We start from the raw sequence: 57,671 nt of genomic DNA on the forward strand, positions 1-57,671 counted from the left end.
AAATAATTATCAATTAAAGGAGATTACTCTCCTTCATAAACTCCAACAGCTAGAATTTTATTCATTCTTTTTTGAATTAACTCATCAATTGATAACTCTTTTAGCTTTGCAAGCTCTTTTAAAAAATACTCGCCCAAAGACTTTGCTGCGCTAACTCTATCTCTGTGAGCGCCGTTTATAGGCTCTTCGATAACATCATCTATAAGCCCCAAGCCCTTTAAATCATCGGCTGTGATCTTCATAGATTTTGTAGCCTGCTCCTGCTTTGCTGGATCATTCCAAAGTATCGCAGCACAGCCCTCTGGAGAGATGACAGAAAAAACAGAATTTTTCATCATGGCCAGCCTATCAGCCACACCGATAGCCAATGCCCCTCCGCTACCACCTTCACCGATTACAACGGCTACAGTAGGGGTTTTAAGAGCTGCAAATTCATACAAATTCCTAGCTATTGCCTCGCTCTGTCCACGCTCCTCTGCGCCCACGCCTGGATATGCACCTGGGGTGTCTATTAAAAATAATATAGGTAGGTTAAATTTTTCAGCCAGCCTAGCCACTCTAAGAGCCTTACGGTAGCCCTCAGGGTGCGGCATACCAAAATTGCGACGAAGTTTATTTTTAGTGCCACGTCCTTTTTGCTCGCCTATTACCACCACCTTTTCTCCACTAATGTAGCCTATATAGCAGACTATTGCCTCATCATCTCGATAAGCTCTATCTCCGTGTATCTCATAATAATCTGTAAGCAAAGCTCTAATATAATCAAGTGCATAAGGACGGTCAGGGTGTCTAGCCAGCTGTAAGCGCTGAAACTCGCTTAAATTTTTATAGACTTTTGCAACCTCTTTTTCTAGGCTTTTAGAGAGTATTTCTACCGCATGTTCATCGCCTTTTATCTTAGCGTTTGCTATATCCTCGTCTATCTGCTTTATTCCCTTTTCAAAGTCCAAATAGCTATAATTTGACATCACTTAGTCCATTTTTTTAAATATCACAGAGCCGTTTGTGCCGCCAAAGCCAAATGAATTACTCATAACCGCTTTAATTTCGGCCTTTCTAGCTACATTTGGCACATAGTCTAAATCGCAATCTGCATCAGGGGTAGTTTGATTTATTGTAGGTGGGATTATACCATCTCGCATAGCCATTATAGATATAACTGCCTCTATTGCGCCTGCAGCTCCTAGACAGTGTCCAGTCTGCCCTTTTGTAGAAGTTACTGGAGGGCAATCAACACCAAATAAAGCCTTTAGTGCTGCTGTTTCGTTTTTATCATTTACAGGCGTTGAAGTACCGTGAGCATTAACATAATCAATCTTTACCCCACCAGCCATTTTAACAGCCTGTCTCATAGCAGATAGCGGTCCTTCAAGCGTAGGAGAGGTAATGTGATAAGCATCCCCACTCTCGCCAAATCCAACTAACTCTGCATAAATTTTAGCTCCACGAGCCACAGCACTCTCATAATCCTCAAGCACCAAAGCTCCAGCACCCTCGCCCATTACAAAGCCGTCTCGTTCCGCGTCAAATGGTCGACTTGCGCTTTTTGGGTCATCGTTTCTAGTAGATAGGGCTTTCATAGCTGCAAAGCCTCCTATTCCGACACCACAAATAGTACTCTCGGCACCAACTACTAGCATATGACTAGCCTGTCCTAGCATTATACATTTTGCCGCTTGGCTAATAGCGTGAGTGCCAGCTGCGCAAGCTGTAACACTTGATAAATTTGGTCCATTTAAGCCATGCTCTATCGACACGATACCACCTAGCATATTTACTAAAGCTGAAGGAATGAAAAACGGAGAAATGCGCTTTACTCCTCGTTCTAATAATATGTTTGAGTTTGCTTCTATATTTGGAAGCCCACCTATACCAGCAGCTGAACTTACGCCAAAGCTATGTGGATCAAATTCCCTAATATCGGCATCAGACATAGCCTCTTTGCAGGCTTTTATGCCTAGTTGAATGAATCGTCCTAGCTTTTTAACCTCCTTACCATCAACAACAGTCAGTGGGTCAAAATCGGTAATCTCAGCAGCTATTTTCACTGGAAATTCGCTAACATCAAAAGAGGTGATCTTTTTTACGCCTGTTTTGCCTTCGCAAATCGCCTTAAAAGAGCTTTCTTTATCAAGCCCCAAAGCCGTTATCATTCCGATGCCAGTTACTACGACTCTTTTCAACACATCTCCCTTGCTAAGAATTACTTTTGGATCTTGTCTATATAGTTTACAACATCAGAAATACTGATAAGCTTCTCAGCTTCACTATCAGGTATCTCTACGCCAAATTTCTCCTCAAGAGCCATAACCAACTCCACAACATCAAGACTATCTGCACCTAGGTCTTCTATGATTTTAGACTCTAGTTTTACTGCGTCTGGACTTACGCTTAGTTGCTCTACAACCACATCTCTTACGTCATCAAATACTGCCATTTTAATTCTCCTTATAAAAAATGTCTGCTATTTTATAATATTTATGCTTTTATATTTTTTAAACAAAAAGACCCAAAAGTCTAGCAATAGTCATTTGTGGGATAAAACTAACTATTTTAACTTTACCATATTGTTGCGTTCTAAAGCAGTAGTGTCTTCTAAAAGTTTAATTATAATAGTGTCATTTTCTGTATTTACTAGCTCAGATTTTTCAGGCTTTAAACTCCACATGGCTCCAGTTAAAGGGTCAACTATAAGCAAGCCAACAAGCCCACCAAATATTATATTGCCGATATACCAACCACCAAGCCCTTTTTTTATTTTAAATTCAAAGTCTTTATATCCAGGCTTTTTAATTAAAACAAGATACTCCTTAGCCGAAAAATATCCCTGCTTTTTATTTAATGTAACGCTTAATGGGGTCTTACCGATAAAAATCTCACTATCTGATTTTATATCCCTTATACTCACGCTTGCATCACTTGGCTGCGTATTCATGGTTACTAGCTGAGTTGTGCTACCAACAATACTTGCACACCCACAAAATAAAAAAGCAAACCAACCTATTAAAAACAGAGATTTAAAATTTAACATAAAACTACTCCTTGAATTAAATTAAAAAGAGAGGGTGATTTTACCCCCCCCTCGCTTAATTTTTTATAAATTTAAACAAGAAGCAAGGCTTAATTACATATATAATCCGCCGTTTACTTTTAGCGTTTCACCTGTTATGTAACTTGCGCTATCGCTTAATAAAAACGCCACCGCTTCGGCTACTTCACTCGCTTCGCCAAAGCGCGCTAGTGGGATATTTTTAGCATAGTTTGCCTTTACCTCATCGCTTAAAGCGTCTGTCATATCAGTAGCGATAAAGCCTGGCGTTACGCAGTTAAAACGCACATTTCGGCTTGCGCCCTCTTTTGCAAAGCTCTTAGACATCGCTATCATTCCACCCTTGCTGGCTGAGTAGTTTACCTGCCCTGCATTTCCCATCTCTCCAACAATGCTAGCTATACTTACCACCGCACCAAAGCGCTTTTTACTCATCACTTTTAGCGCCTCACGTGAGCCTATAAACGCAGAAAGTAGGTTTGTATCAACCACGCTTTTAAACTCATCGGTTTTCATTCTAAGGGCTAGCTTATCATTTGTAATTCCAGCGTTATTTACCAGATAGCTTAGCTCGCCGTCTGTATCAATGATTAGGTTTATCCCCTTTATATACTCATCCTCATCAGTAGCGTCAAATTTAATCACAGCCGCCTTACCTCCAGCTGCTTCTATCTCAGCTTGCAAAGCATCTGCAATCTCAGGCTTTGAGCGGTAATTTATCCACACCTTTAGTCCCTTAGTCGCTAAAACTTTAGCAATTTGCGCACCTATTCCTCTGCTTGCACCAGTTACTAGCACATTTTTACCTGTAAAATTCATACTTTTCCTTTCAAAATTTAAATTAAGCTCTCGCTCATACTATCTGGCTTTTCTAGCCCCATTATCTCTAGTACCGTAGCTGCAACATTTGCTAGCCCAAGCCCAGATTTTAGGTGCTTTACTCCATCAGCAAGAACAAAGGCATACACATCAAAAGTAGTGTGGTTTGTAAGCGCCCTACCCTGATCATCGGCTAGCTGCTCACAGTTGCCGTGGTCGCTGATTTGCATATACGCGTAACCCTTTTGCTGGGCTTTTTGCACTATTCGTCCCAGCTCCTTATCCACAGCTTCCACAGCCTTTACGCAAGCCGCAAAATCTCCAGTGTGTCCTACCATATCGCCATTTGCGAAATTTACCACAATAAACTCATACTCCGCTTCCATCGCCGCTAGCACAGCATCACCCACCGCAGCAGCAGCCATTTGTGGCATTAAATCATACGTTTTTACCTTTGGACTAGGCACTAAAAGCCTAGTCTCTCCAGGCAAAGCATCCTCAACCCCACCGTTAAAGAAAAAGGTCACATGTGCGTATTTTTCGGTCTCTGCAGTGTGAAACTGCCGAAATCCAGCGTCTGATATGACTTGTGGCAGGGTATCTTTTAAAAGCTCTTTTTCAAATAGTACAGGGTAGTTAAAATTTGCGTCATATTCGGTCATCGTGATTAAATTCTTAAGCAAAAAAGGGCGAGCGAAAGCTTCAAATTTATCCTCTCCAAAGCTACTTACTAGCTCCCTCATGCGGTCGTTTCTAAAGTTTATAAATACAACACCATCATTTTCACTAATGCCGTTAAAGCCATTAAAGCTAGCAGGCGTGATAAACTCGTCGAACTCGCCCCTTGCGTAGCATTCGTCCATATATTCAGCTGGACTTATGGTTTGCGCATTTGCGCCTAGCACCATGGCTTCATAAGCCTGCTTTACACGCTCGTAGCGATTATCCCTGTCCATAGCGTAAAATCTCCCGCTAAGGCTTGCTATCCTAGCCCGCCCCTCTAAAGCGCGAACAAACCCAGCTCCACTTGAGGCTAGCACGTCTCTTCCGTCAGTTATAGCGTGCGCCCACGTCTGACACCCTGCCCTAACAGCCGCATCATAAACAGCCAAAAAGTGAGTATCCATGCTGTGCACCCCACCATCGCTAAAAAGCCCCACGACATGCACCCTTTTGCACCGCGCAAATAGCTCGGCTAAGAGCCTGTGTTCGCCCAGACTGCCATCGGCTAGAGCCTTATCGATTTTGACTAGATTTTGATATAAAATCCGCCCAGCCCCTATACTCATATGCCCCACTTCGCTATTTCCCATCTGTCCAGCAGGTAGTCCCACTGCTTCGCCACTAGTTTTTAGCAGAGTGTGCGCGGCATTTTTAAAAAGCCACTCATATGTTGGCTTATGCGCTGCACTAAATGCGTTAAATTCATCACTCTCATTATGTCCGATACCGTCTGTGATAACCAAAACTACACGCTGTTTCATCTAGAAATAACCTTTAAATTTATATTATTTTAACTGGCATTATACTAAAATTAACTCTTTTTAAAATAAAGGCAAAAAGTGTTTGACTTTCTATATGAGCTTACAGGGCTAAATTTCTTTAGCTACATTACAGTTAGAGCTGGGTTTTCGTTTTTTATAGCGTTTTTGATGACGATGATCGCTATGCCTCGTTTTATAGCTTGGGCGAGGGCTAAAAATGCAAACCAGCCCATTTATGACCTAGCCCCACAAAGCCACCAAAAAAAGGGCAAAACCCCTACTATGGGTGGGCTTGTTTTTATAAGTGCGACGATACTAGCTAGCCTCATTTGCGTGCGGCTTGATAATGTCTATGCGATAGTTTCTCTGCTTGGGCTTGGGCTATTTTGCATGGTTGGATTTTATGATGATTATGGCAAAATTGTAGGCGGGAAAAATCAATCAGGGCTAAGCGCGCGGCTTAAAATGCTATTTTTGATTTTAGTCGCTGGCGCACTTTGTGTAATTTTGTATTTTAAGAGCGATTTAGGCGCTGATGTGTATTTGCCGTTTTATAAAAATCCAGTGATAAATTTGGAAATTTTTGCGATTGTTTTTTGGATTTTAGTAATCATAGCAAGCGCAAATGCGGTAAATTTAACAGACGGACTTGACGGATTAGCCACGATGCCGTCTATATTTTCACTGGCTAGCCTTAGTATTTTTGCCTATCTAAGCGGCAACGCAGTACTTGCAAACTACCTGCTCCTACCAAAAATCGCAGGACTTGGCGAGGTCGTAGTCATCACAGCAGCCCTAATAGGCGCCTTGCTTGGATTTTTGTGGTATAACTGCTATCCAGCCGAAGTCTTTATGGGAGATAGTGGAAGCCTCAGCCTTGGCGGATTTATTGGGCTTTTGGGCGTGATGAGCAAGAATGAAATTTTACTTATTATTGTTGGATTTGTCTTTGTCATGGAGACTTTAAGCGTGATTTTGCAAGTAGGAAGCTTTAAAATTTTTAAAAAGCGGATATTTTTAATGGCACCCATTCATCACCATTTTGAGATGAAAGGCTGGGTGGAGAATAAAATTATCATTAGATTTTGGACTATCGCACTGCTTGCAAATTTGCTAGCCCTAACAGCTATAAAACTAAGGTAACAAGGGCATGGCGCGCTCACTCTTTGGCTACGGCAGCACAACAAAGGCTATCGCAAAAAGCGGTGGTTGGCAGATTTTTGATGATAAATTTATCTCCCCTAGCACGGACGAATGGGGCAATGAGCTACTGCCCGCAAGTGCTTTTGACCCTCAAAAAAGCTCGCTTGAGATAACAAGCCCAGGCATACCACCGTCTAATGCACTAACAAAGCAGGCATTAAATTTAATCAGCGAGTATGATTTTTACGCGGACACGAAGCCGTTTAAAATTTGGATTAGCGGCACAAACGGCAAGACTACGACTGCAAAAATGACCCAGCACCTCCTAGTGCAGTATGGTAGCGTCCTAGGCGGAAATGTAGGCACTCCGCTAGCAGATTTGAGCCAAAATGCCAAAATCTGGGTTCTAGAGACGAGTAGCTTTACGATACATTATAGCAAAATAGCTGCGCCAGAGCTTTATTTATTATTAAATATCACAAAAGACCACGAGAGCTGGCACGGTAGTTTTGAGGCTTATGAGCAGGCAAAGCTTAAGCCTATATTAAGTATGCGTGAAGGAAGCGTGGCAGTGCTGCCTGAAATTTATCGCCCTTTTGTTGAAAAAAGCAGCACTTTAGCTTACATTATATATTATAAGGACGAATTTGATCTAGCCAAAGCAGCTGGCGTGGATATAAAAAGCATAAATTTCAAGCCACCGTTTCTAACTGACGCACTCCTTGCCCTACTAAGCCAAAAAATCCTCTTTGACAAAGCTGATGTGAAGCTTTTAAATTCATTTGTGATTGAACCGCACAAGCTTGAGGAGCTGCGAGATAGTACCGATAGGCTATGGGTAAATGACACAAAAGCTACTAATATAGATGCAAGCATTCAGGCACTTTTAAGATATAGCGATAAAACCATACACCTAATCCTTGGCGGAGACGATAAGGGTGTGGATATGAGGGGGCTTTTTGAATTTATTGGTGATAAATTTAGCAAAAATATCACAATTTATGCCATAGGCTCAAACTCCAAAAAACTAGAAAACCTAAGCAAAGAGTATGGACTTGCTTGCCATAAATGCGATGTTTTAGACGCAGCTGTAATGATGATAGATAAAAGCTTAAAAGCTGGCGAGGTCGCGCTTCTTAGCCCTGCTGCAGCTAGCCTTGATCAGTTTAGCTCATATGCCGAGCGCGGAGATAAATTTAAAGCCCTTATAAAATCGATTTAAATTTATAATTTTAAGCGTTTTTTAATTATTTTCTAGGCATAATCACATTTCTTAAATTTTGTGGTTGGATAGCTCAGTCGGTAGAGCAGCAGACTGAAAATCTGCGTGTCGGCAGTTCGATTCTGCCTCTAACCACCACTAAATTTTCACCCTCTTTAAAATTCTCTAGAAATTAAAAAATAACATCTAAAGCACAATTTAAAATAAAATTAGATACTATGCAAAGCTAAAAAATAAATTTGACTTTCAAAAAGGCTCCTTGAGTGAAAATATTAATAACAGGCACAGCTGGCTTTATCGGATTTCACCTAGCAAACGCTCTTGCTGCTAGAAATGATGAAGTTTTAGGGATTGATAACATAAACGATTATTACGATGTAAATTTAAAATACGCTAGGCTTAGCGAAGCTGGCTTTAGCAATGAGGCAATAGACTGCCTTAAAACCCAAAGCGACAAAAGCGAGTTTAAAATTTTCACAAGTCAAAGGTATGCAAATTTAAAATTTGCCAAAATAGACCTAACCGATAAAGAAAAAATAGATCAAATTTTTAAAGATTTTAAACCAGAAGTAGTGGTGAACCTAGCCGCACAAGCAGGGGTACGCTACTCCCTTATAAATCCTCAAGCCTACATAAATAGCAACATCACAGGCTTTTTAAATATCCTAGAGGCATGCCGACACATGGGAGTGCAAAATCTAGTATATGCTAGCTCAAGCTCTGTGTATGGACTAAATGAAAGCATGCCATTTAGCGTACACGAGGGCGTAAATCACCCTATAAGCCTCTACGCAGCCACCAAAAAAAGCAACGAAATGATGGCGCACACATATAGTCATCTTTTTGGTTTGCCGACGACTGGGCTTCGCTTTTTTACCGTTTATGGAGAGTGGGGTAGACCCGATATGGCACTATTTTTATTTACCAAAGCAGCGCTTGAAAACGAAAGTATAGACGTCTATAACCACGGCAAAATGAAGCGAGACTTCACATACGTGGGCGATATAGTAAAAGGCATCATAAAATGTATCGACAATAAAGCCCAGCCAAATCAGCACTGGGACGCTCTAGCACCAGACCCAGCTAGCTCTAAAGCGCCATTTAAAATTTACAACATAGGAAACAACAGCCCAGTCGAGCTAATGGAGTATATAGCCGCGATAGAAAAACACATAGGCAAACAGATAAAGAAAAATATGCTGCCTTTACAGGCTGGAGATGTGCCGCAGACTTTCGCTGATGTTAGCGATTTGGTAAGCGATTTTGACTACAAGCCAAGCACTAGCGTAGATGAGGGCGTGGGAAAATTCGTAAAATGGTATAGACAATTTTACAACGCATAAAGAAAATTTAATGAAAAAGACTGTTTTAATTATACTACTTTGTGCTGCATATGCTTTTTGCACAAGTAGTTTTGAACCTATGAGGCTTGGAGTATATAAAAAAGAGATGAATGTCAAAGGCTGGCTTGCGTCTGAGATGCTTGATGGGGTGAGGGCTTATTGGGATGGGAAGGCGCTATACACTAGACTAAATGAGCGCATAAATGTCCCCAGCGCATTTATCTCTGGATTTCCTCCATTTAAGCTAGATGGGGAGCTGTATACTAAAAGGCAAGATTATGCAAATATATCCTCAATAGTAATGGCTACTAAGCCAGATACTAGCTGGAGTGGCTGGGCGCAGATAAGCTATAATGTATTTGACGTGCCTGATGCTAAGGGCGGACTTTTAGACAGACTTAGCGTGATAAGGCGATGGCTAGAGCAAAACCCAGCGCTAAAATCAAGAATAAAAATAATCGAACAAGTCAAAATAAAAGACGAGGACGAACTTCATCATCTTTTTAAAAATATAACAGCAAGAGGTGGAGAGGGCATGGTGCTACGAGACCCACTGGCTCCATACACATCTGGAGTAAGTGACAAGAATTTAAAATACAAAGCCTATAACGACGCAGAATGCGAGGTAACAAGCCATAAATCCGTATCAAATGGCGTCATAAAATCCTTTGACTGCAAGCTACCAAATGGCAAAATGATGAGGATAGCCGCCAGCTTTAACCAAAGCAAAAACGCACCAAAGATAGGAGAAATTATCACCTACACGTATGAGCGTATAGGCAAGGGTGGCATACCAGAATCCCCAAAATACCTAAGGGTGCGCAAAGACCCATAGCGTAGCCTAATCCATCACAGGTAGGTGCCACGAGCGATAATACGCAAGCAGGCGAAACGCCACACCAAATGCAAAAAGTCCCCAAATATATGGCGCGCCGTCAAGCCCCAACTGCTTTAGCGCATAAAGCAACGCACTTATGACAATGGCAATCGTACCATAAAGCCCGGTGCGAAGTAACCATGGCACCTCATTCATCAAAATATCCCTAAGTACGCCGCCGCCTATTGCCGTAGTAAAACCAAGCATAACCACACCACAAAAATTAAACCCAGCCTCTATCGCCACAAGTGCGCCAGTAATCGTAAAGCTAGCAAGCCCCAAAGTATCACTAAGCACGAATAAAAATCTCTGCTCTAAACTATCCCTTTTATGAAGCTTTAAGCTAATGGCAATCACTAAAACGCAAACCACAATAATGCCTGGCATGGTGTTTGTAAAGGCAAATGGCGCCCTATCTGCTATAGTATCTCTTACTATGCCTCCGCCAAGGGCTGTTAAAAATGTCGCCACAAACACGCCAAGCCAGTCAAATTTACCGCGCGCTCCAGCGTAAAACCCACTAAGTGCAAATGCCGCCGTCCCCAAAAAATCGACTAAAACCCATACATCCATAAAAGCTCTTTTTTATTTATATTTTACATTTTAAATTTAAAAAAATGATTAAAAAATATTTAAATTTGATTTAAAAAACAAGATTTAAAATTTTGATAAAATTATAAACATAAACAAAAAGGATCAAATTTGAAAAAATTTATCATCTTAATCGTTGCCATCGTGGCTCTTGGAGCATGGATAATGCCACAGTACAACAATCTAGTAAAGCTTGATGAAGGCGTAAACGCAAAATGGGCGCAAGTACAAAATCAGTACAAAAGGCGCGCCGATTTAATACCAAACCTAGTCCAAACCGTAAAAGGCTACGCAAAGCATGAAAGCCAAACCCTCCAAAACGTAATAGAAGCAAGAAGCAAGGCAACATCGATAAATTTAAACGCAAGCGATTTGAGCGATCAAGCCAAAATGAAAGCCTTCGTAGATGCACAAAACTCGCTAAGCTCGGCGCTTTCTAAGCTAATGGTTGTGGTAGAAAAATACCCTGAGCTAAAGGCGGACGAGAGCTTTTTAAAGCTACAAGACCAGCTTGAGGGCACTGAAAATCGCATAGCCATAGCAAGAAAAGATTACATAGATGAGCTACAAGGATTTAACACCGTCTTAAGAAGTTTTCCAACAAATTTAATAGCAAAAATATTTACCCAAATAAGCCCAAAAGAGAGTTTTAAAGCCTCTGAAAATGAGCAAAATGCACCGCAGGTGAGTTTTTAGTGGTTATTAAACCGGAGTTTAAAAACAAACTATCAAGCCTAATTAAAAACATAGAGGCAAAAAGTAGCGCCGAGGTAATCTGTGTAATCACAAAAAGCACGCTAAATACTAAATTTACGTGCTTTTTGGTGTCTTTAGCGATAGCCGCACTTTGTGGGTTTTTCTCGATCTTTTTAAATTTAAGCAGCGTATTTTATATATTCGGGGTGGTTCTTTGCGGAGTATTTTTGATTTTACAAATTTTCCCAGCTATTTTTAGGATTATTTTACCTGAAAAATTTATAAATAAAATTTTATATAAATTTGCACTAAAAAACTTTAATAGCCTAGGTTTTAATGAAATAAATTCCAAACAAGTGCTAATGTTTTTTGTATCCTTAAGCGAAAAATATATCTGCGTAATAACCAAAGAAAGCCTAAACAAAGAAAATGGTAAGCTTGAAAATATCATAAAAGAATTTATCCAAACAGCAAAAAACGGCAACTTAGAAATTGGAATAATCAAAGCTTTGCGCGATTGCGGAGATGTTTTAATCCAAAGCTTTCCAGTAAAAAAAGACGACGTAAATGAAATAGAAAAAGAGGTAATAGAGCTTGATTAAAAAGATTATTTTATTTCTTGCTATTTTTAATTTTGCGTTTGGGATTGACTTTACAAAGATAAATAGCCAGGTAGTTGATGAGGCTAATATACTAAGCAAAGAGAGCAAAACAAAGCTAGAACAAAGACTTAGTGATTTTGAAAAGAAAAGCTCGGTGCAAATTTTAGTACTAACCCTTAAAAGCCTTGATGGATACGACATAGCCGAGTATGGCTATAGGCTTGGCAGAAAGCTTGGCATAGGGCAAAAAGGGCTTAATAACGGAGTGATATTATTAGTAGCTCCAAATGAGAAAAAGGTAAGGATTGAGGTTGGATACGGATTAGAGGGCGCGCTAAGCGACGCAGTAAGCGGCGACATAATACGGCATGTCATCCTGCCTAAGTTTCGCACTGGGGATTTTGACACAGGCGTACAAGAGGGCGTAGAGGCAATGATAAAGGCTAGCGAGGGTGAGTTTAGCGGACAAGGACAAGTAGCGCAAAGCGATGAGGAGGCAGATTTTATAGCACCCTTACTTGTAATTGGCTTTATTTTATTAAATTTTATAGGCTCATTTTTTAAAAATAAATCGCTCCACAGGCTATCTCGTGCAGCATTTTTAGGCATATTTGCCACCCTAATAGCCACAGGCTTTATAAACTCCGGGATAATTTTAATCACAATCTTTCTAGCCGTGTCATTGCTCTCATTTTTTACAATATCTAGCCCAAAAAATGGGAATTTTATATCAAATGATGATTTTTTTAGCAATATACCCAGGGGTAATTTTAAAAATTTTGAAAACTTTGGCTCCTTTAGCAGCAAAAGCTCAAGAAATAGTGGCTTTAGAGGCGGAGGTGGTAGCTTTGGCGGCGGAGGGGCAAGTGGTAGCTGGTAGGCATTTTGCGCCTCATGCTTTAACTTTTGTGCTAAAACTCGCTATAATCAGTAAAAAATTTAAGAGGCGAAAATGAAAATAGCAGTTATAGGCACAGGTTATGTTGGGCTAGTTACTGGCGCGTGTCTAGCAAAAATGGGAAACGACGTGCTTTGCATAGACATAGACGAGAGTAAAATCAATGCGCTAAAAGAGGGCAAAATCCCCATTTACGAGCCTGGGCTTGGCGAGATAGTGGCTGAGTGTACGGCAAATGGCACGCTTAAATTTGACACCTGCATAAAGCGCGCGCTTAGCTTTGCGAGCGTGCTTTTTATCGCGGTTGGCACGCCTATGGGAGCAGATGGTCAGGCGGACTTGCGATTTGTGCTAGAAGTGGCAAAAAGCATAGGCGAGCATATCAGCAAGCCTCTAATCATAGTCGATAAATCAACCGTCCCAGTAGGCACAGCCCAAAAGGTAAGAGAGTGCGTGCAATCTGAGCTAAATAGGCGTGGTGCTCAGGTAGAATTTGATGTCGTTAGCAACCCTGAGTTTTTAAAAGAGGGTGCTGCGGTGGAGGATTTTTTAAAGCCAGATCGCGTAATAGTGGGTAGTGATAGCGAGCGTGCAAGTGCCGTTATGCGCGAGCTTTATGCGCCATTTATGAAAAATCACGACCGCTTTATCCTAATGGATATAAAAAGCGCAGAGATGACAAAATATGCCGCAAATGCAATGCTTGCGACAAAAATCAGCTTCATCAACGAAATGGCAGCCATCTGCGAACTCGTGGGCGCAGACATAAACAAAGTCCGAAAAGGCATCGGTAGCGACCCACGCATAGGCTATAGCTTCATTTACCCAGGGTGCGGATACGGCGGAAGCTGCTTTCCAAAAGATGTCGAGGCACTTATATTTACAGCTCGCTCAAACGGCTTTACCCCACTTATCCTTCAAGCCGTTGAAAACCGCAACAAAGCCCAAAAAAAGGTGCTTTTTGAAAAAATTTATACCTATTTTGAAGGCGATTTAAAAGGCAAAAAAATCGCCCTTTGGGGGCTTGCATTTAAGCCAAATACAGACGATATGAGAGAGGCTAGCTCGATCACTTTAATAAACTTCCTAAATAACGCAGGTGCTAGCGTCATAGCTTACGATCCAAAAGCTAACAATGAGGCGCAAAAATACCTAAAAGACGCAGATATAACATATGCCTCAAACAAATACGATGCACTAAATAACGCCGATGCACTGGCACTTGTAACTGAGTGGAGTGAGTTTCGCTCACCTGATTTTGACGAGGTAAAAAACAGACTTAAAACCCCCGTAATCTTTGATGGACGCAATCAGTACGATGCCAGTACTCTTGCAAAACTCGGCTTTGAATATTATCAAATAGGAGTAAAATCATAAAAGTAAAGGGCGTTATTTTAGCTACCATTTGCTCTATTTTTGCATTGCAAGGTTGCGCTAGTGCTTTTAAAACAGGGGCAAAAAGCGAAAAGTCAATAAATTTAAAAGAGCTTTTCCCGGCGCAAATAAGTGGCAAACAAAGGCAAATAATCACACTAAAAGAGATAAAAAACGAGCAGGATTATCTCGTAATTATAAGCTTTGGGAAGTGGCTAGAGCTTGATTGCAATCACTACTTTTTAGGAATGGCAGAAATAAAAGAACACTCGCTTAATGGCTACGGGTACGCTTATTATGAATTTAACGCACAAAATGGCATCCTAGCTGGGACAAAAATGGTATGCCTGGGACAGAAAAAACAAAATAAATTTATAAAATACAGCAGCACCCTCACTTTACCGTACAACCACAAACTCCCACTTATCTTTTACGCGCCCAAAAATGTGAGGGTAGAGTATCAAATTTATAAGCGCATAAATAGCGGATTTGGCTATTTTGAGTGATTTTGAGCGCTTAAATCCAACGATTAAGCTAATTTTTATATTTCTTTAAGTTTGTTTGTTTTTTTGTAAAATCCCAATTATATTTTGATTAATAGGGGGTAAAAAATGAAAAATGGGCTACTTTTACCAGCTGTACTTTATGTGATTATTATTATAGTGTGTTTTGTACATAATAACTTTTTATTTGTTGGGGATTTGGGAGATAAACTTACCAAATTTAATGATAAGTGTAAATCTATGCTATATGAGGAATGGAGTAGGCAAAATATAGGAAAAGTTGAAAAATACTGCGAATGCCTAACAGATACAATGCATAGCAAAATGCAAATGCCTTACTGGGATAATATTTTAAGTTTTGGGAATGCGGAAATAAACGACACTGAAAAATACTTCCGAGAAGGAAAAATAGACGCTCTTGATATTTTAAACGAAAAAGAAATTTTATCGTGCAAGAAAAAGGCGCAATAATGAAAAAAGTGATACTTATCTCTGCTATTTTCCTAATCTCATGTGGCGATGATATAAATATTTTAAGAGATGACTTCTATGAATGGTGCAAAGCAAACAAGCTAAGCAATAATAATTCAAAGCAATTTTGCGACTGCGCTTTTGATTTTTATATATCACATTTTTCCGATAAAGAAATCAAATTTATGCTAAGGGATACTGATGGCTTATTTGGCCAGGACGACTTTTACGGATATTATAATATAAAATTTAAAATGGAAAGAGTACACTCAAGTATCTTAGAAAAAAGTTTTGATTACCTAAATTTCATGAATAAATGTATAAAATAGCGTTTAAGTGGTGCGGTTGAGAGGACTTGAACCTCCACGCCGTGAAGCACCAGATCCTAAGTCTGGCGTGTCTGCCAATTTCACCACAACCGCAAAGTTAAAGACGTATTTATACCCAAAGCATGCTTAAATTTATATTAAATATAAATTTAAGCTAAGTTAAAAAGCAAAAATCAGCTAAATCTTTGAGGGTTCGAGCCTAATCGCCTCATTATCGATAAAACCTATGCCACTTTTTAGCACATTTTGCGCAATCTCTTTTGCCTCATCAAGCGAATGCATTTTATACGTACCGCACTGAAGCTCATTAAGCTCTGGAATATCTGCCTCACTAGCCACATTAAGCACATCTTGCATACTCTTTTCCCACGCCTCACGGACAAGCCCCTCACTAGGCGCACCGACAAGGCTCATATAAAACCCCGTCCTACAACCCATCGGAGAAATGTCTATTATCTCCACACCATCACCATTTAAATGTGTTCGCATAAACCCAGCAAAAAGATGCTCTAAAGTATGAGTGCCTCTCTCGCTCATTATCTGCTTATTTGGTTTACAAAACCGCAAATCAAAAACGCTTATAGTGTCGCCCTTTGGCGTGGTCATCGTCTTTGCTAGACGCACTGCTGGAGCATTCATTTTAGTATGGTCAACACAAAAACTATCGAGTAAAGGCATAATCTCTCCTAGTATTATTATTTGTATAATAAAAAAATTAAGTTTAAAAATAAAAAAAATTTTTTATATTTACTAAAAAATGAAAATTAATTTTATATATTTAATTAAAATTAAATAAAATACAACATAACATAAATATAAAAATGTCTACATTATAGCCAAAATACAGTAAAAAATAGACAAAAAACAATGTAAATTAACGATTTTATGTTCATTAATTCTTATTTTGAATTTTATTTTAAAATAAAAAACTAATAATTTTCATTAAAAAATTTAAATTTTTTTCAAAATTTTTGATTATTTTAACATTTTTTACGCTACAATCCAAGCAAGGTAAAAATTATGCTACGAGCTATATCAAAAATTTATATCACAAAGCTTAAATGTCTTTTGTGTTAAATATGATATAATTCGTCCGAAATTTTTACAGATTTTTTGCTGAAAGGCTTTTTTATGAGTAAAGTTATGAAAACAATGGACGGCAACGAGGCTGCCGCATATGCCTCTTATGCCTTTACAGAGGTAGCTGGAATTTACCCTATTACTCCAAGCTCACCTATGGCTGACTACACCGACAACTGGGCTGCCCACGGTCATAAGAACCTATTCGGGATGCCTGTAAAAGTAGTCGAAATGCAAAGCGAAGCGGGTGCTGCTGGTACGGTACATGGCTCATTGCAAGCTGGTGCACTTACTACTACTTACACAGCTTCACAGGGTCTATTACTAAAAATACCTAACATGTATAAGATAGCAGGTCAACTATTACCAGGCGTAATCCATGTCTCAGCCCGCGCTATCGCATCTCAAGCGCTATCTATTTTTGGTGATCACCAAGACATCTATGCCTGTCGACAAACTGGCTTTGCAATGCTAGCTAGCGGTAGCGTGCAAGAGGTAATGGACATCGCTGGTGTAGCCCACCTATCTGCAATCAAGGGTCGTGTACCATTCCTTCACTTCTTTGATGGCTTTAGAACTAGCCACGAAATTCAAAAAGTCGAGGTCATGGACTACGCTCACTTTGATCGCTTGCTAGACAAAGAGGCTTTGCAAAAATTTAGAGACGAAGCGCTAAACCCAGATCATCCAAAAACTCGCGGTACAGCACAAAACGACGACATTTACTTTCAAACTCGTGAGCTAGTAAACAAATACTACGACGCAATACCTGATATAGTAGCTGAGTATCTAAATGAAATTTCAAAAATCACAGGACGCGACTATAAGCCATTTACATATTATGGAGCACCGGATGCAGATCGCATAATAGTAGCTATGGGCTCAGTAACTCAATGTCTAGAGCAGGTAATAGATCACCTAAGAGAAAAAGGCGAAAAAGTAGGCGTAATAAAAGTACACCTTTATAGACCATTTAGTACTAAATACCTATTTGACGTTATGCCAAAAACAGTCAAAAAAATCGCTGTACTTGACCGCACAAAAGAGCCAGGCAGCCTAGGCGAGCCACTATATCTTGATATTAAAGCGGCATTTTATGAGTCTGAACTACGTCCAGTAATTATAGGTGGGCGCTATGGTCTAAGCTCAAAAGACGTAGATCCAGCACAAATGCTAGCTGTATATAAAGAACTAGAAAAAGAAAACCCAAAGAACGGCTTTACTGTCGGTATTAATGACGATGTTACATTTACATCTCTTGAAGTTGGTGAACCAATTAGCTTAACTTCTGCTTATGAATGTCTATTCTATGGATTAGGAGCAGATGGCACAGTTGGCGCAAATAAAAGCTCAATTAAAATCATAGGCGATAACACAGACTACTATGCACAGGCATATTTTGCATATGATAGTAAAAAATCTGGCGGCTACACTAGAAGCCACCTACGATTTGGTGAAAGCCCAATCCGCGCTACATACTTAGTATCTAATCCTCACTTTGTAGCCTGCTCGGTCGCAGCTTACCTAGATATTTATGATGTCGTTGACGGTATTAGAGAAGGCGGTACGTTCTTATTAAACTCAATCTGGGATGAGGCTGAAACAGTAAATAGAATACCAAATAAAGTCAAAAAAATCCTAGCTGAGAAAAAGGCAAATTTCTACATCATTAACGCTACAAAACTAGCTCACGAAATAGGTCTAGGTAACCGAACAAACACAATCATGCAGTCAGCTTTCTTTAAGCTTTCAGGCGAGCGCCTAGGACTAAGCTTTGAAAAAGCAAAAGAACTGATGAAAAAACTAGCCGCTAAAACTTACGCAAAAAAAGGCGAAGCTATTATCGAGATGAACTACAAGGCTATCGACGTAGGCGCAGATGGTCTAGTAAAAGTAAATGTAGATCCGGCTTGGGCTAGCCTATCAACAGAAGTAGCCGCAAGTGAAGAGCTTTACAAAGGTACTGAATTTGTCGAAAAAATAGTCAAGCCTATGAATGCCGCTCGCGGTAACGAACTACCAGTTTCAGCCTTTATCGGACATGAGGACGGTAGCTTTGAATCAGGTACAACAGAATATGAGAAACGTGGCGTAGGCGTAATGGTTCCAAAATGGATAGAGGGAAATTGTATCCAGTGTAACCAGTGTGCCTTTGTTTGCCCTCACGCAGTTATCCGCCCATTCCTTATAGATGATGCTGAAATGGCAGCCGCTCCAGATGGTGTAAAAGCTCACGCGCTTGACGCAAAAGGCAAAGAAGTAGCTGGACTAAAATATAAAATTCAAGTAAGCCCACTAGATTGTACAGGCTGCGAGCTGTGTGCTCAAAACTGCCCTACAAAAGAGAAATCTCTCGTTATGGTTCCACTTGGTGAAGAGATGGATAAAGGTGAGCAAGTAAACGCTGATTATCTATTTAAAAAAGTAACTTATAAATCAGATCTAGTAGGCAAGGGTAACGTCAAAAACGTAGGCTTTGCGCAGCCATATTTTGAATTCCACGGCGCTTGCCCAGGTTGTGGTGAAACTCCATACATCACTCTAGTAACTCGTCTATTTGGCGATCATATGATAGTAGCAAACGCAACTGGTTGTAGCTCAATCTACGGCGGCTCAGCTCCATCTACCCCATATCGCAAAGATGACAATGGACGTGGTGTAGCATGGGCAAACAGCCTATTTGAGGACAATGCTGAGTTTGGTATGGGTATGAAGGTAGCTACTGAAACTATCCGCCACAGAATAGAAGATATAATGCTACGCACAAAAGACGCAGTGCCAAATCAACTATCAGCTCTATATAACGACTGGATAGAGTCTAAAAACACTAGCGCAAATATAGAAGTAGCCAATAAACTAATTCCTATTCTAGAGCAAAATCCAAGCGCAGAAGGCGTAAAAGAGCTACTAGGACTTAAGTCTTATTTGCGCCGCAAATCTCAATGGATAATCGGTGGCGACGGCTGGGCATATGATATCGGCTACGGCGGTCTTGATCACGTCCTAGCAAGTGGAGAGAACGTAAACATCCTAGTGCTTGATACAGAAGTTTATTCAAACACTGGCGGACAAAGCTCAAAATCAAGCCGCATGGGCTCAGTAGCGCAATTTACAGCTGCTGGTAAACCTATGCAGAAAAAAGATCTAGGCTACATTGCAATGACTTATGAAAACATTTTCGTCGCACAAATCAACTCAAATGCTAGCCAAGCAAACGTACTAAAAGCTATCACAGAAGCTGAAGCCTATGAAGGCCCAAGCCTAATCATCGCTTACTCTCCTTGTATAGCTCACGGCATTAAAGGTGGACTAAGCCACTCTGGCAACCACGCTGAAATAGCCACAAAATGCGGATACTGGCCGACATACATATATGATCCGCGTCTAATAAAAGAGGGTAAAAACCCACTTAAGATAACATCAAAAGAGCCTGATTGGAGCCTTTATGATGAGTTCTTGCTAAATGAGGTAAGATACAACTCTCTAGCTAAGCAAAATCCAGAACATGCAGCAGAGCTACTAGCTCACAACAAAGCTGACTCAAAACGCCGCTGGAGACAGCTAAAACGCCTAGCAGAAAGCGACTTCAGCGATGAAGCAGGCGAGGAGCAAGCTGCCGTAATAGGCGACTAATTCTTGTTTAAACCTTTCCCTTTCTTTGGGAAAGGTTTAAATTTATTTTAAATATTCTACACTCAAGCTTTAATATCTATTTTAAATTTTGTTTTAGAATTTTATAAGTTAAAAATATCTAAAAAAGACTTTGAATATTTTTTATACCTAATGAAACATTTAGCTCCTTAGAGACACTATCTATAAACTCAATTATCTGCACAAGTACTTTTTTAGCATTTTCGTTTATTGATTTATCTAGGTTTTTGAGACTTTATTTGAGTGCCCTTTGCTGTTTCAGCCTTGCTATTTCAGCCTTTTTGGCAAGACTTTTTAGATTTTTTTTAAGATCTTTATCCATCTGCTTTAATAAAATTTCAAATGAACTTTTTTCAATTTTTATGCCAGTTTTATCATCCGCGTTTATAAAAGTGCCGTTTATTATTCTTTTTCTGATACTTATTGAAAGCTTTGATATTCGCTATGCGATATATTATTATGTGGGTCGTGGTTTAGGTTAAATAGTTTAATTTGAACTTGATGGTCTTTTGTGTCTATGTTTTTATCATGGTCATTTAGTATACCACATATAAGTGAGTTTTCCAGTTGCTGCATTTAAATTTTTAAAAAGCCACCCCCTCCCTCTCTCCCCTATTAGCAATCCACCCCTTGTGACAGAGCCATCTTGGTTTGTGTATATTTATCTCTTGTGGTGTCAAAGCAAATAAAGCTTTACATCTCCTATTTTCCGCCACTATTGCTATTTGGGCTGTCATAATAATTCTTAGCAGAACAGTTATAAAAAGTAGCGCTTACTCTCTCGTCTTCATTTGTGCGAGAACCAAAATCCATCTCAGAAGCTATGTGATACATAACCGAGTTAAATTTATTTGTAACCTCTAAAGTATTTTTACTATATATACTCTTGTGGAAATTTGGCTATGTCATCTAGGCTAAAGCTATCTTTTGAGTTTAGCACATCCTAGCCCACAACTTGAGTTAGAATTTCATAAGCATTGCCGACGCTCTTTGCTATGCCTATTTCATCAAATGACCTAAACAGATGATTAGCGATTTTATAGTATCAGAATGAATTTTAAATCTTACAAAACCTCAGCAGCCTCATTAAACTCATCTGTAAATATCCCTAGATGTCTACTTTATAGCCAGCAGCGCGCCTTTTTACTATCAGTAAAAAGCAAAATAATGGCGCGCTTGGTTTTAAAAAACCTCAATCTAATAAATCATATTGCCAAATTCCACCTGCGACTTTAGCCTATCTGCCATATTTTTTGAGTACTCGCACCGCAAAGCTTCGATATAATCATTTTCAAATTTATTCTGTAAATATCCCATTAAGCCAGTGTTTGAAAGCACAAGATCTTTAAATTCGCTAATCTAGTGCTTTTTACAAGCTGGGTTTGCCGTCGTCTCATTTTCTACAAAAACCAAAAATAGCTCAGAAGCGGATATTTTATCCGCTTTTTGCGGCACAGTGCCAGAAATTTAAGTAAAAGAGCTACACAAGACCCGTATCATCTCATTACTCGCACTAGCTCCAAATCCGAGCGTAAAAAGCGGCTAAATCCAGTGCTTAAGGCGCCGCTTGATAGCTATAAAATCCGATTTTCCGCCCTATTTATCTCTCCTATGTCGTCATAGCTTTGATACACTCTTGCATTTTTGTAAAAAATCGCCCCATCATAGCTAAAAACGCACTAGGTATACGCCACATATCCTGCACACCAAGCTCGCCGCCCCTAGCATTTGCGCTATTAGTTATCCTATCAAAAAGCCTCACGCACACCCTAGTTACCTCCAAAAGAGAAAGACTCTTTTGTGTTTTTAAGATACTCATCAATCTTTTTTAGCGTGTTTTTATGTACCTTTACACCATTTGCTAACTCAGCTACTTTATTAAATCCTCTCCCATAAAGCCATCTTTATCCACCGAATATCCGTATAAATGGCTAAAATCAGCGCCTTAATATTGCTGCACTATAATCTCATTAAATTAAGCAGCGTTTGAATTTATTGAGTCTAATTTGGACGCTGCCTGCGATAAAAGGTTTAAATTTAATCAATAAATATTCATCTTTTACCCTCTCCTTCCCCAGATGCTTTAAAGTCTCACCAAAAATCACTCGTCTTTTCCACTAATTTAAACGAGCACTGTGTACTAAGAAGGCTTTGCGGGGAGGGGGATAAAATTTAACTCATTAAAGCTAAAACTAACGCCAACCGGTAGCTTGCTTTTAAATTCTTTTGCGGTTTCAAGCTCCTAGACGGTTTTACACACATCAAAGATTTGCACCTTGTTAAAATCTACTATAAAACCGCTCCTTTTTCTGTGTGATTTGCCCAGTAATCTCGCTAAACATCCTATACGTGCCCTCCATATCAATATGCACAAATGGGCTTATGCCTAGAGCGTGAGAATAGATATAATTTTCCTAATTAAACTGCTCAATCTGAGCTAGCATGTCTTTGTGGGTTTTAAAATCATTTGGCAAGCCTGCTACTTTATTAAAAAAGCCATTTTCATCTACCGTATAGCCAAAGCTTGAGCTAGGCGGATTAGCAGATAAAAGGCTAGAAAAGCTCCCACATTAAGGCTTGGCACTAGATTTTGACAACTGGGCTTTGCTATTTGTAAGAGATTTGAATTTATACTTTACACACTATTCATATCGCCCTTTGCTAGTTTTGTTAAACTTAGCAAAAATCATACGAATTTATATAAAATATTTAGCGCCTATTTTTAAATTCCTCGCGCCTTTTTTCTAGTTCATACGCATCATTAAGCGCATCCTCGCCATCATCAAGAGCACCTTCTAAAAACTTGCGATGATCCTCAAATTGCCTACTTTTTAACCCCCAAAGCAAAGCCGCAAGCCCAGCCCCACCAAGAGAAATCGATACTATAAGCATCATCACAACCACGCCATCACTCATATTTTTCCTTTAAATTTAAGCCCAAGTGAGAGGGAGTTTAACACCACCACGAGCGAGCTAAGCGACATAGAAACAGCAGCCACAAGCGGCACGACATACCCAGTCATGGCAAGCGGAATACTAAGGGCATTATAGACAAAGCAAAAGCCTAAATTTATCCGCACCTTACGCATGCTAGCCCTAGCCAGACGCACCGCAAAAACAAGCGCTTTTAGGCTGTCGTTTAGTAGTATCACATCGCTTGTATTAAGGCTCACATCAGCCCCTGTGCTCATCGCCACAGCCACGTGAGCCTCTGAAAGCGCCAAAGCGTCATTAATACCATCTCCCACCATAAGCACCCTGCGCCCAGCCTCTTTTAACCTTGATATCTCGCTAGCCTTATCCTCTGGCAGACAGCAGGACTTAAACGAGCTTATGCCAAGCTCTTGTGCGCTCTTTGCTACAGAGGCTTTGGTATCTCCTGATAGCACCATCACATCAAGCCCCATATCAAAAAGCGCACGCACACTATCTTTTGCCTCATCTCTTAGCGCAGAGCTAAGCTCAAAACTAGCTAGAACAACCCCATCAATCGCAAAATAATACCCTGAGCTACCAGAACATAAGCTAATACCAAGCTCCCTCATAAGCCTGCTACTACCGCCTGCTATCTCACGCTCTTTATAATAAGCCATCACGCCACGTCCAGCAAGCTCCCTAACACCGCAAACATCTTTTGGCATTACGCCTTTTGCTTTTAGATAACCTGCGATAGCTACGCTTACTGGATGGGTGCTAGCCTGCGTAATAGATAGCAAAATACCCTCATCAAATGGTGCAAAGTAGCTAAAACTAGACACCTTAAGCTCTTTAGTCGTTAAAGTGCCTGTCTTATCAAAGACTACCGTATCACACTCACAAAGCGCCTCAATAATGCTTGCATATCTAAAAAGTATGCCATTTTTAAATCCGATAGAAAGTGCGACCACGGTACTAACTGGAGTAGCTAGAGATAGCGCACATGGGCAGGCTATAACAATGACTGAAACACCTATAATAAGCGCATAGGAAAACGAGCTAGAAAATAGATAATAAACAAATGTAAGCACAGCAAGACCAATAATGGCTAAAGAAAAGCCTGATGAAATTTTATTTGCTAACTCCTCAATACGAGGCTTTTTAGATAGATTGTGCCAAAGCACGTCTAAAAGCCTGCCTATAAGGCTATTTTTTGCACTTTGGGTACAACGATAAAGCACGTTTCCATTTATGCAGATACTGCCACTTAAAATCTCGCCACCAGCCTCGACAAAAGCTGGCAAACTCTCGCCAGTAATCATCGATGTATCAAAGCTGGCCTCGCCACTCTTACAAACCCCATCAAGCAGAGCCATATCCCCAGCACAAAGCCTAATAATCTCCCCACTAGACACGCTATCAGCATTCACGCTAATAAACCCCTCGCCTCTTTTAACCATAACCGTGCTAGGTAGCCGCGCTAGGAGTGTATCAAAGGCATCTGTGGCGCTTTTTTTGCTTGTAGATTCAAAGAATTTGCCTATAAAAACAAAGGTGATAATCATAGCAACAGAGTCAAAATAGACCTCCCCGCTACGAGTAAGCATAGCATAAACCGAGTATATATAAGTACTCAAAGCTCCACTTGCCACAAGCGCGTCCATGTTTGCATGTCGCCCTAAAATACTAGCCCTAAGCCCAGCAAAAAATCCGCTACCAGTATAAAAAAGCACAGGTGTAGCCAGAATAAACTCGGCAAAATTTAAAATCAAGCGAATAGATTCGCTCATGCCACTAAAGTACCCACTATATTGTGCGACAGCTATCCACATTATATTCATAAGCCCAAAAAGCCCCACCAAAAGGCGCGAATAAAACTCTCTCCTTTTTTTCTGGGTGCGCTCCTCGTAGCTAGCCGCGTCAAATGGCATAGCCTTATACCCTACGCGCGATATTAAATTTATAATATAAGAAAGGCTTATGCTCTGTGGGTCAAAGACTATGTTTGCTTTTTGGTTTGTGGAGTTTATGCTAATTTCTAAAATGCCATCTTTTAAAGTTAAAAGCTTTTCTAAAAGCCAGACACAAGCCGAGCAGGAAATCCCCTCAATCACGAGGCTTATCTCGTGGGCTTTGTCTTTTACCCTGATATATTTAGCGTAAGTTGTTTCAAATTCTTGAATATCCAAAAGCTCGCTATCAAGCTTATCTGCTATGACTTTAATATCTGAAAGAGTAGGACAATCGGTAGAAATTTTATCATCTGTTGTATTTATGGCTTGGCTTTTGTTTGAGTTTAAAAATGAAAATTTATCAGACTTTACATCTTTGGCTGGATTTAGCTCATTATCACCTAGCCTATCATAAAACTCCTCAAGCCCACTTAAATGCAAAAGCTGCCAAACGCTCTCACAACCAGTGCAACAAAAGTACTCAGAGCCTGATTTTATCATGGCATTTTTATCAAATTTTTGCTGACAATGAGAACATTTTAGCATAGACATGAAATAAAGCTTTGTATAAATTTAAAATGGGCTAGGACTATCCTAACCCAAAAATATTAATGTAGATCAGCCCAAATCTTGCGCTTCCATAGTGTTGCAAATATGCCCAAAACTAAGAAATATAGCATTATATAAATTCCCAAGCTCTCGCGCTCTGCCTTTTTACTATCCCCTACTTTTTCCATATATCCGACTATTTGTTCAGTAGCTTGATCAGTCAAACCAACACGAGGCATAGCCGTACCTGGAAGCATTTTTTGAGTATCATTTATAAATTTGACCAGATAATTATCAGAGTTTTTCGCTCTAATCATCATAGATAAATCAGGTGGAGTTGAGCCTAAATACTCTGCAAGCAATGCTTTATTTGAAGTAGCATAAAGTTTTGCGTACTTCATATCATGGCATCTTTGGCAAGCATCAGCAAATAATCTCTCGTCACTTATACCATTGTTTTCGCTTATATATTTTTCGCTCATTGCTTTTAGATAAGCCACCAAATCAGCAATTTCGCCATTTTCATTATCAGAACTTGGTGCAAAATTTGGCATAGGAAAAGGCTTTTCATCGTTAAATTTATGACTTAACTTAAGCGCCATAGGTGGATTTTTAATAAGTGCAGCCAAAAACTCGCTATCATAAATAGCCCCAGCGGTACTAAGATCAGGTGGAACCACCCCAAAAGCCTCGCTAGCGCCAGCTGCATCATTTGGCGATTCTATACCAGCTACTTTCATGCCGTGACAACCTGTACAGCCAGCATTATTAAATATCTCTTCGCCTTTTGTGGCGTCGCCTTTGTTTAGGTCAATTTTTTTAATATCTCCCCAAAAGCTCTCATAAGAATCTAAATACTCTTTAGATGATTGTAAAGCCACCTTTGCAGATAAGACTTTGGCACTGTCATGGCTAAGCTCAGCCATAGTTAGCTCTACTTGTTTTTGATTTAAATGCTCTTTTGCAAGCTCCACATCCTCATTTATATAGTCAAAATCAGCAGCAGAGGTGTGAGGATGTAGCTTAGTATGTGCATAAGGCTCAATACCCCAGTAAAGAATCCCTGAAAGGATAACTAATATAGCAAATATCTTTAACTCTTTCATAATTAGCCCCTTTTCCTTTCAAGTATGGTAATAAGTGGTAGTGCCACTATAAATAAGAATAAAAATAGCACAGATGAACCAAAGCCCAACCAATCCATAATACCTCCGGTTGGAAGTTTACCCAGGATTGACAGCAATATTAAATCAATCACAAGCACCCAAAACCATATAAAAAACAGAGGTCTTCTCTGAGCTGGGGCTACTACATCGCTGCGGTCTAGTAAAGGTATAATCATAAATGCAGCTCCAGCAAAAGCAAATGCCATAAGCCCTATATTGTAGGCTGAAATTCCAGCTATATCAAAGAAAAATCCACGTAAAATCTCATACTGCCATAAGAAATACCACTCAGGATAGATGTGTGGTGGAGTTTTTAGAGGATTTGCTGGCTCGAAATTTATCGGATCCATCGCAAAACCGTAGTGAAAGCAAACTAGATAAAAATAAAAAATCATAAAAAACGATACATACATAAAGTCTTTTGACAAAAATCCAGGCCAAAATGGAATAACCTTAGCCTTAGCTTTATCTCCATGCAAATACTCATTAGCCTCTACTTCAAAGTCTATTTCTTCGCTATCTATATTATTAACATGCGGAATACGAAGTGAGTAAAAATGCACCGCAATAACGGCAATAATAACTATCGGCATAAGGCAGACGTGAAGCATAAAAAAGCGAGTAAGCGTACTATCGCCAACAGCATAATCTCCACGTATCCATTCAACTAACGCATCGCCAATTACTGGTACACCACCAAAAAGCTGAGTAATAACAGTCGCCGCCCAGTAGCTCATCTGTCCCCATGGTAGCATATATCCGCTAAATGCCTCAGCTGAAAAGCAGATAAATAGCAGCATTCCACTTACCCATATGACTTCGCGACCCCTCTTATAAGAACCATAATAAAGCCCAGTAAGTAGGTGAATATACATAATCAAAAACACAACAGAAGCTGCAACTGCGTGCATATGTCGCCATAACCAACCATACTCAACCTCTTGCATTATTGTGTAGTTTACGCTATCAAAGGCTAAATGTACATCGGGCTTATAATACATAAGAAGAAAAAGTCCACTTATAAAAAGCACCGCAAAAAGGCTAATAAGTATAACACCCATAGCCCAAAGGAAGTTGATATTTTTCGGTATCCAGTATTCGCTCATAAGTACTTTAAAGAGCTTAGTTACTGCTAAGCGCTGATCAAACCAGTCAAGAACGCTTGTTGATTTATGAATTTGTGCCATTAAACGCCCCCCCTTAAGCTTTACCAACTAATTTTTTATACTCTTCGCCCTCTTCGCCTAAGACTAGCTTAGTACCCTCTATTTTAAAAGGTGGTATATCTAGTGGGCGAGGTGGTGGGCCAAAGGTATTTACGCCGCTTGCGTTAAATACGCCTCCATGACAGGGGCATACAAAGTCAAGACTACTACTTCTCCATTGAGGTATGCAGCCTAGGTGGGTACAAAGACCTATAACTACGGTATAGCGACTACCGTCTATAATGACGTCTCTAGCGTCATCAGCTGACATTTTATCGTCTTTTCTTATTATAAAAATAGGCTTTTTACGCCACTCTACTTGGCGCATCTCGCCTGGGTTTATAGGGCTTATATCCACTGTTGTAAAACCAGCTGCTTTTACACTCGGAAGCGGATCCCACGTCTTTTTCATCGCCACGAGCGAAAAAGCTCCGCCAACAGCAGCTACCGCGCCAAAGGCTAAACCAATAAAATCTCGTCGTTCTTGCTTAAGAGACATTGCCGTCCTTTCATCTAATTTGCTATATACAAGTTGTTGATTTTAGCTAAATCAACTTTAAATTTAAATTTAATCTCGCAATTAATTATGCTTAAATTGCTCCGCGTTGCTTTAAATATATATGAATAATATCAATTGCAGCTGGCGTGATACCGCTTATCTGACTAGCCGCAAATAGAGTCGGCGGCCTGAAAAGCTCGAGCTTTTCTATCACTTCATTACTAAGCCCACTTATACCTTTAAAGCTAAAATCACCCGGAATTTTAACCTCAAGCATGCCTCTCATGCGCTCTATCTGCCCTAGCTGTTCTTTTATATAGTGCTGATATTTTGCCTCGATTAAAATTTGCTCTAAGCTAACCTCATCAAGCCCAGCAAAAAACTCATCAAGCTTTCTTAACTTATCCGCACCAAAGCTCTTTCTAGCGACGATTTTTTGCCAAGTACTTTTTTCGCTTATAATATCCTCGTTAATGCTAGATAAAAACTCCAAATTAGCCTTTGAGGGTGTAATCTCTGTCAAATTTAGCCACTCCAGCCCCTGCTTTACACGCTCTCTTACTGCATCTACCAAAGCATACTCATCGCTTGATAAAAGCCCAAACTCATGCCCATAATGGCTTAGTCTAAGCGTCGCATTATCCTCACGCAGTAGCAGGCGATACTCCGCACGGCTTGTAAACATACGGTAAGGCTCTTTTGTGCCTTTGGTTACTAAATCATCGATTAAAACGCCGATATATCCTTCATCTCGGCGCAAGATAAAGGGCTTTTTTGCGTCAATTTTAAGCACGGCATTTATGCCAGCCATTAGCCCCTGAGCCGCAGCCTCCTCATACCCAGTCGTACCATTTATCTGTCCCGCTAAATATAGCCCAGCCACAGCCTTTGTCTCTAGCGTGTGGTATAGCTGTGTAGGCTCTACATAGTCGTATTCTATCGCATATCCGTGCCTTACTATGCGCGCATTTTCAAAGCCTTTTATACTTCTTATCATTGCCACTTGCACGTCATAAGGAAGGCTGGTAGAAAAGCCATTTATGTAGTATTCGCTCGCCTCGGCAGTCTGCGGCTCGATGAAAAGATGATGGCGGTCTTTATCGGCAAAGCGATTGATTTTATCCTCAATGCTAGGACAATAGCGTGGCCCCACACCCTCAATCTGCCCTGTAAAAAGCGGCGCTTTGTCAAAATTTGAGCGGATTATCTCATGGGTATTTTCATCTGTGTAGGCTATGTAGCATGGCAGCTGAGTGGGGTTAAAATCGCGAGTGCGAAAGCTAAATGCCTTTGGTTTAGCATCGCCGTCTTGTCGCTCAAGAGTGCTAAAATCAATGCTCTTTGCGTCAATCCTAGGGCAGGTGCCAGTCTTTAATCTACCCAAATTTAACCCAAGCTCCCTTAAGCTATTTGATAGCTCCGTACTAGCTAGCTCGCCCACTCGCCCTGCGCTAAATTTATTAAATCCCACATGAATAAGCCCGTTTAAAAACGTCCCAGTCGTGATTATCACTGCTTTTGCAAAGTATTCATTGCCTAGGTGAGTTTTTACGCCACACACTGCGCCGTTTTGCGTTAGAATTTGAGAGGCAATTTCTTGAGTGATTTCTAAATTTGGAGTATTTAGGAGCAAATTTCTCATATAAACACGGTATTTATCCATATCTATCTGCGCTCTTGAGCCACGTACTGCTGGACCTTTGCTCTCATTTAGCACGCGAAACTGAATCCCACAAATATCGGTGCTAAGCCCCATAACCCCGCCAAGAGCGTCGACTTCTTTTACGAGGTGTCCTTTAGCCAGTCCACCTATAGCTGGATTACAGCTTGCTGCGCCTATTTGCTCGGCTAGGATTGTGATTAAAAGCGTTTTTTTGCCCATTTTTGCAGCCGCCATGCTAGCCTCTATGCCAGCATGTCCGCCGCCTATTACGATGATATCATATTCGTTCATTTTCTTTGCGCCTTGTAAATTTAATAGCGCGGATTATACCATATTAAATTTAAAAGCCATGTAGGCGCTTTAGTTCGTCGCTTATGGTTTTTTTTACTCCGTCTTTGGTTACACTTACGTAGCTACCGTGTGCGCTGGCGACGTGATGAGGCTGACGAAAGCCCAGCTCATTTAGCCTAAGCGCAATGACTTCAACTTGTACATGTATGGAGGTTTTGCCCACATCTTTTATCTTTGCATAATAGCAGACTTGATCCCCCACATAAACAGGGCTTGTAAAAAGAATCTCTTTCATGCTTACAGTTACCACACGCTCTGGTGCTACCTGCCTAGCTGCACTTCCACCTGCTAGATCTATTTGGCTCATTATCCACCCACCAAAGATATTTCCAGCTGAGTTTGTATCCTTTGGCATAGCCACTATACGGATAAATGGCTCTCCATAATCCTTTATTATTTCTAAGACATTATTTGGGTCTTGCTGTGCGCCTATCATTTAAGTTTTCCTTGTTTTAATTTTTAGTTGATTTTACTTAAATTTACTCCTATTTGCAATTATATTAAATAGTTTGTGATAAAATTTATCAATTTTAATAGCAAAAAGGTAACACAAATATGGAAAAACTCATAAATTTAAATCTAATCTTAAAACAAAGCTGGCAAGAAAAGTACGAGCTTTATAAAAATTTAAACTCATCTATCATAGACGAGGGGATTAATATTTGCGGGATTAAGACTGGCTTAAAGGAGGATACAGAGGCTTTGCGACTAGCTGTGGCAAAGCGGCTTGTGGATCTAAAAACCGAAGCGATAGAAAATGAGCTAAAAAAGCTAAACTTTAATCAATCGCAGATAAAAGATATTAAAAAACCCCTTTTTAAACTTGCGCTTAAATTTAATATGCAAAACCTCGAAAATCTAATCGAGCGAGCCATAAATGACGGCTTAATAAAAGGCTTTAGCAAGGCGCTAATCATGGGCGTACACGAGATAGGGCTAGCCATAAATGAGTGGCAAATATCTTGGCAAGAAAAGATAATAGACGGCACAAACGAGGAGCTTTTGGATAAATTTAAAGAGCTAAGCGAGGCTGTAAAGTGGCTAAAACAAAACGGACTTTTCATGCGTACACCACAGGGCGAGGCGGCTGATAGGGCTTATGGCGCGCTTGTAAAAAGTGGCGCAGGCTATGATATGAGGACGTATGCAGAGGCTTTTAAGGATGAATTTAGTGCCATTGACGCGGCATTTTTTAATGCTATTAAAGCTATGAAAGATAATCTAAATCAAACTGATGAGCTAATCTCTAGCGCAGATGCGGCTGCTTATATAGAGTATTTTAGCGCGCTAAAGGAGGCGTTTGCTTGCAAAGAGGTAAATGAGTGCATAGGCAAGTGGCAAGACGCGGAACGCGTGTGGATGAGGGTAAAAGCGCCACTTCAAGTGGGACATCCGCTTGAATATTACGAGGACGCCCTAACGCATGCAGTTGCGCCCGAATGGGACTTGCGACTAGCCTCAAACTCAGCCATAGACGAAAATAAGCTAAAATCCCAAATGATAAGCACCTTTGAGCATTTTTATAAAAATTTGGGCGCAGATGACGAGTCTATGCGTACTCAAGTGATAGAAAATATCAAAAAAACCCAGCTTTACATAAGCGCACCTATGCTCTTTTACGCAGCGGAGCTTGATGGGCTTTTTAGCGCTCAAGTCGTGCCAAATGACGAAACCGTAAGCTCTGAATGCGGCAAGAAAATCTTTGCCTTTACAGACCATATCCGCACTGCCTCTATGGCGCGTCCGTTTATGCGCCTTAGTACGGAGATTTTTCCAAGTGAGTTTTTGGAATTTAACCGCAGGGTGCTTTTTGTAAGACCTAGGCTTTGGAAGCAAGTTTATAACGCAAGCACAATCGGACATGAGTTTGGGCATATTTTCTTTATTGGTGAGCAGACTGAAAAGCTGATGAATGAAAGTGGAGAGTTTAAATTTATAGAGGAGTATAAGGCCACAGCTGGGGGACTTGTTAACTTTTTCTTAAACGATAAGGAGGTTAGCGGAGAGCTTAGGATAGCCGTATTTGCGGAACTAATCGCACGCGCTGTAGGGCTAATAGCGTGGAAAAACGTCCCAGAGGTAAGAGCGTATTACTGTGAGGGACTTATACATTTAAGCCTGCTTTTTAGCTCCAAAGCGATAGAATTTAACGGCACTAGCTTAGAGGTTGATATAAGCGCGGCAGCTTATGAGAGATTTAAAAAGCTATGCCTACTTACCTATGAGAGCCTAGCCATACACTACATAGAGCAAAATGACGCTAGCACTTGGCTAAAAAACTACTGCGTAAAAGATGACAAAACCTACCTCCCAAAGCAATCCGAAGTGGAGGAGTTTGTAAAATATTATTACAACAGATACGAGCTAATAGGTGGAGAGCTGGATACTTCAGGGGCGTGGGCTAGATACAGTGCACAAGCCATAAATGAGTAAAACTGTGATATAATTTAGAAAAATTTGAGATTTATAGGATTTATTTGCAGACTAAAAAAAGCCACGCTATTGCTATTTTATGCACCCTAGCGCCTTTTGTTTTATCGCTTGTATTATCGTATTTTGGGCTATTTGCGCTTAGTTTTACTAGCTTTAGCCTCATGCAAATAGCCTCATGCTTGCTTTATATCGCATTTATTAGGCATGTGGGGCTTTTTACCTCATATTACGTATTTATTTTTATATTTTTACTAAGCAACACCCTAGCAACTGGACTTTGGGTATTTTACAAAGATACAGATATTACGCAAATATCACAAATGCCTCTTTTACACGCTTTTAGCGTGATTGGCTCTATTTTAATATCAGGCATAGCAGCCTCCATACTAAACGCAATCTATCAAAAAACGCAAAACGCACAAATTCTAATAGATACCCTTACAAAGACGCTTATTTACAGCGGTTTTACTTGGATTTTGCTATTTTCTCAAGACGTAGACGGATTAAAATTTAACCCATATAAATTTTATCTTTTTATGGATATTTTTGTCCTAAGTACTATGCTAAGCATATTTTTATCCATTAAAAGAAAAAGAGCTAGCGCATCATTTTGGATTGTTTTTTCAGCTATTGCCATCTATGGTATTTACGGGCTTTTAAACGCCATAATAATTCAATCTGAAATAGCCTTTAGCAATGATAGCCACTGGCTAAAAATAAAAAATATACTAAGCACAAATGAGTTTTACATTGCCATCTTTGGCGTGATTTATACGCTATTTTTGCTATCTAGCCTAATCGCAAAAAAAAGTCAATTTTATATTAAAAAAAGCATTAGTACAAGCCAGTTTAGAAATTTAAATTTTATATTTTTACTACCCCCTGTTGTAGCGAGCTTTTTTGTAAATAGACCAAATTTTATATGGATTAGCTTTTTAATTTTAATCCTAATAATACACCGCATACTCACATACCACATCTCAAGCATCGCCCACAATAAAGATGTCTTTAAAAAAGAGCAAAAGCTCCACTCAGAGCTAGACCATGAAATAGAAGAGCACAAAAAAAAGCTAAAAGAAGTAAATGAAACTCTTAGAAATCTAAGCCACTATGACTCAATAACTGTGGTGCTAAATAGACACTGGTTTATCATCGCCCTTAGTGAGCTAATTACCTCAAAACCGCTTGGCGATGTGATAAATTTATACAGCATAGATATTAATGAATTTAAGCAAATTAACGATATATATGGACACTATATAGGCGATGGTGCACTAAATCAAACCGCAAAAAAACTAAAGCAAATACTGCCTCAAAACGCAATAATAGGGAGATTTAATAGCGATGATATAATAATAGCCATAAGGAGAGCATATAACAAAAATGACCGCACCGAATTTGCTGTAAAATTACTAAATGAGATAAAAAAGCCACTTTTAATAGAGCAAAGACAAATTCAAATAAATGCCAAAATAGGCATATCAAGCACACAAATAAACGAAATCTCTGCGACTGATTTAATAGCAAAAGCCGAAATAGCCCTAGCTCCAGCAAAGGTAAGTGCTGGAGGGTTTGCCTACTACTGCGATAAGATAAATAGCAAGGTATGGGAGGACACAAAAATCGACATACTGCTTGAAAGGGCTGACTTTAACAAAGAATTTAGCCTGCTTTATCAGCCTATTTACACACTAAAAGAGCGTAGACTAATAGGCGTAGAAGCACTTCTTAGGTGGCAAAGCCCAATAAAGGGAAAAATAGAGCCTGAAGTCTTTATAAAAGTGGCAGAACAAAGCCCTATTATAATAAATATAGGAAATTGGGTACTTGAAAAAGCATTAAAAGAGATAGGCGGAGTAAATGCTAGGTTTGAGACGGATTTAACAGTGAGTGTAAATATAGCCTCAAGGCAGGCTGAAAATATAAACTTCACACAAGAGCTCATGCAGATGATAAGCCAAAATAGACTAAAACCTAGCTGGCTAAACATAGACATAAATGAGCAAAACATCTCTGGATTAGAGGAAACTGTCTCAAATGTTATCACACAGCTTGGAGAAAATGGTGTCTTTGTAAATCTTGATAATTCAGGCACAGGGCTAATCTCAATCGAATTTATCAAAAAATACAGCATAAATAAGATAAAAATTTCAAAAGAGCTAATAAAAAATATAGACACAAATATCTCAAACCAAAAGGTGGTAAAAGCGATTATAACAATGGCTAAAAAAATGGAGATAAAAACCATAGCAGTGGGCATACAAACAGAAGCAGAGCTTGAAATTTTAAAAGGGCTAGAGTGCGATGAAGTACAAGGATTTATCTGGGCAGAGGCGCTAAGCTTAAGCGAACTAATAGAGCTAGTTAGGGCAGAAAATGGCTTAAAAAATAGGCATTTTATAACAAGCGTAGAGCCTAAAAAAGGAAGCGGTAATGAAACTAGACCTAGCCTTTAGCAAAAGCCAAAAAAGGGCTATTTATATATCTACTTCGCTATTTTTAGGCACGCTTTTGGCGATGTTTTTGGAGCTTTCATTTTTAATTTATTACCTAAATATATGCGCACTTTTTGTCATAGCTAGGGAGATTTATATCTGTGCGATAGAACAAAACGAAACGCCGACCCACTGGGTGCTTATCTGCCTTGGAGCTATTATGAGCATAGTGGGAAATTCGATGTGGTATTTTTATATGGTAGCTGTAACAAAGATACAAGAGCATGAGTACCAGTACCTATTTATCTCAAATGTCTTGCCTGTGCTTTTAATATTTTCAGCAATTAGTGTGTACTTTTTTAATCGATTTTTAAATGATATAAAAGAGCGCCTTGTAGCAAATATCGACATGGCTAGTATTTTTCTAGCCCTTGGCGCATTTACGCTTGGCATGCTTGATAAATTTGATTATTCTATGGTGTTTAAAGCTCCAGCGCCATTTGCCTATTTTTTAATAATCATCATAAGCATGGCTAGCATTTTTATCATAATGAGCGCATTTTTCGTCTCAAACCAGCTAATCATAAGACATAGCATACTATACATAATGATAGCAACCATGCTTGAAGCAACCATATCCATATATGATGCATATGATAATCTTACTTGGATAGGCTCTGGAGAGAGCCAGATGTCCCTGCCTTATGAGCGTGGAGTGGTACTAGCCCTTGGAGTGGTGCCATTTTTTATCTATATGCTTGGCGCATTTCACCTAAGACACATAAATAGGCGCGTTCGTAGAGATAATCTAACTCTATCCCCTAGCACGAGCTGGATACCACTACTAGTGCTAATCCCAATAGCCATACACATGGACATGGACGCAAAGTTTTTATCGTTTATAATCTTTGTGCTAATGACCCATGCCCTAATCGGACACTATGCAAGAAGTAACATAAACGCAAAAATGCTCCTAGAAAAAGAACTCGCAGCACAAGATTCACTTAAAAAGACTATAGAAACGCACTCTAGCCAGTACTCGCTATCAAATTTAAAGCTACGAGATATGCTAAACAAAGACCACTTAACAGGGCTAAGTAACCGCAACTTTTTAATGTATGAGTTAGAAAATATGCTCGGTATAAAAGACAATTTAGTAGCGATTTATTATATCAATATACAAAAATTTAAACTCATCAATAGAACCTACGGACACAGTATAGGCGATAGGTTACTAAAAAGCATAGCAAAAACTTTACTTGAGCTAGTACAGGGTAATATTAAGGAGTATGATGGTGAGTTTGCAAATAACTATACCATAGCACGCCTTGGGGCTGATGAGTTTGTTTTGGTAAAAAAGTTAGAAAATGAAGACGAATTTAAAAACCTGGCCGACACTATACTTTCAAAGCTTAGTGAGACATTTTTTATAGATAATTATAGCTTTAACCTAATCTACCATATCGGCGCACACATGACAAAAGCACAAGGCGACGAAGTCATAAAAGCGGCCAACAACGCCCAAGAACTACTTAGAAACGCAGATAAATCTCTGCATTTTTTAAAATACTCAGGCAAATCTCAAATTTGCTTTTACTCCAAAGAGGTAAGCCAACTAAATAACGATAGAGCACGCATTGAAAATATGCTTAGAAATGCCGATTTTCAAACGGATTTTGAGATATTTTTCCAGCCTGTTTTTGACATAAACACTAACCAAATTTGTGGCGCAGAGGCACTTTTACGCTGGAATCACCGTGGCGGACAGCTAGAGGCAAAGGAGTTTTTAACCATAGCACAAAACTCAGATATGGGCTCAGAGCTTTGCTCGCTAAGTGCGCAAAAAACGATACAAATTCTATCCCAGTGGCAACACGAGGGATTAAGAATACCAAAAACCGGCATAAACATCCTCCACCAACAGCTCATAAGACCTCGCTTTGCCTCCATAATAAATGGCTTTTTGCAAAAATACGAGCTAGAGGCTAAATATATAGAGGTCGAGCTTTTAGAAAAAATTTGGCGCCACCCAAAAGTTGTACTAGATGATACATTTGAGGCTCTTAAAAAAATGGGAATAAGCGTATGTATAGATGAGTTTGGCATAGGGCATTCATCGATAAATTTCATAAAACGCTACGGCATAAACCGTATAAAAATCGCTCACAGTATCGTTGAAAGTGCCGAAGGTTGTGAAAGCAAAAAGGAGATACTCTCATCTATTATAGATATAGGAAATATCCTAGGTATTCACACAACGGCAAAGGGCGTGATAGATAAAGAATTTATCGCAATCTTAAGAAAACTAAACTGCACAGAGGCTATGGGGTACGCACTAGAACGCCCTATGAGGGCTGAGGAGTTTAGAGCGTATCTAAGGCACAACAGCCACCGCGTACTACCAGCCTAAGCTACTTACCTAGCTCGGCTGCTATGCTCTCATTGCTTCTTACTACAGAGCCTGAGCCGTGAATGACTGTTGGCATACAGCTAGTGCATATATCCACGCTCTCGCCGCCTTTTATGGCCTGTATAAATACGGCATCTTTTTCATCTTTGCTGCTTATGCCGCAGACATTGCATATGACTTCATCATTTTTTTTCATTTTTTTCTCCTTAAATAAAATCGCCAAATTTTATCATTAAATTTATAAGCTCACCTTAACTTGCGTCAAGCCCAAACTCGTGCTATAATGACGCACAAAAAGGACAAACCATGAAAGAACAAAATCTAATCCTACAAATGATAAACATGCAACAAAGCTTAAATGACGCCACCGCTGGGGTAGGCTGGGAGAGCGGCTACGCAAATAACGGCAAGCTCATAAGCTGGCGCCGTTGCATATATATGGAGTGCGCTGAGCTAATCGATAGCTTTGCATGGAAGCATTGGAAAAACGTAAATGCCGAGGCAGACCGCGAAAATATCCTAATCGAAATAGTCGACATCTGGCACTTTGTGCTAAGCCTAATGCTAGCGCAATACCACCTAAGAGGGCTTACAGACCCTGTAAGACTAGCTAATGACATAGCAAGCTCTAGGGATTTTAGCACATTTTGCAAAGAACCTCGCGATATATCAAGCGAAAATATGTACGAAATTCTAAACGACATCGAAAAGCTAATCCACGAATGCAGCGGCTTTAGCTTTGACGTGTTTGCCATACTTCACAGCTATTTTACAGTCGCACTAAAATGCGGAGTAAATTTAGAAAAGCTCTTTAACGGCTACATCGGCAAAAACGTACTAAACGCCTTTAGACAAAAGCACGGCTACAAAGATGGCACATACATAAAAGTCTGGGGCGATAAGGAGGACAATGAAGTCCTAAGCCAAATCCTAGCCACAAAGCCCGCTAGCCTAGAACAGATATACTCAAAGCTAGAGAGCCTCTACCCAGGCAAATAGCCATTTTACGGCGCAACCCCGCTGGGCTTTAGCTATGCGTAGCGGGGTAAATTTATGCCCATACTTTAGCCTTAGCTGCGCAAGATAGGCTATTTATCACAAAATCCAAAAATAGACATAAAAGCTAACACCAAATAAACGACGTCAAAAAGCTAATAATGCCACACATTTTAGCTAATAAATTTATCAAGCTCCATCACAGGCTTTAATCCAATCTTTTAGCCGCAAATTGCCTTCTTATGCATTAATTTTAAACCCATAAAAGATAGATAAACATTCAGCTACCATAGCTTGCTTATTTAGGCTAACTGTTTAAATTTATTTATATTTTTTAATAAAAATTAAAAATTTTAGAAATTATTTGATATTTATTCTCATATGTAAGAAATCTTTTAGAATAAATTGTTTATAATATCCATTATCAAATAAAAGGAGCTACGATGTCAGTTTTAGTAATCGGTGCAGATGAAATAACCCCTATTAAAGCGGTCTTAAAAGACTTAGGCGCAAACAAAATCGAGCACTGGGACGCACGCAATGAAAACCGCGTAAACCGCAAACCGATCCCGCAAGATACTCAGTGCATCGTAATGCTTACGAGTTTTTTAAACCACAACACAATGAAAACTATCAAAACTCAGGCTAAAAAGCGCAATATTCCACTTGTATGCGCTAAGCGTAGTGTTAGCTGCGTTTTTTGTGAATACTGCAAGGTCTTTGGGCTAGACAGGGAGTTTGGATGTGGGAGAAAATAGCAGATGAGATTTGGATACTCTTGCGATTTTGGCGAAATAGCTCCAAGTATATTTCGCACTCTTAGCGCACAAAAAAGGACGAAGCTTTTCCTGGCGCTTTATAATAGTGCGACTGAATGCGCCCTAAAAATACCGCTAAAACAGGCAAAATGTGGCAATATAATGAGAGCTTTTGAGTTTAAAATAGAAGCCTTATTGCGCCCAAATGGCTATAAAAAAGCGCAAGGTATTAAATTTATAGACCTAGCAAGCACAGCTGTGATAAACGCCTACAAACAAAGGCAAAAAGCCCAAAATCTAGCGCAGAAAAAGCAAAGCGCAATAAATTTATCCCACGTAATCTCAAATTTAGCCGTTGCACCGGCACTGCCGGTAGCGAGGCTTATAACGCTTTGCCATGCGCAGGGGAACTTTGAGATATGGCTTGGGGCACAGGAGGTATTTACTAACTACGTTTTTGAAAAAATATCAGCCAAACAGCAAGATAAAGATGTAACGCTAGAAAACGGCGTCATTTATATCAAAGAAAACAACGAGGTGCAGCTAGCCGTACTGCCTAGCTTTTCGCAGATTGACTGCGAAGATAAAACAAGCGCAGACGCACAGATAAAAAGCGCTTTAAAGCTCTTGCGCAAAGAGCCACAAGCTAGCGTATACGTGGTAGCCCCTCGCTCGCCGCGCTTTAATAAAAAGATACAAATAAGGCACTGCGAGCAAGGCGTGGGAGAGATAAAGCTAGTCCCATATACGATAGTTCCAAATTTATTAAAAGGAGAATAAAATGATAGGTATCATTTATGGTAGCAGTATGGGAAATACTGCAGACGCTGCGAATTTAATCGCTGAAACTTTAGGCTTGCCTTGTGAGGTGCTAAACGTGGGTGAGACCGACGCTGGCACAATAAATGGCTTTGACAAGCTAATCCTAGGTAGCTCTACTTGGGGAAGTGGCGATTTGCAAGACGACTGGGACGCATTTGATTTTGGTTCGTTAAATTTAAGCGGAAAGACAGTCGCCTGCTTTGGTATGGGCGATAGCGCTAGCTACTCTGATGAGTACTGCAACGCTCTGGGAAAACTTTATGACGCAGCAAAAGCCGCTGGTGGTGATATGATAGACGCAAGCGTTAGCACAGATGGCTATGAGTTTGACGGCTCTGACTCTGTAAGGGATGGCAAATTCATAGGTCTTGCACTAGATGCTGATAATCAAGGTGATCTAACAGCTGAGCGCATAAGCAGTTGGGTGGCAAAAATAAAGCCTAGCTTTGAATAATCCCTTCTACCCACGCCCTATTTTGAGCGTGGGTTCGCCTCATAAGACTTAATAAAACCTACAAAAGGAGGCTTTAAATGATAAATTTATCAAAAGTTGCCATCGCTGGCTTATTAATCACGACATCTTTAAGCGCTCATCAAATTTTTACAGTACAGCAAGATAAGGGCTATGAGCTTAAGTTTTGGGCTGATGATCACTGGGAGGAGATAAAAAGCGATAATGTCGTCGGTGTAAGCGCATTTGACAAAGACGGCAAGCAAATAAAAGCTGGATATGATTATAAAAATAACAAAATCCAAAGCCAAGGCGAGGTTGCATTAAGTGTTGTGATGTATGATTTAGGCTACTATAGCTTTACGCAAAATGAGCATTTTAACAAGCCTAGAAATGAAGTTAGTGGCACAATATACGACACTAGAAGGAATTTAAAATTTGGCAAAAGTGTGTTTAGCTGGAGTGATGAGCTAAGTAAACCAGTGGGACTAAAACTAGAAATCACACCTCTTCAAAACCCACTAAATTTAAAGCAAGGCGACAAGCTAAAAGTGCTGGTTACGCTTGACGGAAAGCCATTTAGCGGTGCTAGCTTTGAGGATCAAAATGATGATTTAGACATCAAGGCTGATGAAGACGGCATAGCGCATATACCACTAAGCGCGCCACGAGATGGGCTTAGCATAATAGCAGCTGGGGTGAAACTGCCGTTTTATATAGGCGATAAACTAGCCCAAACCCTGCAGCTTACTTGCACGCTTAGCTTTAAGCAGGCAAAATAAAGCCTAAATCTGGCTTTAAATTTAATCTCTCCAGCCGCATCTCAATGGCAAAAATTTGCACTCATAATGCGGCAGGAGGCGAGCTTATAATAAAATAATATAAAACCACGATAGTTTCAATCTAATTTTGGATATTATTTAAATAAATTTTAAATTTCTTAAAATAACAAATTTAATGGGTACAGATAAAATAATTTGACCATTTTAAACAATAGCGTGCTTTATAAATTTCAAAAGCAAACTCTATACACACATGAGCGGCTTATTCATCGCTAGTATAGCATTGAAGCACTCGCTCATGTCCAGTTTTGCTTTACTAAGATTTTGCTTTTGTTTACAAAACAGACATAAATGCAATAAACGTACTATTGGGTAACTACTTGCTGTACTTGCGCCAAGGACATATCCGTGGTTTCTAGGCAAAACCTAGCAAACGCTTGTAATATAAAGATACATAAAAATAGTAAGCTTACTAAGCTTTACTTAGGGGAATTTATTAGATATTTTTGTGCTAAAAGCTACCAGTATAAACTAGTGATATTGGGCTTATAAAGCAGCTTAAATTTATTATAATAAAATGCCAATATAGCAAAAATAAGAGGCATACGTAATCCCCGCCCATACTCAAAATTTCTGCTTAAAAATACACAAAGGCAGAATTTTATAAACAATATGCCTATTAAAAAATTACTAAGATAACCATTTGACCTATAAAACAACATAGATTTTTACATTATTTTAAAATCTTATCACCCACTAGCTCTTACAAAATCACAAGAGATTAAAGATTACTGATATGATAAGTATTTATGGACGAGATGCGTATTTATAAACTGATTACCCATATTTATTTTAAAAATAAAATTTATCAAAGTTCAATAAAGCTTAAAAATTTAAAGTACTTGGGAGTTTTAAATTGTGGTGAGATGGTCGCACGGATATAAAAATTAAAGGCGCAAATGCGCCCTTAAAATTATAAAGCGGCTTTAGCCTTCTGTGCTACCACTGCAAAAGCAGCTGCATCATTCATAGCCATATCTGCTAAAATCTTTCTATCTAGCTCTATGCCAGCTTTTTTAAGCCCGTTTATAAATCTTGAGTAGCTTATGTCATTTAGTCTGCAAGCAGCATTTATACGCACTATCCATAATCGGCGGAAATCGCGCTTTTTCTGGCGTCTGTCGCGATATGCGTATACTAGACTTCTTTCTAGCTGCTCCTTAGCTTTTCTAAAGTGCTTGTGTCTTGCACTATAAAAGCCACGAGCAAGCTTTAATACCTTCTTGTGTCGTCGGCGTCTAACCACGCCTGTTTTAACTCTTGCCATATTTATCCTTTACAAATTGGCGCCCATATATGGGTCTTGCCCGAAATTCGGGGAGTTTGAATGACTAATTTTGTCAAAAACTTATACGCCGAGCATCTTTTTAACAGCGCTTACATTTGTGCTATCGACATACTGCGGCTGTCTTAGATTTCTCTTTCGCTTTTGTGATTTTTTGGTCAAGATATGGCTGCGAAAAGCTGAGCCTCTTTTTATCTTGTTTTTACCCACTTTAAAGCGTTTGGCGGCACTGCTTACGGTTTTCATCTTTGGCATTGCCAACTCCTTGTAAAAAAAGTGAACGTAGATATTACAAAAAAATTGCTTTAAATTTGATTAAGCAAGGGGCTAAGCCCTCGCTACTATCTTAACTCGTAAAGCATATTTTTACCGTTTTCATAGCTTAAAACCACAGGCAAATCGTTTACAAAAGTAATGCCTTGAATATTTAAAATCTCCTTTGGCAAACCCACAACTTCGGTGATAGTCTGCTCTTTTGTGTCAATGACTAAAAGCAGATTATAAGCCTTGCTAACCGCATAAAGCCTACCTGCATTAAACGCAAGTCCAGTGATATAAAGCTCATCAAGTTTTCTGCCATCTTTTAGCTTTACATTCGCCGCTAATTCTGGGGTGTACTCAGCCTCTAAGCCCTTATCAGAATTAAGTTGCTTAATAATAAAAAGCCTCGTATAAGTGCCATTTGGTATAGTTGCCATATAGCCGTATTTGCCATCGTTTGCGTAGCTTTGGATGTAGTTTAGCTTTGAACGAGATGTCTTTAGACGGTTCCTCCAGCCATCGGCGCTAAATTTATCATAGCCTTTAATGAAATTTGCATAGCCTTTGATTAAATCATCGCTTTTTTGGGTTTTGACGTCTATTAGGGTTTTATTTGAGCCCATTATACGAATTACGCCATCTTTTACGTAGCTAGCACCCGCAAAATCCGTAATCGTGGCTGAGAAATAAGGATCAAGCAAAAAGCTATCTTTTAAGCTTAAATCGCTATTAGCCACGTAAAAACCGTGATTTTGCGTGCTTATTAAATACTCGCCGTTTGCGTAAGTAATGTCAATAGCTGGAGCATTTGTACTAAATTCAATGCTCTTTTTGCCAGCTATGCTTAAGCTTTGAGTTAGCTCAAGTGGCGCACCAGCCGCGTCTTGAGAGAAGCTGAAGTTTGAAGCTGGAGTAAGCGGATAATCAGGCTCGCTTATCGTACGACGCTTGCCAAAAAAGCTCTGCACTACCTTAAAGCCGTCCCAGCTCTCGCTAGACCAGATGATGTATTTGGGATTAAAGCTAAAGCGCACTGGATCGCCCTGCCCCCAAAACGGCGGAGGACCAGTAGAGACAAAAGCCTGAATGGCATTTGAGCTAACCACCACAAAAAACACCCAAAACGCCAAAAACGGAGCGCCGACTAGCTTGCGCCACTTTGCCCCATGAGAGGCAAATTCCTCAGCAAAGCCCTCAGGGCGCGGCGCAAAAAAGAAAATAACACCGAGCACTAGCACCACAGCCCAAAATACCACTTCAGCCCAAAACTGAGTATGTATGCCAAATATCGCTACACCAAAGCCCTGCCCTATATCCTCAAGCGCGTGCGCACCGTAATGATAAAAACTCTCCCAAAGCCCAAAAGCCGTCATTATTAGCAGCATACCAAGATAACGAGGACGCATGCCATATCGCAGGATAAAAAGCACCGCCACGCCGATATAAATCATACTCTGGCGCTGCCCCCAGCAAAGCGTGCAGGGACTATCGCCCAAAACGTAGCCAAAGATAAAATTTGCTATGCCCACAGGTAGGGCAAAAATGCCTATCGCCGCAAGGGCAAAAAGCGTGTAAAAACGTCTAGCCTTTTGCATTTTGTCCCCTTAAAGCGATATATTTGGCAAAAGAGCCGAAACGTGTCCGTAATACATAAACGCCGCCATAACCCAAGCAAAGACAAAAAGCCCAAAGGCGAGATTTTCTTTTTCGGGCTTTTTGTAGATTAAAAATACAGCTATGATGACTATCACTAGCCCCAAAAATTCCATAGTTTCCCCTTAAGATTTAAGTTAATGAAACCATGGTAACACAAAGGGGCTTAATTTAATATTAATATTTTTTTAACTTTTTTAATTAAATTAAAAACATTAGCTTGGCAAATAGTACTATAAAAAATCCGAGAACTAAAACAAACTTATGAAAGTGAAGCTGCATAAATTTTGGGCTAGGCTTTTTAAGCGCACGGCAGCTAAGAGAGAGCGCTACACCAGCAAAAATAATAAGCGCAAGAGCGACCTTAATCATAAAAATTTTCTGCAAAGGTGTGTCAAAATAGCCTATATTTCGGTTTACCCATGTACTCATCATAATCCCACCGCTAAGCAGTAAAAGCAAAAGGCAAACTGGCATAATCTTAATCGCACGCTTTACTATGGCTTGTTTTACAGCCTCAAACCTCTCGCCCAAATCGCCCTTTGCGCGGGCAAAAATCACCACGTCAAAAAAGACAAAACCTAAAAATATAATGGCGCAAAAAAGGTGAATAATCTGCGCGTATGGATAAAGTGCTTGCATTGTTTTTCCTTTGAATTTTTGCGATATTTTAGCAGGGATTTGGCTTTTTGGCAATGATTATTATCAATTAAATAAATAAAAAATTTAAACTATATTTGGTAAAGATATGCTAAATTTAACATGTAAAAAGGGGCGACGAATGAGATATGAAACGGCGATTTTAATCGATTTTATAAAATTAAATTCAGAACTTAAAAGACTTATTTTTGAGTGGAGAAATTCTAAATTTGTAGCTAGTAAAATGGTGAATAAGCGTATAAATTTAAAGCAGCATTTAAACTTTCTTAAATCTTTATCTCACGACAAAACGCGCAAATACTATCTAATAACGGCTGTAATGGGGGGGTGCGACGCTATGTTGGGGTTATAAATTTTACAGAGATTAAACAAAGTGAGTGGGAGTTTGGAGTATACAAATCGCCAAAACTGCGTAAACTTGGGCGCTTTTTAATGCGTATCATACTAATTCAAGCCAAGATACTAGGGGCAAAAACTCTAATATGTAGGGTAAAAAAGGAAAATAAAAAAGCAGCTTACCTTTATTTCAGTAGCGGTTTTAGTGAATATTTCCAAGATAATGAATATATATTTTTAAAGAAAACTTTAGTATAAAATTTAAATAAAAATATTAATTAATATAGTTTAAATTTAGTGGCTTTGCCAATTAGTCTCTTAAATAATTGCCACGCATTAAAATTAGCTTACTAAATCCCTTTTATAAATTCCACCCTTTTAAACAATATTACTTTACAAATTTAAAAGACAAGCCTTTGTGCGCATTAGTGGCTTATTAATCGATTGCTATGTATTCATATATGACATAGGAACGCATACAACCCGCAAAATAGCTTAGTGGAGTAACTGCTTATTGTGTGCTAATTAAGCTAAAACAAACGAAGTGCAGTTTCTGTGAAAACAAGGCGTAGCCGAAGTTTATTTAAAACAAGCATATTCAGTTGGTATAGCTACGATTTCTAGACAAAGCCTAGCAAAACTGGACGCAGACAGGGCGTATCCCTGCGATGTAAGTCACGTAAAACAGTGGGTTAGGTGTTATCCTAGGATAGTTTTTAAATTTTACAGAACTTTATGAATAATATTGTGTTGATATTACATAGTAATGGCGCTAATGTTAAAAGCTGCTAGCAAAAATTAGTAGTATTAGGTTTGTAAAGTGGTTAAAATTTTATCATATCACCAAAAAATAGCGCTAAACTAAAGCTTGCTTGATTTAAGGCTCTGCTATCTTAATTGCTTTAACCAATGAAGCTTAAAAAATTTTACCAGGAACAACCATAAAACTAACCAGCTATGGTTTTAACAAACTCAACCGCATCAAAAGTAGTGTCAAAGATTTTATCATTATATTCAAGCAAGGTGCTAAAGCTAGCATATCCGCAAAGTACGCTTATGGCATTTACACCAGCAGCCTTTGCTGCGAGTGAATCAAGTGGGGTGTCACCTATCATAAAAACGTCTTTTAGCCCACCATTAAACTTAAGCCTTTCAAGCGCCGTCAAAATAGGCTCAGCATCTGGCTTTGGACGTGTAACGTCATTTCGCCCCACAAGCACGTTAAAATACTCTCTTACGCCCAGCACATCTAAAAGCTCTGGGAGTTTGTTTGAATTTTTAGTCGTTACAATGCCAAGATTTGCGAAGCTGTGCGCTAGCTCTATCGCCTCTTTTGCTCTTGGCAGGAGCTTTGTTTGGCTTAAAAATACAGGTAGATAATACTCTCTATAAGCCTTAATATAGCTTGCAACTTCGTCCTTTGGCGCACCAAGAGAGGTAAAAATATCCTCTAACGTATAGCCTATGAGACTTTTTGCGTACGATTTATCAGGGGTTGGCTTACCATGTGCCAAAAAAGCGGCGTCAAAACCGTTAAGTATGGCGTCCGTGGAGTCTATCAGAGTGCCGTCAAGATCAAATAAAATAGCGATTTTTTTCATTTAAATTAAGCAAGATGGGCGTAAAAGCCCATCTTATTAAGAGTTATTATTTTTTGAAAGTCGCTTCAACACGGCGGTTTTCAGCGCGACCTTCTTTAGTTTTGTTTGTAGCTACTGGATTAGCTTCACCATATCCAACAGTAGTGATTTTCTCAGACTCAACGCCGTCTTTTACAAGTACTTCTTTAACGGCATTTGCACGCTTTTGAGATAGTTTTAGGTTGTAAGCTTCGCTACCAACGCTATCTGTATAACCTGATAGGATTACACTATAAGCAGGGTTTACTTTCATAAAATCAGCAACCTCTTTAATGCGCTGTACGTAGTTTTCTGAAACTTTATAGCTGTCAAATGCAAAATTTACGTCTTTTAATACGATTTTTTTCTCGCAGCCTGTCTCATCTACAACAACGCCAGCTGGAGTATTTGGGCATTTATCAGCGTCATTTAACACGCCATCATTATCATCATCAAGAACCACAACAGTCTCCTCAACAACAACAACTGGTGTAGCAGCTACAACTGGTGTAGCTTTTTTATCAAGACCAAAAGCAAAGCCTAGAGTGTAGAATAGGTTATGATCTGCATGCTCGAATTTAATCTCATCACGAACTTCTGCTTTAAGAGCGAATTGATCTGTAATTTGGTAGCGCACACCAGCACCATACTGACCAAAGCCGCCATCTTCATTTTTAACAAACGCTTTTGGAACGTCCTCATAACCAACGCCGATTAAGCCGTAAACACCCACTTTATCAGTAATGTCAAATAAATTTTTAACACCATTTACATAATATCGATTTACTCTACCTTTGCGAGTTTCTCTATTTTGTGTTTCTTTTACGCTTGGAGCGTAGTCAAAGCCTAGCTCAACTTGATCTAAAAAGAAATTTTCTAAGTTTCTAGCAGCTCTTATACCAACTGAAACGTTTTCATTGTTTATGCCTAGATTACCCTCTGCGTGTACCCCGCTTATTGTAGGTGTAATCTCATAGTTATAAGCCGCTTCACCAGCAAACAAAGCCGTGCTAGCAACAAGTGCTAATGCAATTTTTTTCATGAATATCTCCTTAAAAACTCCTGCCCTTATTTGGACTAAAGTGAAATGAAATTATATCTAATTTTTTATTAAATGTCTAAAAACAGAGCTTAAATAAAAAGACAATATCGTATATTTTTGTAATTAAAATTCTAAAATTTAAAGATTCAAAGTTTGAGAAGTTTTACAAGGAGCTTGTACCCCTTGTAAAAATATATAAATATATCCAAAAACGCCAGCTTTTAAATTTAAAGCTAACACTTTCAAAAAAACGCTTATTAGCGTTTTCAAAGAAACGATTAACGTTTTCAGAGAAACGCTTATTAGCGTTTTGAGAATTGCGGGCTTCTTCTTGCTTTGCGGCGACCGAATTTCTTTCTTTCGACCACACGAGAGTCGCGAGTTAGCAAGCCTTTTGGCTTTAGCATAGCTCTAAAATCAGCGTCCATACTAGCTAGGGCTCTACTGATGCCGTGGCGAAGTGCTTCAGCCTGAGCTGAGTAGCCACCGCCTAGGGTCGTAGCCGTTACGTCGATTAGGCTCTCTTGCTTAGTTACTAAAAGCGGCTGGACTACCTTTAGCTTGATAGCTTCGTGTCCGCCTAGCCAAGTGTTTAAATCCACGCCATTTACTATGATTTTACCGCTACCAGCTTTTATCCAGACTTTCGCAATAGCTGTTTTTCTTTTACCTGTTGCATAAACTTTTGCCATTTTTATTTTCCTTTATTTGCTGTTTGAGCTGTGTGCGGGTGTTCGCTACCTTCATACACTTTTAGCTTTTTTATCATCTCTTTGCCTAGCTTTGTCTTTGGTAGCATACCGCGGACGGCAAGCTTATAAAGCTTGACTGGGTTATTTGCCAATAAATCGCCAAATTTCTCGCTCTTTACGCTGCCAAAATAGCCAGAATGGCGGTGATAAAGCTTCTGTTCTGCTTTGTTTGCGCCTGTAAATTCAGCCTTGCCAGCGTTTATGATAATGACGTAATCGCCACAATCAACGTTTGGAGTGTAGTTTGGTTTATGTTTGCCACGAAGTAGGGTTGCCACTTCTGTTAAAAGACGACCAAAACGCTTTCCGCTCGCGTCAAGCACGATCCAGTCGCGTTTTACTTCGTTTGGCTTTGTTATCTTTGTCATTTTTGCGCCTTTGCCAAATAAATTTTAAGTTGTGATTGTATTTTAAAGTTGCTTATATTTAGCTTAAATTAAGCTAACTTTCAACATCTAAGCTCTCCACGCCATTTGCCAGCAGGTAAAAAAGCACGCCCCTAATGCGCTTTTGGGGATAAATGCTTTTTAGCATATCCAAATACTCCCTAAGCTGGGCAAGGTTATCACTCTCATTTTGCCGTGAGCTTTTATAATCAATGACGATTAGCTCATCATTTTTAACGAGCAATAAATCAAGCCGCCGCTGCTTATTAAGGGCTATTATATCTTGTTCTTTACTAGCTTTTGCGCCATTTAAAAGCTCTTTAAATTTATCGTGATTAATCAAAGCTTCTGCTCTGGTCTTTATATCACTCAAAACGCTAGCTTCTAGCAGTTTTGCATATTCGCTTTTCATCGCATTAAAGCCGATTTTAAGCCCTTTTTCATCAAAGCTAGGACAAAGCTCTAAAAGATAATGTAGCGCTAAACCAAAATTTATAGCTTGCGTGTCATGACCTATTTCTTGCTTATTTGTGCCTGCTTCATCAGCTCTTACGTAGGCTAGTTTTATAGAGCTATTTTTACGCGTTTGCTGGGCTTTTTTGCTATTAAATTTAAACTCTCCGCTTAGTCTATCCTCAAGGTCTAAAAAGCTCACATCGCCATTTTTTGTCTTTGTGAAAAAGCTGGCACTTCTGCCGTCGCTTATGGCGTTTTTGATTATAAAAAGCGAATTTTTAGCCCTAGTAAATGCCACATAAAGCTTATTAAACCCCTCCTCCTTATCAAGCATTTGGCTTAAATTTGTAAGCTTTTCGTAGCTTTCGTCAAGATATTTAAAAGCGCCATTTCTAAGCCTAATATGCCATCCCCCAGCCTCATACTCATAGATAAACTCAGCACTATCCTTTGCTCCGCCACTGACGCTATCGAGCAAAATCACATGCTCAAACTCAAGCCCTTTGGATTTATGTACAGTCATTATCTGTACGCCACTAGCTGCACTTTTATCGCTGTTTGGAGCGGTTAAAGACTCGCTATCAAGCATAAAAATAAGCCCAGCTAAATCAAGACTAGCACCTATCTCGCAAGCTTGCAATATATTCTCATCGCTTAGATTTATACCAGCTCTTTTAGATAAATAAATCAGGCTCTCTGCGCCGCTTTTATCGCTATCTAGCTTTAATCGAGGTAGGATTTTTTTATCATCTAATGCCAAAAATCTACGCGCCTTAAAAAGATAAATTTCATCGCCAAAAATGCAATAAGCCGCATATGCGATAAGCCCATAAACATAAGGCGTCTTGCCTAGCTTTAACACGCCCTCTTTTCTGGCATCTATTCCCTCCTCGCTTAGCCTATCATAGACGGTTTCAACGTCATCATTTTTCCAGCAAAGCACCGCTACTTGCGCTGCGTCTACACCGTTATTTAAAAGCTCTTTTGTGATTTTTACCGCCTCATCTATCATAGCCTCTTTGCTAGATGAGATGATATTTAAAAATCCCTCCTCATCACTTTTGGATTTTTGCACCCTATAATCGTCTATGACTGGCAAAAACGTCTCATTTACAAAATCCACAAGCCCAGCTGCACTTCTATAATTTGTATCCAAACTAGAACTTACAAGCGCACCGCCAACATCTTGTTTTAGCTTTTCAAAAAGCTCCTTTTTTCCGCCACGAAAGCGATAAATACTCTGCTTAATATCTCCAACGTAAAAAAAGCTTCCCACCCCGCCTTGTCCAGCACCAGCAGCAATCTCCCTAATAAGCGGCAGCATAATCTCATACTGAGCTACGTTTGTATCTTGAAACTCATCGATTAAAAGGTGATTTATACTGGCATCCAGCCTAAAATAAAGCTGAGCTGGGTCAAAGCTGCCACTTTGATAAAGTGGGCTTTTTGTGCCGCGCAAAAGCTCTAAAACGCTAAGCGTAACGTCGGCAAAATTTAATATATTTAGCCTTTTATTTAGGGTTTGCCTTATGTTTTTATAAAGCTCTAAAAAGACGCTAAGTTGGGCGATTTTATACCGCTCAAGGCAGAGCAAATAGCTAAAAATGTCATCTTTTAGCGTTTTAAATTTAATATCCAAAAGCACGCCAGAGCCGTTTTTAAAAAACCTAGCAAAAGTCTTATACTCAAGCGTATCACGCTCTAAAAGCTTAAATTTTGCCTTTAAAAACTCATCGATATTATTAAATTTAAAAGCATTTATAGCGTCATTTATGGCAAAGTCTTTCATACTAATAAAATCAAAAATATCAAAAAGTGCGCTATTTGCCCTATCTTTGGCTCTTTCTAAATCCGCCTCAAGCACGCTAAAAGGCGCATTATTAAAGCCGCTTAAATCCACGCCGTTTTCATAAAGCAAGCAGATAGTTTTAAAAAAATCCCCCCTACTCTTATCACCTGCTACGATATAATACGCCAAAGAGCGCATTAGCTCGCTATCAAGCTGGGCTAAAAACGCCTCCTTTGAAAGCCTAATAATATCATCACTTATGCTAAAATTTGGGCTTATGCCAAGGTAGCTTGCAAAGCTCCTGGCTATGGTAGCAAAGAATGAATCAAAGGTCGTAACCTTAAGCCTAGCTGATAAAAACTCCTCCCTTAGCTCATCGCGGCGCTGTAAAGTTTTATCCGCGCTAATATTTAGCATAGAGGAGATCTCATCTAGCTCTGCTTGCTTTTTATGCAGGTTTAAAAACGTATCTATAATGCGCTCGCTCATCTCACTAGCGGCTTTTTTGGTAAACGTTAAGGCCGTTATGGTGCTTATATCAGCACCTTTTAAAAATAGCGCAATAAAGCGCACGCTAAGGGCGAATGTTTTACCGCTTCCTGCACTTGCTGATAGGCTAAGATAAGGTTGCATCACACCTCTCCTTTGCAAATAGCTCTAAAGGCGCAGTATTTGCACACACCCTTATCCCTAGGGGCTGGCTCATAAGCGGCAAATTTATCACGCCTAAAGTATTCGCACACCCCCTCAAGCGTCTGCCTAAGCTCGTCTAGCCCATTTTTTAAGCCTTTTTTAAAGCTAATAGCCTGCATTTTAGAAAATGAGTGATATGCGCCATCTATAGAATTTTCATCACACGCTATTTTGCTAGCTAGCAGCAAAGCCGCATAAAACGGCAGTTGCAGGGAGTTTTCGTTTGCTGCGCCACTTTTATAATCGATAATAAATTTCTCACCCTCTTTATCATCAATCCTATCCACCACGCCCTTTATTCTAACGCCCATAAACTCTCCGTTTAGACTCTGCTCGCACGATTGCACCAGCCAGCCAGCCTCAAAGTGAGGGTTTGCCACCTCTTTGGCGTATCGCTTAGCATGAAGTGAGAGTATCTGCTTATCAAGAGGGGATAAATTTGAGGCAAAAATAAGCCTATCAAACTCCCTTGCTTCAAATTTGTCCGCATTTTTTGGCTCTTTATAATAATCGCACAAAAGCTCGTGAAGTGCGCTGCCATAGGCACTTACTGGCTCATCATTAAGCATTCTGGCCTCATTTAAACCCATACAATAGCGATAATAATATCTCCTAGGACATGATAAAAATGTATCAAGCCTAGAAAATGATAACTCACTCGCAAAAAAATCATGATTGACTGGCTCAATGCTTGAGTATTCGCCTACTTTAGCCGGCAAATTTAAAGCGCCCATAAAACCAAATAAAGCTAAATAATCCTCATCACTATGAGCGCAATCGTCTATGCAGTTAAAGTGCTTTAAAAAGCGTGAAGGTAGCTTTTGGGCGGTTTTTAGATAGCAAATCGCCACCTCGCTTGCCTCAGCGATTAGCCTCTCATAATAAAATCTCTGCAAATTTTCACGGTCACGATAGCTTACAAGCCCGGCCTTCGCCCTTACAGAGGAGCTTAAAAACTGCTCATTAACGCTTCTTTTTGGCACAACATCATCGTTAAAGCTAGGTATGATGACAGCTTTAAATTTAAGCCCCCTGCTCTCTAAAAGCCCCAGCACTCGCACCGCACCGCCACCTATATCGTCTATGCTCTTTTGACTAAGCCTAGAGAGTAAAAGATAGCAAAGCTCCCTAAGGCTAAGGCTCTCATTTTGCACCAAAAGCCTCATCGCCTCAGCCTCTAAAAGCACAGTCTCTTGCGAGCCAAAGTGCTGCGTTAAAAGTAAAACAAACTCATAAAAATCGCTAAAGTCCATTTTTTTATTAAATTTATCGCAAAAACTGGCGTAAAAATCCTTGCTAACACCTAATAAATTTAGCCTCAAACTTAGCTCGTCAATACTCCTAGCGCAAGCAAGATAATCCTCCTCAAGGCTTATCCTAGCCCCCTCACTAGCCGCTTCTAGCATAGATAAAAGCGCAGTATAAAAACGCGATGAAGTAAAGCTTACCCCCATGCCAAAGCTAAGCATTCGCCCAGGCGTACAAACTCCATCGTAAAGCCGTAAAATAGGCGCAAAACCCTCATCAGGAAGTATCACAGCTATCTGCGAGGCATCTATGCCATTTAGGATAAATTTGCTAATTTTTTCAAAGACAAACGCGGCTTGGAGGCTTTGGATATAAAAGCCTCTAGTAAGGACTGTGCGATTTGCCATGCTGCGCCCTAAAAGCTTAAGCTCACTAGCAGCTAGCCCGCCCTCTGCGCCACTTAGGCTTATCTCATAAAAGCCGCCATTTTCTAGCTTTTGACTAAGAAGGCTAGAAAAGCGCGAAGTGAGCTTTTGGTTAAATTTAGAAACTCCAAAACGCAGTTTTAGATTTGTAATATGAGCCACACTGTTTAGCACCTCATAATCAAACTCGCTTAAAAATCCATCAACCTCAAAAATAATTTCGCCAAATCCGCCGATAAAATCCTCATTTATGCAGTAATCAAACGGCAAAATAATAGCGTCAAAAAGTCCACGCTTTGCCATAATCTCCTCATAATGAGCCAAAATATCTGAGAGTATGTCAATATGCTCCTCAAAATTTGCATAAATATCAGCATAGCGAATGTCGCTTGGGCGCTTTTTTTGCGAGGCAAGCTCACGAAAGAATGAAAACAGATATTCGCTATCGTTTAAAAACTCGTAAAAATTGCTTGGGATATAAATTTTTTGCGCGTGAGCTAGATCGCAAGCTTGCTTCATAATAAGCAAGCACTCGCTCTCATCGGCTTTTCGGCGATTAGGGCAAATTAGAGTGCGAGTAAAAAACTCAACCACGCTCATAGCTTTTGGTATTATTGCTACGGAGTGTGATTTAACAAATTCCCTCACTCCACGGCTTGTAGAAAACACCCATAAAGCAGGCTTTTGCTCCTGGTTTATTGGCTCTTGACTAAAGTCAAAAACTAGCTGGGTTGGCTTCATTTTTGCACGAAAAACTCACGCCTAAAAAACCCACTTATCTTATCATCACTAAGCCTAAGCAGTATCTGCCACCGTCCAGGCTTTTCAAAGTGGCTAGGAATTTTTAGGCTAATAATGCCCTCATCACCAATAGAACAAGGCAGATCTGCATTATACGCATTTGTCTCTGGACGAGTAAGAAGTGCGGCACATTTTATGCTTAAAGGCTCATTTAAATCCTGCCTTGGCTTTATGCTAATTTTATCATCGCTTATAAATTTAACCGCATATTTAGCTTCAAATTCCTTCTGATTTGCCAAAATATCATTTATTTTTGCGTCAACTGCCTTGTAATTTGAGATGTACGCACTATCCATTTCAACTGGATAATCAAGCGAGATAATTATAGTAGCCACGCTAGCAGCCACGCAAGCTAGGATAGATGAGATAATGGCAATAGGCCACGCTTTTGCACTATTTTTGCTCACGGCGTACTCCTTTTTTTATCATGACAAACAAAACAGCAATTATGCTTGCGTAGACAAAATATCTGATTAAATTTAAAAATGTCTTATTTGCATTTCCTACGGCATTTTCTAGCGTTATGCCACGAGATTTGGCGATTTGTTCGGCTAGGTCTGCATAGCCGTTTAATATAGCAGCATTGTAAATATCCTTGCCCTTATTTGAGGCTAGAATGGGGAGTATGGTACCACGTTCTGGAAACGGGCTTAGAATTTGGGCTTTATCAAAAAGCCCCTTAACATCATCACTGGCAAAAATACCTATAAATGGGTGACTTTTACCATCTTTTGCTATGAGGGCTTTGCTTAGGACTATAATAGCATATGGGCTTTTTAAGTCTAAGCTCTCAATTAATGAATTTGGCGTCTTATCGCCTAGGGTGTCACTTATATAAACATAGGTCTTTATGCCTGTTTTTGCCTCAAGTTCGCTTGATATTTGCCCTATTTTTGCGCTCACTTGAGGGCTTAGGACTGCGTCTGGGTTAAAAACGCTAGCCCCTAAAGCTAGCGCAAAAAACAAAAGCACAAAGACTTTATGCACGATTAGCCTACATATAGGTGATTTGGTGTTAGCACCGCCCACGCAGTAATAGCTGCTACTGCGAGCAAAAGCAAGACTATCGCTTTTTCTAATACGCCTGCCATATTCACTCCTTTATCACGATATGAGAAGCATTTTGCTTGCTTATCATCTGTATTGATTGCTGATCTTTTATAGCATAAGGCTTTGAGGCGACATCTTTTTGTAGCATTATGCCAAAATATGTAAGCACCGCCAAAATACTAAGCAAAAGCAAGGTCGCTATTAACATTCCTGTTACGCCATTTAGGGCAAATACGCTTCTATTTTCATTCATTGCTTACTCCTTTGATAGCGATATGACATATTCACCAACAGCTTGTTTTTGTATGCCATTTAGCCTATTATCATCAAATTTAGGCATAGTACCGATAAAGCCTTGTTTGCCGCTATTTAGCACATTTACGACAAATAGCGCACTACCATACTGCGTAAGATCAGGGAAGGTACCATCCATGCCTTTGCCGTCATCGCCGTGGCACGCTGCACACGCTGCATATGCCTCCTTGCCAGCCTCGACTAGCTCAGGGTGAGCGGTCTTTTTAATAGCTGAAACATCAGCCGCTACGTAAGCTGCGATAGCTCTAGCTGTGGTCTCATCTATACCCAAATCAGCCCCGCTTGGCATCTCGCCACCTGGGTAGTTAAGCCCTTTTGAGCCTTTTATGATTGAGTTATATATTCCATCCTCGCTACCCCATTTTGTCAAATTTGCAGCCTTGCCGTTTATACCAGTACCTGAAATTCCATGACAAGCAGAGCATTGCACTAAGAAAATATTTTCCCCCATGGCTTTTAGCGTTTCTGCGTCTGGGTGAGCAAATTTGGCGTTAAATTTGGCATTGCTAGCAGCGACTTCGTCGTTGTACTCGCCTATTTGTGAGTATGAATTTACTGGATAGCCAAATAGCATATACCATATAGCCCACACTATAAGCACCACAAATATCAAAGCCCAGCCAAAAGGCAAGCCGTTTTTATACTCGCCTATGCCGTCCCAGCTATGTTCGCTTAGCTCCACATTTTCATCTTTTTTAACCTTCATCTGCCCCACATATCGCCCAACGACTATAATGGTGGCTATGATGATGACTGCTGCCCCTATTAAGGATAGTAGATTCACACTATCTGATAGATTCAACCACTGCATATTAATCCCTTTTCTCCTTGCCCTCTAGCACAACGTCTGTTATGTCATCATTTAGGGCTAAATTTGCATATTTTTCATAATTTCTGCGCCCAGTCCGCTCACTTTTATAAAGGTGATAATAGTAACTATAAAGCACCACCACCAAAAAGACCGTGAGACAAAAGTAGGCATAAGCTTGCACTTCGCGCAAAAACTCAAGACTCATATCTGACTACTTTAGACTATTTAAATAAGCGATTAAAGCCACTATCTGCTTTATCTCGCCTCGCTTAAACGCCTCTTTTACACCCTCATCGCTCATAGCCTCAACTATCGGAGCTGCTTGAGCGAGAGCTGCTTCTCTAGCCTCGTCCCAGGTGCCAAGAGCTGGCATATTTGGAGTATCATAAGGCACGTTAAAGACTTTTTTAACAGTCAGAGCCTCAGCATAAGCTGTCTCTAAATCCGCATCTTTACTAAACATATGAGGATAAGCTGGCATAATAGAACCAGGCACGACTGAAGTCGGA

Annotated in this window: 55 protein-coding genes and 2 tRNA genes (1 of these 57 only partly in view); 22 read left to right on the forward strand and 35 right to left on the reverse strand. The window is 39.7% G+C overall.

The genetic code is table 11. The features are described 5' to 3' along the window. Positions 1-23: 23 nt before the first annotated feature. From accA to gpmI, 6 genes are all read right to left on the reverse strand, one after another. Complete coding sequence (gene accA, locus LBC_RS07735; protein WP_221253866.1) at positions 24-968, reverse strand: acetyl-CoA carboxylase carboxyl transferase subunit alpha; 945 nt, start codon at positions 966-968, stop codon at positions 24-26. Positions 969-971: 3 nt separating this feature from the next. After that, entirely contained in the window at positions 972-2,183 is a 1,212-nt protein-coding gene (locus LBC_RS07740; RefSeq protein WP_221253867.1) for a beta-ketoacyl-ACP synthase II, read from the reverse strand. Between the two features lie 20 nt (positions 2,184-2,203). Continuing rightward, positions 2,204-2,437 (reverse strand): acyl carrier protein, encoded by a 234-nt coding sequence (gene acpP / locus LBC_RS07745; protein WP_221253868.1) that lies wholly within the window; start codon positions 2,435-2,437, stop codon positions 2,204-2,206. A 111-nt stretch (positions 2,438-2,548) separates the two neighbouring features. Continuing rightward, positions 2,549-3,031, reverse strand: coding sequence for a hypothetical protein (locus tag LBC_RS07750; RefSeq protein ID WP_221253869.1), 483 nt, complete (start codon positions 3,029-3,031; stop codon positions 2,549-2,551). Positions 3,032-3,124: 93 nt separating this feature from the next. Then, positions 3,125-3,868: a 3-oxoacyl-ACP reductase FabG gene (fabG, locus tag LBC_RS07755; RefSeq protein WP_221253870.1), complete on the reverse strand. Its 744-nt coding sequence runs from the start codon at positions 3,866-3,868 to the stop codon at positions 3,125-3,127. A 17-nt stretch (positions 3,869-3,885) separates the two neighbouring features. Next, the gene (gene gpmI, locus LBC_RS07760; RefSeq protein ID WP_221253871.1) at positions 3,886-5,352 is read right to left on the reverse strand and encodes a 2,3-bisphosphoglycerate-independent phosphoglycerate mutase; all 1,467 of its coding nucleotides are present in this window, start codon (positions 5,350-5,352) and stop codon (positions 3,886-3,888) included. A 78-nt stretch (positions 5,353-5,430) separates the two neighbouring features. Between gpmI and mraY the strand changes: the two genes are divergently transcribed. The 5 genes from mraY to LBC_RS07785 all read left to right on the forward strand — a co-directional run bounded on the left by mraY (position 5,431) and on the right by LBC_RS07785 (position 9,895). Beyond that, positions 5,431-6,495: a phospho-N-acetylmuramoyl-pentapeptide-transferase gene (mraY, locus tag LBC_RS07765; protein WP_221253872.1), complete on the forward strand. Its 1,065-nt coding sequence runs from the start codon at positions 5,431-5,433 to the stop codon at positions 6,493-6,495. A 7-nt stretch (positions 6,496-6,502) separates the two neighbouring features. After that, positions 6,503-7,717: a UDP-N-acetylmuramoyl-L-alanine--D-glutamate ligase gene (gene murD / locus LBC_RS07770; protein ID WP_221253873.1), complete on the forward strand. Its 1,215-nt coding sequence runs from the start codon at positions 6,503-6,505 to the stop codon at positions 7,715-7,717. Positions 7,718-7,779: 62 nt separating this feature from the next. Then, a tRNA-Phe gene (locus tag LBC_RS07775) sits at positions 7,780-7,855 on the forward strand. Between the two features lie 125 nt (positions 7,856-7,980). Further along, positions 7,981-9,060, forward strand: coding sequence for an NAD-dependent epimerase (locus LBC_RS07780; protein WP_221253874.1), 1,080 nt, complete (start codon positions 7,981-7,983; stop codon positions 9,058-9,060). Positions 9,061-9,070: 10 nt separating this feature from the next. Further along, the gene (locus tag LBC_RS07785) at positions 9,071-9,895 is read left to right on the forward strand and encodes a DNA ligase (RefSeq protein ID WP_221253875.1); all 825 of its coding nucleotides are present in this window, start codon (positions 9,071-9,073) and stop codon (positions 9,893-9,895) included. 6 nt (positions 9,896-9,901) lie between these two features. Here the strand turns inward: LBC_RS07785 and LBC_RS07790 are convergent, their stop codons facing one another. Beyond that, positions 9,902-10,510 (reverse strand): trimeric intracellular cation channel family protein, encoded by a 609-nt coding sequence (locus LBC_RS07790; protein ID WP_221253876.1) that lies wholly within the window; start codon positions 10,508-10,510, stop codon positions 9,902-9,904. A gap of 129 nt (positions 10,511-10,639) precedes the next feature. Between LBC_RS07790 and LBC_RS07795 the strand changes: the two genes are divergently transcribed. The 7 genes from LBC_RS07795 to LBC_RS07825 all read left to right on the forward strand — a co-directional run bounded on the left by LBC_RS07795 (position 10,640) and on the right by LBC_RS07825 (position 15,401). After that, a complete protein-coding gene (locus tag LBC_RS07795; protein WP_221253877.1) occupies positions 10,640-11,224 on the forward strand; it encodes a LemA family protein in 585 nt (194 codons plus the stop codon). Next, positions 11,224-11,826 carry a DUF1420 family protein gene (locus LBC_RS07800; RefSeq protein ID WP_221253878.1) on the forward strand — a complete coding sequence of 201 codons (603 nt, stop codon included), beginning with the start codon at positions 11,224-11,226 and terminating at the stop codon, positions 11,824-11,826. The genes LBC_RS07795 and LBC_RS07800 overlap by 1 nt, the downstream gene beginning before the upstream one ends. Next, entirely contained in the window at positions 11,819-12,706 is an 888-nt protein-coding gene (locus tag LBC_RS07805) for a YgcG family protein (protein ID WP_221253879.1), read from the forward strand. Before LBC_RS07800 ends, LBC_RS07805 begins: the two co-directional genes overlap by 8 nt. Before the next feature lie 72 nt (positions 12,707-12,778). Beyond that, on the forward strand, positions 12,779-14,101 hold the full coding sequence (locus tag LBC_RS07810; RefSeq protein ID WP_221253880.1) for a UDP-glucose/GDP-mannose dehydrogenase family protein: 1,323 nt from the start codon (positions 12,779-12,781) through the stop codon (positions 14,099-14,101). Between the two features lie 44 nt (positions 14,102-14,145). Further along, positions 14,146-14,604: an ecotin family protein gene (locus tag LBC_RS07815; RefSeq protein ID WP_221253881.1), complete on the forward strand. Its 459-nt coding sequence runs from the start codon at positions 14,146-14,148 to the stop codon at positions 14,602-14,604. 105 nt (positions 14,605-14,709) lie between these two features. Further along, entirely contained in the window at positions 14,710-15,072 is a 363-nt protein-coding gene (locus LBC_RS07820) for a hypothetical protein (protein WP_221253882.1), read from the forward strand. Continuing rightward, a complete protein-coding gene (locus LBC_RS07825; RefSeq protein WP_221253883.1) occupies positions 15,072-15,401 on the forward strand; it encodes a hypothetical protein in 330 nt (109 codons plus the stop codon). The genes LBC_RS07820 and LBC_RS07825 overlap by 1 nt, the downstream gene beginning before the upstream one ends. Before the next feature lie 8 nt (positions 15,402-15,409). On the opposite strand, the gene LBC_RS07830 is transcribed toward LBC_RS07825, so the two are convergent. Next, positions 15,410-15,494 (reverse strand) — tRNA-Leu (locus LBC_RS07830). Positions 15,495-15,578: 84 nt separating this feature from the next. Beyond that, positions 15,579-16,079, reverse strand: coding sequence for an S-ribosylhomocysteine lyase (gene luxS, locus LBC_RS07835; RefSeq protein ID WP_221253884.1), 501 nt, complete (start codon positions 16,077-16,079; stop codon positions 15,579-15,581). A 453-nt stretch (positions 16,080-16,532) separates the two neighbouring features. Between luxS and nifJ the strand changes: the two genes are divergently transcribed. Beyond that, positions 16,533-20,114: a pyruvate:ferredoxin (flavodoxin) oxidoreductase gene (gene nifJ / locus LBC_RS07840; RefSeq protein WP_221253885.1), complete on the forward strand. Its 3,582-nt coding sequence runs from the start codon at positions 16,533-16,535 to the stop codon at positions 20,112-20,114. A gap of 1,627 nt (positions 20,115-21,741) precedes the next feature. Here the strand turns inward: nifJ and LBC_RS07845 are convergent. The 8 genes from LBC_RS07845 to LBC_RS07880 form a co-directional block, all read right to left on the reverse strand. Beyond that, the gene (locus LBC_RS07845) at positions 21,742-21,951 is read right to left on the reverse strand and encodes a hypothetical protein (RefSeq protein WP_221253886.1); all 210 of its coding nucleotides are present in this window, start codon (positions 21,949-21,951) and stop codon (positions 21,742-21,744) included. 890 nt (positions 21,952-22,841) lie between these two features. Then, positions 22,842-23,048 carry a cbb3-type cytochrome oxidase assembly protein CcoS gene (ccoS, locus tag LBC_RS07850; protein WP_221253887.1) on the reverse strand — a complete coding sequence of 69 codons (207 nt, stop codon included), beginning with the start codon at positions 23,046-23,048 and terminating at the stop codon, positions 22,842-22,844. After that, positions 23,045-25,552: a heavy metal translocating P-type ATPase gene (locus LBC_RS07855; RefSeq protein WP_221253888.1), complete on the reverse strand. Its 2,508-nt coding sequence runs from the start codon at positions 25,550-25,552 to the stop codon at positions 23,045-23,047. Before LBC_RS07855 ends, ccoS begins: the two co-directional genes overlap by 4 nt. A gap of 56 nt (positions 25,553-25,608) precedes the next feature. Continuing rightward, positions 25,609-26,655: a c-type cytochrome gene (locus tag LBC_RS07860; protein ID WP_221253889.1), complete on the reverse strand. Its 1,047-nt coding sequence runs from the start codon at positions 26,653-26,655 to the stop codon at positions 25,609-25,611. A gap of 2 nt (positions 26,656-26,657) precedes the next feature. Then, positions 26,658-27,902 carry a cytochrome bc complex cytochrome b subunit gene (locus tag LBC_RS07865; RefSeq protein ID WP_221253890.1) on the reverse strand — a complete coding sequence of 415 codons (1,245 nt, stop codon included), beginning with the start codon at positions 27,900-27,902 and terminating at the stop codon, positions 26,658-26,660. 13 nt (positions 27,903-27,915) lie between these two features. Beyond that, on the reverse strand, positions 27,916-28,419 hold the full coding sequence (locus LBC_RS07870; RefSeq protein WP_221253891.1) for a Rieske 2Fe-2S domain-containing protein: 504 nt from the start codon (positions 28,417-28,419) through the stop codon (positions 27,916-27,918). Between the two features lie 91 nt (positions 28,420-28,510). Continuing rightward, complete coding sequence (gene mnmG / locus LBC_RS07875) at positions 28,511-30,373, reverse strand: tRNA uridine-5-carboxymethylaminomethyl(34) synthesis enzyme MnmG (protein WP_221253892.1); 1,863 nt, start codon at positions 30,371-30,373, stop codon at positions 28,511-28,513. 49 nt (positions 30,374-30,422) lie between these two features. Beyond that, the gene (locus LBC_RS07880) at positions 30,423-30,827 is read right to left on the reverse strand and encodes an acyl-CoA thioesterase (RefSeq protein ID WP_221254998.1); all 405 of its coding nucleotides are present in this window, start codon (positions 30,825-30,827) and stop codon (positions 30,423-30,425) included. A 161-nt stretch (positions 30,828-30,988) separates the two neighbouring features. On the opposite strand from LBC_RS07880, the gene ciaB reads away from it, so the two are divergent. From ciaB to LBC_RS07895, 3 genes are read left to right on the forward strand one after another with little or no spacing between them, the layout of a single operon-like run. Further along, positions 30,989-32,866, forward strand: coding sequence for an invasion protein CiaB (gene ciaB, locus LBC_RS07885; protein ID WP_221253893.1), 1,878 nt, complete (start codon positions 30,989-30,991; stop codon positions 32,864-32,866). Positions 32,867-32,910: 44 nt separating this feature from the next. Beyond that, positions 32,911-35,322 carry a bifunctional diguanylate cyclase/phosphodiesterase gene (locus LBC_RS07890; protein ID WP_221253894.1) on the forward strand — a complete coding sequence of 804 codons (2,412 nt, stop codon included), beginning with the start codon at positions 32,911-32,913 and terminating at the stop codon, positions 35,320-35,322. Continuing rightward, positions 35,300-37,711 carry a bifunctional diguanylate cyclase/phosphodiesterase gene (locus LBC_RS07895; RefSeq protein ID WP_221253895.1) on the forward strand — a complete coding sequence of 804 codons (2,412 nt, stop codon included), beginning with the start codon at positions 35,300-35,302 and terminating at the stop codon, positions 37,709-37,711. Before LBC_RS07890 ends, LBC_RS07895 begins: the two co-directional genes overlap by 23 nt. Before the next feature lies 1 nt (position 37,712). On the opposite strand, the gene LBC_RS07900 is transcribed toward LBC_RS07895, so the two are convergent. Next, a complete protein-coding gene (locus LBC_RS07900) occupies positions 37,713-37,907 on the reverse strand; it encodes a hypothetical protein (RefSeq protein WP_221253896.1) in 195 nt (64 codons plus the stop codon). A 110-nt stretch (positions 37,908-38,017) separates the two neighbouring features. On the opposite strand from LBC_RS07900, the gene LBC_RS07905 reads away from it, so the two are divergent. From LBC_RS07905 to LBC_RS07925, 5 genes are all read left to right on the forward strand, one after another. Beyond that, entirely contained in the window at positions 38,018-38,710 is a 693-nt protein-coding gene (locus tag LBC_RS07905) for a dUTP diphosphatase (RefSeq protein WP_221253897.1), read from the forward strand. Positions 38,711-39,150: 440 nt separating this feature from the next. Next, entirely contained in the window at positions 39,151-39,465 is a 315-nt protein-coding gene (locus LBC_RS07910; RefSeq protein ID WP_221253898.1) for a DUF2325 domain-containing protein, read from the forward strand. A gap of 3 nt (positions 39,466-39,468) precedes the next feature. Then, complete coding sequence (locus LBC_RS07915) at positions 39,469-40,245, forward strand: hypothetical protein (RefSeq protein ID WP_221253899.1); 777 nt, start codon at positions 39,469-39,471, stop codon at positions 40,243-40,245. 1 nt (position 40,246) lies between these two features. Then, positions 40,247-40,741 carry a flavodoxin FldA gene (gene fldA, locus LBC_RS07920; protein ID WP_221253900.1) on the forward strand — a complete coding sequence of 165 codons (495 nt, stop codon included), beginning with the start codon at positions 40,247-40,249 and terminating at the stop codon, positions 40,739-40,741. Between the two features lie 77 nt (positions 40,742-40,818). Continuing rightward, entirely contained in the window at positions 40,819-41,520 is a 702-nt protein-coding gene (locus LBC_RS07925; RefSeq protein ID WP_221253901.1) for a DUF4198 domain-containing protein, read from the forward strand. 973 nt (positions 41,521-42,493) lie between these two features. On the opposite strand, the gene rplT is transcribed toward LBC_RS07925, so the two are convergent. The 5 genes from rplT to LBC_RS07950 form a co-directional block, all read right to left on the reverse strand. Further along, positions 42,494-42,847: a 50S ribosomal protein L20 gene (rplT, locus tag LBC_RS07930; protein ID WP_221253902.1), complete on the reverse strand. Its 354-nt coding sequence runs from the start codon at positions 42,845-42,847 to the stop codon at positions 42,494-42,496. A gap of 81 nt (positions 42,848-42,928) precedes the next feature. Then, positions 42,929-43,120 (reverse strand): 50S ribosomal protein L35, encoded by a 192-nt coding sequence (rpmI, locus tag LBC_RS07935; RefSeq protein ID WP_221253903.1) that lies wholly within the window; start codon positions 43,118-43,120, stop codon positions 42,929-42,931. An 86-nt stretch (positions 43,121-43,206) separates the two neighbouring features. Further along, entirely contained in the window at positions 43,207-44,721 is a 1,515-nt protein-coding gene (locus LBC_RS07940; protein WP_221253904.1) for a disulfide bond formation protein B, read from the reverse strand. Positions 44,722-44,730: 9 nt separating this feature from the next. Beyond that, positions 44,731-44,895 carry a hypothetical protein gene (locus LBC_RS07945; RefSeq protein ID WP_221253905.1) on the reverse strand — a complete coding sequence of 55 codons (165 nt, stop codon included), beginning with the start codon at positions 44,893-44,895 and terminating at the stop codon, positions 44,731-44,733. Positions 44,896-44,980: 85 nt separating this feature from the next. Next, positions 44,981-45,421 (reverse strand): copper resistance protein CopD, encoded by a 441-nt coding sequence (locus LBC_RS07950; RefSeq protein WP_221253906.1) that lies wholly within the window; start codon positions 45,419-45,421, stop codon positions 44,981-44,983. Positions 45,422-45,560: 139 nt separating this feature from the next. Between LBC_RS07950 and LBC_RS07955 the strand changes: the two genes are divergently transcribed. Continuing rightward, positions 45,561-45,791 (forward strand): hypothetical protein, encoded by a 231-nt coding sequence (locus LBC_RS07955; RefSeq protein ID WP_221253907.1) that lies wholly within the window; start codon positions 45,561-45,563, stop codon positions 45,789-45,791. Between the two features lie 931 nt (positions 45,792-46,722). Here LBC_RS07955 and LBC_RS07960 read toward each other — a convergent pair. The 12 genes from LBC_RS07960 to ccoO all read right to left on the reverse strand — a co-directional run. Further along, positions 46,723-47,376, reverse strand: coding sequence for an HAD family hydrolase (locus LBC_RS07960; RefSeq protein ID WP_221253908.1), 654 nt, complete (start codon positions 47,374-47,376; stop codon positions 46,723-46,725). Between the two features lie 46 nt (positions 47,377-47,422). After that, entirely contained in the window at positions 47,423-48,436 is a 1,014-nt protein-coding gene (locus LBC_RS07965; protein ID WP_221253909.1) for an OmpA family protein, read from the reverse strand. A 302-nt stretch (positions 48,437-48,738) separates the two neighbouring features. Further along, the gene (gene rpsI, locus LBC_RS07970) at positions 48,739-49,128 is read right to left on the reverse strand and encodes a 30S ribosomal protein S9 (RefSeq protein WP_221253910.1); all 390 of its coding nucleotides are present in this window, start codon (positions 49,126-49,128) and stop codon (positions 48,739-48,741) included. Between the two features lie 2 nt (positions 49,129-49,130). Then, positions 49,131-49,556, reverse strand: a complete 426-nt coding sequence (rplM, locus tag LBC_RS07975) for a 50S ribosomal protein L13 (protein WP_221253911.1) — start codon at positions 49,554-49,556, stop codon at positions 49,131-49,133. A gap of 73 nt (positions 49,557-49,629) precedes the next feature. Continuing rightward, positions 49,630-52,452 carry a RecB-like helicase gene (locus LBC_RS07980; protein ID WP_221253912.1) on the reverse strand — a complete coding sequence of 941 codons (2,823 nt, stop codon included), beginning with the start codon at positions 52,450-52,452 and terminating at the stop codon, positions 49,630-49,632. Beyond that, a complete protein-coding gene (locus tag LBC_RS07985) occupies positions 52,452-54,833 on the reverse strand; it encodes a PD-(D/E)XK nuclease family protein (RefSeq protein ID WP_221253913.1) in 2,382 nt (793 codons plus the stop codon). Before LBC_RS07985 ends, LBC_RS07980 begins: the two co-directional genes overlap by 1 nt. Before the next feature lie 89 nt (positions 54,834-54,922). Further along, the gene (locus LBC_RS07990) at positions 54,923-55,393 is read right to left on the reverse strand and encodes a 4-hydroxy-3-methylbut-2-en-1-yl diphosphate synthase (protein WP_221253914.1); all 471 of its coding nucleotides are present in this window, start codon (positions 55,391-55,393) and stop codon (positions 54,923-54,925) included. Beyond that, on the reverse strand, positions 55,380-55,973 hold the full coding sequence (locus LBC_RS07995) for a TPM domain-containing protein (RefSeq protein WP_221253915.1): 594 nt from the start codon (positions 55,971-55,973) through the stop codon (positions 55,380-55,382). The genes LBC_RS07990 and LBC_RS07995 overlap by 14 nt, the downstream gene beginning before the upstream one ends. Before the next feature lie 106 nt (positions 55,974-56,079). Further along, entirely contained in the window at positions 56,080-56,289 is a 210-nt protein-coding gene (locus tag LBC_RS08000) for a DUF4006 family protein (protein ID WP_221253916.1), read from the reverse strand. 3 nt (positions 56,290-56,292) lie between these two features. After that, on the reverse strand, positions 56,293-57,162 hold the full coding sequence (locus LBC_RS08005; protein WP_221253917.1) for a c-type cytochrome: 870 nt from the start codon (positions 57,160-57,162) through the stop codon (positions 56,293-56,295). Between the two features lies 1 nt (position 57,163). Further along, complete coding sequence (locus tag LBC_RS08010; RefSeq protein WP_221253918.1) at positions 57,164-57,367, reverse strand: cytochrome c oxidase, cbb3-type, CcoQ subunit; 204 nt, start codon at positions 57,365-57,367, stop codon at positions 57,164-57,166. A gap of 6 nt (positions 57,368-57,373) precedes the next feature. Beyond that, on the reverse strand, positions 57,374-57,671 hold the final stretch of the coding sequence (ccoO, locus tag LBC_RS08015) for a cytochrome-c oxidase, cbb3-type subunit II (protein ID WP_221253919.1). Its footprint extends 368 nt past the window's final position; 298 of the gene's 666 nt are visible here — the last part of the coding sequence; its start codon lies beyond the right edge, outside the window — the gene reads right to left on this strand; the stop codon is at positions 57,374-57,376.

Origin of the sequence: Campylobacter sp. 19-13652 (assembly GCF_019702925.1) — a bacterium.
Taxonomy (GTDB): Bacteria; Campylobacterota; Campylobacteria; order Campylobacterales; family Campylobacteraceae; genus Campylobacter_A.

Bases quoted from the DNA above. Each gene is read 5' to 3' on its own strand.
- LBC_RS08010 (WP_221253918.1), bottom strand. From the start codon at position 57,367: ATGAGTCTTGAGTTTTTGCGCGAAGTGCAAGCTTATGCCTACTTTTGT.
- LBC_RS07905 (WP_221253897.1), top strand. From the start codon at position 38,018: ATGAAAGAACAAAATCTAATCCTACAAATGATAAACATGCAACAAAGC.
- luxS (WP_221253884.1), bottom strand. From the start codon at position 16,079: ATGCCTTTACTCGATAGTTTTTGTGTTGACCATACTAAAATGAATGCT.
- fabG (WP_221253870.1), bottom strand. From the start codon at position 3,868: ATGAATTTTACAGGTAAAAATGTGCTAGTAACTGGTGCAAGCAGAGGA.
- LBC_RS07825 (WP_221253883.1), top strand. From the start codon at position 15,072: ATGAAAAAAGTGATACTTATCTCTGCTATTTTCCTAATCTCATGTGGC.
- LBC_RS07870 (WP_221253891.1), bottom strand. From the start codon at position 28,419: ATGTCTCTTAAGCAAGAACGACGAGATTTTATTGGTTTAGCCTTTGGC.
- mnmG (WP_221253892.1), bottom strand. From the start codon at position 30,373: ATGAACGAATATGATATCATCGTAATAGGCGGCGGACATGCTGGCATA.
- LBC_RS07980 (WP_221253912.1), bottom strand. From the start codon at position 52,452: ATGCAACCTTATCTTAGCCTATCAGCAAGTGCAGGAAGCGGTAAAACA.
- LBC_RS07750 (WP_221253869.1), bottom strand. From the start codon at position 3,031: ATGTTAAATTTTAAATCTCTGTTTTTAATAGGTTGGTTTGCTTTTTTA.
- rpsI (WP_221253910.1), bottom strand. From the start codon at position 49,128: ATGGCAAAAGTTTATGCAACAGGTAAAAGAAAAACAGCTATTGCGAAA.
- LBC_RS07955 (WP_221253907.1), top strand. From the start codon at position 45,561: ATGAGATATGAAACGGCGATTTTAATCGATTTTATAAAATTAAATTCA.
- LBC_RS07945 (WP_221253905.1), bottom strand. From the start codon at position 44,895: ATGGAATTTTTGGGGCTAGTGATAGTCATCATAGCTGTATTTTTAATC.
- LBC_RS07910 (WP_221253898.1), top strand. From the start codon at position 39,151: ATGTCAGTTTTAGTAATCGGTGCAGATGAAATAACCCCTATTAAAGCG.
- ccoS (WP_221253887.1), bottom strand. From the start codon at position 23,048: ATGAGTGATGGCGTGGTTGTGATGATGCTTATAGTATCGATTTCTCTT.
- LBC_RS07900 (WP_221253896.1), bottom strand. From the start codon at position 37,907: ATGAAAAAAAATGATGAAGTCATATGCAATGTCTGCGGCATAAGCAGC.
- rplT (WP_221253902.1), bottom strand. From the start codon at position 42,847: ATGGCAAGAGTTAAAACAGGCGTGGTTAGACGCCGACGACACAAGAAG.
- LBC_RS07785 (WP_221253875.1), top strand. From the start codon at position 9,071: ATGAAAAAGACTGTTTTAATTATACTACTTTGTGCTGCATATGCTTTT.
- LBC_RS07960 (WP_221253908.1), bottom strand. From the start codon at position 47,376: ATGAAAAAAATCGCTATTTTATTTGATCTTGACGGCACTCTGATAGAC.
- LBC_RS07810 (WP_221253880.1), top strand. From the start codon at position 12,779: ATGAAAATAGCAGTTATAGGCACAGGTTATGTTGGGCTAGTTACTGGC.
- gpmI (WP_221253871.1), bottom strand. From the start codon at position 5,352: ATGAAACAGCGTGTAGTTTTGGTTATCACAGACGGTATCGGACATAAT.
- LBC_RS07950 (WP_221253906.1), bottom strand. From the start codon at position 45,421: ATGCAAGCACTTTATCCATACGCGCAGATTATTCACCTTTTTTGCGCC.
- LBC_RS07855 (WP_221253888.1), bottom strand. From the start codon at position 25,552: ATGTCTATGCTAAAATGTTCTCATTGTCAGCAAAAATTTGATAAAAAT.
- LBC_RS07790 (WP_221253876.1), bottom strand. From the start codon at position 10,510: ATGGATGTATGGGTTTTAGTCGATTTTTTGGGGACGGCGGCATTTGCA.
- acpP (WP_221253868.1), bottom strand. From the start codon at position 2,437: ATGGCAGTATTTGATGACGTAAGAGATGTGGTTGTAGAGCAACTAAGC.
- LBC_RS07820 (WP_221253882.1), top strand. From the start codon at position 14,710: ATGAAAAATGGGCTACTTTTACCAGCTGTACTTTATGTGATTATTATT.
- LBC_RS07860 (WP_221253889.1), bottom strand. From the start codon at position 26,655: ATGAAAGAGTTAAAGATATTTGCTATATTAGTTATCCTTTCAGGGATT.
- nifJ (WP_221253885.1), top strand. From the start codon at position 16,533: ATGAGTAAAGTTATGAAAACAATGGACGGCAACGAGGCTGCCGCATAT.
- LBC_RS07940 (WP_221253904.1), bottom strand. From the start codon at position 44,721: ATGCAAAAGGCTAGACGTTTTTACACGCTTTTTGCCCTTGCGGCGATA.
- LBC_RS08000 (WP_221253916.1), bottom strand. From the start codon at position 56,289: ATGAATGAAAATAGAAGCGTATTTGCCCTAAATGGCGTAACAGGAATG.
- LBC_RS07915 (WP_221253899.1), top strand. From the start codon at position 39,469: ATGAGATTTGGATACTCTTGCGATTTTGGCGAAATAGCTCCAAGTATA.
- LBC_RS07865 (WP_221253890.1), bottom strand. From the start codon at position 27,902: ATGGCACAAATTCATAAATCAACAAGCGTTCTTGACTGGTTTGATCAG.
- LBC_RS07965 (WP_221253909.1), bottom strand. From the start codon at position 48,436: ATGAAAAAAATTGCATTAGCACTTGTTGCTAGCACGGCTTTGTTTGCT.
- LBC_RS07895 (WP_221253895.1), top strand. From the start codon at position 35,300: ATGAAACTAGACCTAGCCTTTAGCAAAAGCCAAAAAAGGGCTATTTAT.
- ciaB (WP_221253893.1), top strand. From the start codon at position 30,989: ATGGAAAAACTCATAAATTTAAATCTAATCTTAAAACAAAGCTGGCAA.
- fldA (WP_221253900.1), top strand. From the start codon at position 40,247: ATGATAGGTATCATTTATGGTAGCAGTATGGGAAATACTGCAGACGCT.
- rplM (WP_221253911.1), bottom strand. From the start codon at position 49,556: ATGACAAAGATAACAAAGCCAAACGAAGTAAAACGCGACTGGATCGTG.
- LBC_RS08005 (WP_221253917.1), bottom strand. From the start codon at position 57,162: ATGCAGTGGTTGAATCTATCAGATAGTGTGAATCTACTATCCTTAATA.
- LBC_RS07925 (WP_221253901.1), top strand. From the start codon at position 40,819: ATGATAAATTTATCAAAAGTTGCCATCGCTGGCTTATTAATCACGACA.
- LBC_RS07845 (WP_221253886.1), bottom strand. From the start codon at position 21,951: ATGAGTATCTTAAAAACACAAAAGAGTCTTTCTCTTTTGGAGGTAACT.
- accA (WP_221253866.1), bottom strand. From the start codon at position 968: ATGTCAAATTATAGCTATTTGGACTTTGAAAAGGGAATAAAGCAGATA.
- murD (WP_221253873.1), top strand. From the start codon at position 6,503: ATGGCGCGCTCACTCTTTGGCTACGGCAGCACAACAAAGGCTATCGCA.
- rpmI (WP_221253903.1), bottom strand. From the start codon at position 43,120: ATGCCAAAGATGAAAACCGTAAGCAGTGCCGCCAAACGCTTTAAAGTG.